This is a genomic window from Cellulosimicrobium sp. RS, from assembly GCF_046159675.1.
Taxonomy (GTDB): domain Bacteria; phylum Actinomycetota; class Actinomycetes; order Actinomycetales; family Cellulomonadaceae; genus Cellulosimicrobium; species Cellulosimicrobium funkei.
In genome coordinates, this window is record NZ_JBJXVU010000006.1 from 1 (window position 1) to 57,671 (window position 57,671).

Here is a 57,671-nt window from a genome sequence, read left to right on the forward strand (position 1 = left end):
ACCCAACCACCCGGACGGGCAACCAGGCCAGCCATGCCACAGGGACAAAAATTTGGCATTGACTAACAAGCACACTGTTGAGTTCTCAAACAACCGACACACACCAACTCAGCACCACCCGACCGGGTGGAACCTCGCTTGGGGCAACCCTTCAACCTTACCAGGTCCTCCCCGGCTCCTCAACCCCGGCTGTTCGCCGTGATCCAGTCGCCGTGGTCTTCCTCGTCGCGGGCAGAGAACACTCTACGCCATGCGGTGGAAGGGTTTCGACCCCGGGACCAGCCACCCTCGATCGTTCGAGGCGGTGTCTGTTCCTCCCTGTCGGGCCGACATCCAGAACATTACGCGGCCCCGCGCGGCATGGTCAAGCCGCTCCCCGGTGACCCGGCCCACAGGGACGCTGCCGCTCGCCGCACGGCACGACGTGCGGCCGTCCGCCCCGCCCTCCCACGCACCCCCGGCGCCGCGCTCAGACCGTCGTCGCGAGCCGCAGGATCACGCGGTCCCCCGGTCGGAGCTGGGCCGCGCGGTCGACGTCCCGCTCGCGGAGCACCCCGATGACGGGGTATCCCCCGGTGACCGGGCGGTCCGCGAGGAAGACGACGGGACGCCCGTCGGGCGGGACCTGGACCGCGCCGCGGACGAGCCCCTCGGACGCCAGCTCCCCCGGCCTGCGGGGCACCGCCTGGCCGTCGAGCCGCAGGGCGACGCGGTCGCTGTCCGGCGACACGGTCCGCAGCGCGCGCAGCGCGTGCCCCGCACCGGGGAGGAACCAGTCGGACCGCGGCCCGGGCAGCACCTCGAGCACCGCGCCCGCCCGCTCGCCCGGACGCGGCTCGCCGGGCGGGAACCGCACCGGTGCGACGTCGGGCCACGGCCACGTGCCCGACGGCGCGGCCCCCACCGCGACGACATCGCCCGGCTGCAGGGGTCCTGGGCCGAGCCCGGCGAGCACGTCCCGCGCGCGCGACCCGAGGACGGCGGGCGGCCGGAGCCCGCCACGCACCCCGAGGTAGGTGCGCAGACCGTGCGCCGCCAGGCCGAGGCGGAGGGTCCCGCCGTCGGGCACCCGGAGGGCCGCGTGCATGCCGACCGGGCTCCCGTCCACGCTCGCGGGGACCGCCGCCCCCGCCAGCGCGACGACCGCCCCGCCGGCGAACCGCACGGCGAGACCACCGAGGGTGACCTCGATCGCCGCGGCACCGTCCGGGTTGCCCACGAGCCGGTTCGCGAGCGCGTACGACGCGCGGTCGGCCGCTCCCGACGGCCCGACCCCGACGGCGGCGAGCCCCGGACGCCCCGCGTCCTCGACGAGCGCGAGGGGACCCGTCGCGAGCACCTCCAGGGCGCGCGGGGCCGGCGGCGAGGGGGTGGTGACCTGCGCAGGCTGCACGCGCGGCGTCCCCGCGCTCCCGTCCTGCCGCTCCGCTCGCGTCGGCACGAGCGCGCCGACGCCCCCGGCCACGGCCGCGCGGACCGGCACGAACCGCACGCGCGCGCCGGGCGCGACGAGCGCGGGCGGGTCCCGGTCGACGTCGAACATCTGCACGTCCGTGCGGCCGAGGAGGCGCCACCCGCCCGGGGACTCCCCCGGGTAGACGGCGGTGAGCCCGCCCGCGAGCGCCACGGAGCCGGCGGGGACGCGGGTGCGCGGGGTGGCCAGGCGCGGGGCGGCGATCGCGGGATCGACCCCGGAGAGGTACGTGAAGCCCGGCGCGAACCCGCCGAACGCGGCCTCGTACTCGCGGCCGTGGTGCCGCGCGACGACCTCCTCGACGCTCAGGCCCGCCCAGCGGGCGACGTCGTCCAGGTCGGGGCCGTCGTAGCGCACGGGGATCTTGACGAGCTCCCCGACGTGGGTGGTGGGGCCGGTCGTCGACGCGCGCCGCACCGCCGCGCGCAGCCACGCCCGGGCGGCGGGGACGTCCGAAGGCGCCGCGCAGCGCACGAGCACCGTGCGGGCGGCCGGGACGACGTCGACCACGCCGGGCGGCGCGTCGCCCAGGGCCCGGTGCAGCGCGCGCACGGCGGCGAGGTCCGGCAGGTCGACGAGCAGCGCGGCCTCGCCGAACGCGTGCACCGTCACCTCGCCGTCGGGGCCGTCGGCCGCGTCGCGGACCGGTGACCCGGGAGCGGGCGACCCTCCGGTCGTCACGGCACGGCGTCCGCGCCCGCCGACCCGCCGTGCGGGGCGTCGACGAAGGGCCGCACGACGACCCCGGCCTCCTGGAGCGCGGTCCGCAGCGCCCCGAGCAGCCCGACTGCCCCGGGGGTGTCCGAGTGGACGCACACCGAGTCCGCCTCGACGCGCAGCGACGTGCCGTCCGCGGCCTCGACCGTGCCGGTCGTCACGAGCCGGACGACGCGCCGGGCGACCTCGTCGCCGTCGTGCACGACGGCGCCCGGCTCCCCGCGCGGGACGAGCTCGCCCGACGGGAGGTAGCCGCGGTCGGCGAAGGCCTCACGGACGGTGGGCTGGCCCGCCGCGTCCGCGAGCCGCAGCACGGCCGAGCCGGGCAGCCCCACGACGGGCAGCGTGGGGTCGTAGGCGTGCACCGCGTCGACGACGGCCCGGGCCTGCGCCTCGTGGTGGACGATCGCGTTGTAGAGCGCGCCGTGCGGCTTGACGTACCGCACGCGGTCCCCCGCGAGCCGGGCGAACCCGTCGAGAGCGGCGAGCTGGTAGAGCACCTCGTCGGCGAGCTCGCCGGGGTCCACGTCCATGAACCGCCGCCCGAAGCCCGCCCGGTCCCGGTAGCTCACGTGCGCGCCCACCCGCACCCCGCGCGCGGCGGCGTCCCGCGTCACGGTCCGCATGGTCGTCGCGTCGCCCGCGTGGAACCCGCACGCGACGTTCGCGCTGGTCACGAGGCCGAGCAGGGCCTGGTCGTCGCCAAGGGTCCAGCGGCCGAAGCCCTCGCCGAGGTCGGCGTTGAGGTCGATGCGCGTCACGCGTCCATCATGCCCGGGACGCGCGCTCGGCGGGCTCCGCCGCGGACCCCACCGGTGCGCCACCGCTGCGCCACCGCGGTGCCCACCGTGCCGTGGGCGGAGACCGCGGGCGTAGATTTCCTGGCATGCCGGACGACACCACCACCGCCACGACGGCCGTGCGCCGCGCGACGACGGCCGACGCCGCCGCGCTCGCGGACCTGGCCGCGCTCACGTTCCCGCTCGCGTGCCCGCCCGGCACGTCGCCCGACGCGATCGCCGAGCACGTCGCGACGCAGCTCTCGCCCGACCGGTTCCGCGCGTGGGCCGCGAGCGCCGCGCACGCGCTGCTGCTCGTCGAGACGGCGGCGACGTCGCCAGGGACCTCGACCGGCACCTCGACCGGCACCTCGACCGCCACGGCGGGCACTGCGAGCGACGCCGGGTCGCCCGAGCCCGCGACCGGCCCGCTCGGGTACGCGCTGCTGGCACGGGGTGTCCCCGACGACCCGGACGTGGCGGCCGCCGTCGGGCCGGGCGAGGCGGTGGAGCTGTCGAAGATCTACGTGCACCCCGCCGCGCAGGGCACGGGCGTCGCGAGCGTGCTCATGACCGCGACGACGGGGGCCGCGGCGCTGCTCGGACCCGGGCTCCCCCTCTGGCTCGGCACGAACGGGCACAACGCGCGCGCCCAGGCCTTCTACCGCAAGCACGGGTTCGCCGTGGTCGGGAGCCGGACGTACGTCGTCGGCGGGGAGACCCATGCGGACGTCGTCATGGCCCTGCCCCGCCGCTGACGGACGGGAGTTCCCGGTCGGGCTCGGCCTGCACCCCGGAGGGCGCCCGACCGGGAGGTCGGTGGGCGGCCCGTGCGGGCCGCGGTCGTCCGATGGACGGTGGTCGGTCGGCTCAGTGGTCGTGCGCGTCCTCGCCGTCGGCGCCCTCGTGGCCGCCCTCGTCACCGCCCGTGTGGCCGAGGCCGAGGCCGCCGTCGAGCGAGTCGTCGGGGTGGACGGGCAGGAAGACGTGGACGTGGCCCTGGCCGCCGGCGGTCGAGCGCAGGTCGAGCTGGACGGCGGCGAGCCCCCACGTCTCGACGGCACGCGTGCGCAGGTCGCCCGCGAGGGCGTACAGGTCGGGGGCCGCGGCGGGGTCGGCGCTCGCGGCGAGCCCGACGGCGTCGAGCGCGTCCCCGACGAGCTCGAGCGACGTGAGCATGCCGTTGCGGACGATGTTGTGCTCGGAGGAGCCGCTCGCGAGCGACTCCGTCTCGGCGACGAGGCCGTCGACGGTCGCGCGCCAGGCGGTGACGTCCGCGGGGTCCGCGGGGACGGCGCTCGACCCGTCGACGGGGAGCACCGCGTGGAGGCCGTGCAGCACGGGGACGAGCTCGGTCTGGAGGTACCGGGCGTGGTCGATCGAGGCGACGAGGTTCTCGGCGTCGCGCACCTCCTCGGCCGCTTCCAGCTCCGCGACGCGCGCCGGGTCGACGGCGAAGCCCTCCTCGTCAGGTGCCGCGCCGCCGCGCGTGAGCGCGACGACCGCCGCGACCACGACGGCCACGAGCGCGAGCGCGCCGACGACGAGCAGGACGCGGCGCCACGGGTCGAGGCCCACGAACCACCGGCGCGCGCGGACGCGCGCCGGTGGCCGGGGTTCGGGGCGGCCGGCACCGCCCCGGTCGGCAGGGCGGGAGCGTGCGGGCGTCGTCGGGCCGCCGGTGCGGCCGGAGCCCGCCCGGGCTCCTCCCGCCGGGGTCCGGGTCGTCGCCGTCCGTGCCGAGGTGCGCTGTGCCACCTGTCGCTCCTGTCCTGTGGTCGTCCCGCCGGATCCGCCGGCCCGGCCCGTGAGCCGGGCCGGCGAGGCGGCCGGTGACGGGGGCGGGTCCCGTCACCGGCCCGCCGTCAGCCGCAGCTCACGGCGTCGTACGGCACCTCGATCTCGGTCGTGACGTCGCCGAGCGTCGCCGTGACCGTCGCCGTGCCCGCCTCGAACGCCGTCGCGCGCGACGCGAACGACTGGTAGGCGTTGGCACCCACCTCGACCGCGCCGAACTCCTTGGAGCCGAACGGCGTGGTGAGGGTGACCGCGACGGGCGCCTCGTCGGCGTTCGTCGCGCGCAGGGCGAGGTACGCCTTGCCCGCGAGGCAACGGGCCGAGGCGGTGACCTCGACGTCGACCGTGGGCTCGGGCTCGGAGTCCGTCGTGAGACGGAACCAGTCGAACGCCACCGTGACCGGCGTCTCCTGCTCCGGGCCGATCGCCATGAGGCCGACCTTCGTCAGCGCCGCGTCGTTGGTGACCGGGTCGCCCAGCGGCGTCCAGGTCACCCCGCCGTCGCTGACCCAGCCCTGGTACGTGCTGCCCACCTTCTCGAGCCGCAGGTACCAGTAGCCCGACTCGGTCGAGTCGGCGAGCTCGAGCTGACGGTTGCCGCCGTTGCCGAACTGGCCGCCCTTCTCCGAGACGAGCTCGCCGCCGAGGTTCAGCGCCGCGCCCGGGGCGTTCTTCGCGAGCACGTCGGCCTTGACGTAGTTGTCGTCGTCGCCGTACGCGATGAGGCCCGCGAGCTGCCACCGGTGCACGAGCGGCGCCTTGAACCGCGTCTCGACGACCCAGTCGCCCTCCGGTGCCGTCTGGAGGACGAAGTTGCGCGGGTCGTCGTTGTTGCCGGCGTTGATGTCGCCCGGCTGGGTCGTGATGCGCAGCTCGCCGTCGGCGACGGCGACCTTCGACCCGTCGTAGCGCACGACCGCGTCCCAGCGGCAGCCGTCGAGGGCGTCGCCCTCGAACTCGTCGCTCGGCTCGCGCTCGCCGTCGTCCGACCCGTCGCCCGTGACGCGCACGTGGTCGACCCTGGCGACCGAGTCGGCGGCCGCCGTGTCGCCGCCGGCCATCACGCCGAACGTCGCGCCCGGCTTCACGGGCGCCGAGCCCGCGAGCGCCGTCCACGTCTGGCCGTCCGCCGAGTACGCGGCCGTGATGGCGGAGCCGTCCGAGACGAGGCGCAGGTGGATCGCCGTCGGGAAGTCCCCGGCGACGTTCGTCTGGCCGTGCCACGTGCGGGCGCCGCCGGTCTCGGTCTGGAACTCGAGGAACCGGTTGCCGTTCTGGTTCTTCGTGAACGCGAGCTTGGTGTACTCGTCGTCGGTCACGTGGACCAGGAGGCCGGCGTGCTGCCAGTGCCGGGCGAGCGGGACGTCGAGCTTCGTCTCGAGCGTCCACGCGCCGGCGGGTGCGGGCTGACCGAGGTAGCTGATCGGCCCGGTCTGCGCCTCGTTGATGTCGCCCTGCACGACCGGCAGGACGGCGTGGCCGTCGGCGACGGTGATCGGCTTGCCGTCGGCCTGGCGGACGACCGTCCACCGCGGGTCGAGGGTGTCGCCGTCGAACTCGTCGGACGAGTCCGCGAGGCACTGCGGCGGGGTCTCCTCACCGGGTCCCCCGGTCTGCGGGTCGTCGTCGAACGCGAAGTCCTGGAACTCGACGGCGCTCGTGGCCGAGGTGCTGTGCGCGGTGACGAAGAGCCCCACGTCCTGCACGGACGCCGCACCCGGGAGGGCCTGGGGCTCCCCGATCTGCGTGAAGTTCTCGCCGTCCTTGCTCCAGGAGGCCGTGTACAGGTCGCCGTCGCGCACGATCCGCACCCACGCGGGGTAGCTCGTCGAGCTCGCGGCGGACGACGTGACGAGCTGACCGGCCGCGTTGCCGCGGAGCCACTCGAAGCCGCCGCTCGGGCGCATGCCCAGGGCGGCGTAGCCCGGCGAGTTCGCCGTCTGCGTCACGTCGTTGCGGACGATGATCCCGGCCTTGGCGGAACCGTTCGAGTTGCCCTGGCTGGTGATCTTCACCGTCGCCGACCAGTTCTCGTCGGCGCCCTGCTCGCGGTAGATGGTCGAGTACTCGTTGGTGCCCTGCCACATGTTCGCGCCGCCCGACGTGATGAGGTACTTGCCCTCGGCGAGCTGCTCGAACGTCCCGTTCGCGTTGGTGAAGGTCTTCATGCCCCCGAAGAGGTCGCCGACCTGCGCCACGACGACGCGGGACCGCGTGTAGAGGCCCTTGTCGTTGGTCGCGACCGCGGTCAGCTCGTAGTTGTTGTCCGCCGTCACCTCCCACGTGGCCTCGTACGGCGCCTCGGTGTCGGTCCCGATCGACTCGCCGTCGACGAAGAACTCGACCTCGGTGACCGTGTTCTCCGTGTCGTCGGCCTCGGCCGTGACCGTGATCTCGCCCTGCTCCAGGCGCACGCCCGCCTCGGGCGCGGTGATGCGCACCTTCGGCCGCGTGGTGGCGGAGACGCCCTTGCCGTCGGCCTCGACGAAGTTCAGGCGACGCTCGCCCGCGCCGGGGAACACGACGTAGAGCGTGAACGGCTCCCGGGGGTCGGTGACGTCCACGGTCACGTCGGTGAACGTGCCGAGACCCGTCTGCGGGATCTGGGCCGTACCGAGGAGCTCGCCGTCCGCGGCGTCGCGCCGCAGCTCGATCGTGCCCTCGGCCGCCGCGGCGACGCGCAGCGTGAGCGCCTGCACGCCGTACAGGCTCACCGGGTCGTACGACGCCCAGGCCCCGTTCGACCCGGTGATGACCGAGCCGCCGCCCTCGACGTCCCGGCTCGGGATCGTCGTGGTGCCGTCGGAGTCGGCGTGGAACTCCGCCTCGCGCTTCTTCGGGAAGATGAGCGTGGTGTCCGAGCCGGTGAGGGCCGGGACGTCGTCTACGCCGCCGCGGTCGGTGTAGCGCGCGTCGATCACGTAGAAGACGTTCATGTCCTCGCCGTGGCCGCCGCCGAGGCTCGTCGCGACCGTGCCCGTCCGGCCGTGCAGCGGCTCGGAGGGGTGCGCGTGCGCGTCGTGGCCGAGCGCGGGCTGGATGATGACCTGCTCGTCGTCGATGGTCTCGCCGTCCGGCGAGTCCTCGGCGTCCGTCACGGCCACGTCCCACGTGATGTCGTCACCGAAGGTGAAGAACGAGCCGGTGGGCGGCAGGCCGAAGTCGACCTCGGGCCGCGTGTTGCCGACCGTGATCGGCACGGTCGCCGTGCCCACCTTCCCGGCCGGGTCGGTCACCGTGAGGCGGGCGTCGTAGACGCCGTTCTCCGTGTAGGTGTGGCTCGGGGCGGCGGACGTCGAGTCCGTCGTGCCGTCACCGTCGAAGTCCCACGCGTACGTGAGCGCCTCGCCCTCGGGGTCGGTGCTCCCGGTCCCGTCGAACGACACCTCGAGCGGCGCGATGCCGGAGTCCGGCGTCGCGACCGGCTTCGACACCGGCGAGCGCGAGCCCGACAGGTAGTCGATGCGGTGCAGGCCCGAGTTGGGGTTGTCGCGGCCGAAGCCGCCGCCCCAGTCGAGCACGTACATCGCGCCGTCGGGCCCGAACTTCGAGTCGATCGGCGCCAGGAACTGCTCCTGCGGGAGGAACGGGTTGACCTTCTCGACGTCGGTCACGCCGGGAGCGGCCTCGGGGTCCTTGAGGTCGATCGTGTACATCTTGTTCCGGGCCCACTCGTAGAAGAAGGCCTTGCCGTCGTAGGACGACGGGAACTTCGTGTCGGAGTCGAGCTCCGGGTCGTACTCGTAGAACGGGCCGCCCATGGGCGCGAGGCCGCCGCCGGCGTTGATGACGCCGGGCACCGACGAGCGCTGGTAGCCGTACCAGAGGTCCGCCGGCTGCGCGGCGGGGAGCTCGGTGAGGCCGGTGTTCTTCACCGAGTCGTTGACCGGGGCGTCGCAGTCGAAGAAGTCACCGACCGTGACCGGGCTCGTGCGGTAGTCGACGTCGCGGAACGGCTCGTTGTTCCCCATGCACAGGGGCCAGCCGAAGAAGCCGGGCTCCTTGATGAGGTTCCACTCGGCGATGCCGGCCGGGCCGCGGTTCGCCGGGTTGTCCGACCCGTTGTCGGGCGAGTAGTCGGCGACGCCGAGGTTGCCCGTCTTCGGGTCGATGGTGAACCGGAACGGGTTGCGGAAGCCCATCGCGTAGATCTCGGGCAGCGTCTTCTCGGTGCCCGGCGCGAAGAGGTTGCCCTCGGGGATCGAGTACGTGCCGTCGTCCTCGGGGTGGACCCGCAGCACCTTGCCGCGCAGGTCGTTCGTGTTCGCCGACGTCGCACGCGCGTCGTGGAACGTGCCGTCGCGCTCGGAGATCGGCGCGTAGCCGCCCGACGGCTCGGAGTGCGGGTTCACGTCGTCGCCCACGCCGATGTACAGGTCACCGGTCTCGTGGTCGACGAGCAGGCCGCCGCCCGTGTGGCCCGGCTCGTCGGGCAGGCGCCCGGCCGGGATCTCCATCAGGACCTTCTCCGACGCGGGGTCGATCACGGTCGCGCCCGGGCCGTCCGACGACACCGTGAACCGCGAGACGCGGTTGAAGAAGTTCGCCGGGTCGGAGTCGTTCGAGCTCGCGGGCGAGTAGTACTGGTACAGGTACCCGTTCTCCGCGAAGTCCTTGTCGAGCGCGATGCCGAGCAGGCCGTCCTCGCCGCCCGAGTACACGGGGAGCGTGAGCGCCGTCGTCGTGTTCTGCGTCCGCGGGTCGTAGACGCGGACCTGGCCGCGCACGAGCTCGGTGTAGAACACGCGGCCGTCGGGCGCGACGTCCATGCCGAAGGGGGCGCTCGTGTTGGAGTCGAGCGCGACCTTCTCGAACGAGCCCCAGTCGGTGCCGCCGCAGTCGCCCTCGACGAGGCCCGCGGCCCACTGCACGCCGCCGACGACGTGCTGCACGAAGTCGGGCTCCTGCGTGTAGTGCGCCCCGAAGTGGCCCATGCCCGTCATCCAGGCACGACCGCCGTCGTACGGCTTGCACCAGGAGATCGGGTGGTCGTAGCCCATCTTGTTGCCGCCGGCGTCGTACGTCGTCTCGTCCATCGTGGCGAGGACGTGCGCGCTGCCGCGGACGTTGGCCGAGAAGTTGTACCACTCGTCCGCGCGCGTCCAGCGCTGGGACAGGTGCTCGGTCGACGGGTGCGTGCGGTCCTCGACGCGGACCGTGCCGGGCAGGCCGGGGCTGCTGCCCGTGGCGGCGTGACCGGGCATCAGCGCGCCGATCATGTCGTCCCACCACTGGTAGCTGCCGCGCATGTCGGTCGCGTTGTGGATGGCGACGATGCCGCCGCCCGCCTGCTGGTAGCGCTCGAGCGCCGCCTTCTCGTCCGCGTTCCACGGGTCGCCCGACGTCTGGAACATGACGAGGGCGTCGTACTGCGCGAGGTTGTCGTCGGTGAACACCGAGGAGTCCTCGGTGTGGTCGGACTCGATGCCGACCTCGGCGAACGCGGCCTCGAGCACGGGCGTGCCCTGCGTGATCGCCTCGGTGTGCCGGAACTGGGTCGTCTTGGTGAAGATGAGCACCTTGTGCTCTTCGTCCGCAGGGACGGGGTCGTCCGCGGCAGCGGCCATCGTGACGGGCGCAAGCGTGAACGCGAGCGCCCCGACGGTCAGTGCGGCGACCGATCTCGCCCTGCGTGGGCGTCGTGCAGTCATCGTGGTGCCTCCAGGGGCATGACGTGCGGGCCCGGACGTCGTCGTCCGGGCAGGGTGGTCGTCATCCCGCGGCGTGCCGGCGCCGGCGGTCGTCTGCGACTACGGCTACGTGCTCTCCGGCTCGGGCATCAGTCCCTTCAGGTAGGCGAGGCCATCGACGGCGATGGCGTCCTGGGTCGGCGCCAGCGGGCGCCAGATCGAGGCGGCCGTGGCGATCGTCGCGTTCTCGGCGGTGAAGGACTCGATGACGAGCGGTCCGTCGTAGCCGGTCGCGTCGAGCGCGGCGAGCAGGCCGCGCCAGTCGAGGTGGTCGGTGCCGGGTGCGCCGCGGTCGTTGCCGCACACCTGGACGTGCGCGATGCGCTCGCCCGCGCGCGCCACCGCGGCGGGCAGGTCCGTCTCCTCGATGTTCATGTGGTAGACGTCGAGCATGAGGCCGATTCCGGCCGCGGGCAGGCGCCGCACGACCTCCAGCCCCTGGTCGACGGTGTTGACGAGGCTCGTCTCGTAGCGGTTGAGCGGCTCGAGCCCGACGACGACGCCCGCCGCCACGGCGTGCTCGACGACCGGGGCGAGGTGCTCGGCGAGCTCCTCGTAGGTGGCCTCGCGCTCGGCCGGGCCGAGCCGCCACGTGCGCCCGACCGACGCGTACGCCGGGCCGCCGATCACCGGGGCGCCGACGGTCCGCGCGACGTCGACGACGTGGCGCAGGTAGTCCTGCGTGGCGCGCACCGTCGCGGCGTCCGTGGCGACGAGCTCGCGTCCCTCGCCCATGACGAGCGAGACGCTCGCGGCGAGGCCGTGGTCGGCGAGCACGGCGGCCGCCGTCGCCGGGTCCCAGTCCCCCGGGTTCTCGACGGGCAGCTCGAGCACGTCGAAGCCCCACCCCGCGACGCGCGGGGCGATGCCGCGCAGCGCGTCGTCGGTCAGGGGCGACGTCCACACCCACGTGTTGACGCCGAGCGCGCGCCGGCGCACCGGGACGGGCGCGCCGTCGGGCGCGAGCAGGTCGGTCGCGCGGTGCGCGGGGGTCGGGCCGGGAAGAGCCACGTCGCTCTCTCTCGTCGGGTCCGAGCACTCGGCCGTCCCGCCCGCGTGCCCGACGCCGCGGCGCGCCCCCGTGCGGGAGGTACGCCGCGCCGTCGGGCGGGCGGGCGGGGCGCCCGGCCGGTCGGACGGCGACCGGGCGGCCCCAGGTGGTCCGGCCGCGCGGCCGGACCGGGGTGGTGCTGGCGTCAGCGGTCGGTCCAGGCCTCCGGGAACCCGGGCAGGTCCTCGCCGCCGAACTTCGCGTAGTGCAGGGACGGCATGTCCTTGTTCGCCTCGAGGTAGGCGTCGAGGTCCTCGGCGACGACCGGCGACTGCGGCAGGACCCACTCGGACGGCACCTGCTCGCCGGCCCAGATCATCTGCGCCGCGAGGATCGGCGTGCGCCACTGGAAGTTGGAGTACACGGCGCCGATGGCGGTCATGTCCGTGTCCTTCCACTTGCGCAGGAAGCTCATCTCGTCCTCGCCCATGAAGACCGGGTACGGCTTGCCCGCGTCCTCGAACGCCTCGACGGCCGCGACGGCGCCGTCGCCGGCGTCCATCCAGATGCCGTCCACGTCCCCGCGCTGGAGGTACTGGGTGACGATGTCCTTGATCTTCGCGCCGTCGCCGCCGGTGAACTCGGCGCCCACGACCTCGAGCTCCGACTCGGAGAAGATCTTGTCGGCCGCGGCCCAGCGGTTCTCGAGCACGTCGACGCCGGGCAGGATGCGCAGCGCGAGGACCGTCGAGCCGGGCTCGAGGTTCTCGACGAGGAACTCGGCGCCGTCGGCGCCGTACGCGTAGCCGCCGATCGGGTGGATGAACGTCACCATGCAGTCGGTGTTGACGCCGCGGTCGAACACGATGACGGGCTTGCCCGACTCGCACGCCGCCTCGACGGCGGGCGTGAGGGTCGCGGTGGTCGACGGCGAGATGACGATCGCGTCGCAGTCGCCGGCCGCGACGAACGCCTGGATGTCGGAGATCTGCTTGTTGTCGTCGTCGGCGGCGTCGGAGACGCGGAACTCGCCGATCACGCCCGCCTCGGTGAGGACGTCGACCTGCTGCTGCATGGTGATGAACCCGGTGACGCGCCACGGGTTGGACACCGACGCGTTCGAGAAGCACAGCGTGTTGCCGCCCTCGGCGCTCGCGAACTCGGCCGTGTCCACGTACTCGGGCTCGATGGCCTGGAGCCACGGCTGGTCGGCCGGGCCCTCGGGCACGACCTCGCGCTGGGCGAGCTGGCGGTCGTAGTCCGCCTGGACGAACCACTCGGAGTCGGCGCCGCCGGACTCCTCGCCCGCGGGGCTCTCCTCGGCCGAGGTCTCCCCGCCCGTGTCGGTGGGGGTGTCGGTCGTGCAGGCGGCCGCGAGGAACAGCGTGGCCACCGCCGTGCCGGCCAGGAGTGCTCGTGTACGTCGCATGTCCTTCTTCTCCTTGGTGAGACGTCGTCGTCCCGCAACGTGCGGGGAAGGGGGTACAGCTCGGGTGCTGCCGCACGGCCGTGCGCGGGGGTCCGGCAGGGGTCGTGCGCGGGGAGGGGCGCGGGCGTCGTCGCCGGGCGCGCGGGGCTCAGGCGTTCGCGGGGGCGGGCTCCTTCGGTGCGGGGGTCGGGCCCGCCGCCGGCGGGGCGTCGGGGGTGGACGCGCGGCGCCGCGACCGGCGCGGCAGCGCGGCGTAGGCGACGGCCGCGATGATGATCACGCCCTGCACGGCGGGGCGGATCGTCGACGGCAGGCTCAGCTGGTTGAACAGGGTGAACAGCGCCTCGAGCGTGAGCGCGCCCGCCATCGCGGCGATCACGGTCCCCCGCCCGCCGCCGAGGACGACGCCCCCGAGCACGACGGCGGTGATCGCCATGAACTCCAGGCCCTGTCCGACCTGGGCGGTGACGCCGGCGTACCCGCCGATGAGGATCGCCGCGACGGTCGCCAGGAAGCCCGACAGGAGGAAGGCGCGCGTGCGCACCCACCACACCGAGCCGCCCGCGTAGCCCGCCGCGACGTCGTTGTCGCCCGTGGCGACGAGCGTGCGGCCGAAGGGGCGGCGCATGAGCAGGGCCGCGGCCACGCCGAGCACGACGACGACGAGCAGCGCGTACGGCACCTGGAACTGGCCCGGGTTGTCGGGGATGCCCCCGCGTCCCCACTGCCGGAACCCGTCGGTGAGGGCGCCCGTGGGGGCGCCGCCCGTCCAGAGCCGGATCGCGCCGTAGAGCACGAGCATCATGCCGAGCGTCGTGATGAACGACGGCACCTTGAGCAGCGTGGTCACGAGGCCGTTGACGAGCCCGACCGCGAGGCCGAAGACGATCATGAGGGCCATGACGGGCCAGGTCATCGAGTCCTCGCCGTCCATGAGCTTCGCGGCGATGACGACCTGGGCGCCCACGAGCGAGCCGACCGACAGGTCGAACTCGCCCGAGACGATGACGAAGTACTGCCCGATCGCGAGGATGACCAGCGGTGCGGCCTTCTTGACGAACGCCATGAGCGACATCGGCTCGCCGAACGACGGGTTCATCACGAGGATGACCGCGAAGACGAGCACGAGCAGCGCGAACACGGTCCAGCTGCCGCCCGCGGTGAGGCGCTCGAGCCAGCCGGCCCGCGGCGCGCGCGCCGGGATGGTCCGGCGCGTGGTGTCGGTGGTCATGCGGACGCACCTCCGGTGCGGGTCGGGCGGAAGCGGGCCCGGCTGCTCGCCGGGTCGATCTGGCGCCGGGCGTACAGGGCGACGGCGGCGATGATGATGACGCCGCGCAGCACGTCCTTGAAGAACGGGTCGACGTCGAGCACGTTGAACACCGTGTCGAGCACGGCGAGGATCAGCACGCCGCCCACCGTCCCGACGACCGAGCCGCGCCCGCCCATGAGGAGCGTCCCGCCGAGCACGACGGCGGCGATCGAGTCGAGGTCGAGACCGTAGGAGTAGACGAGCGCGTTGCCGGTGCCGAAGCGCGCGGCGATGAGCAGACCGGCGACGCCCGCGCAGACCGAGCACAGCACGTGCGCGAGGACCAGCGTCCGGTCCGTCCGGATGCCCGAGAGCCGCGCGACGTCGGTGTTCCCCCCGACGGCGAACATGTGGTACCCGGGGCGGGTGCGCGTCAGGAGCACGACGCCCACGGCCGCGACGAGCAGCATGACGACCGTCGAGACCGGCACCGGGCCGACGCGCGTGTACCCGAACATCTGGAACGAGGCGGGCACCTCCCCCGCCGGGCCCTTGAACTGCGTGTCGAGGTAGCCCTTGATGATGAGCCCGACGCCGAGCGTCGCGATGAACGCGTTGACGCGCAGCTTCGCGATGACGAGCCCGTTGACGAGGCCGACGACCGCCGCGACGCCCACCGCCGCGAGGACGCCGAGCCAGACGCGTGACGGGTCGCCCGCCATGGTCGTCGCGCCGACGATCGAGCTGAGCGCGACCACGTAGCCGACGGACAGGTCGAGCGACTTGCACAGGACGGCGAACGTCTGCCCGATCGCGACGAAGCCGAGGAGGCTCGTCTGCGTGAGCATGTACGCCGTGTTCGCCGTGCTGAACAGGTTGCCGCCGCCCACGGCCACGAGGACGCCGGCGATCACGAGGATCCCGACGAGGGCGAGGTAGACGATCTCCGTCGAGCCCAGCCGGCGGCGGCGCGCGGGGGCGCGGCTCGCGGTGGGGGCGGCGGTCGCGACCGCGGTGCTCATCGGTGCTCCTTCGGGCCGTCGGGGGCGTGCGGGGCGCTGCGGGGCGTGGTGCCGGGGTCGGCGCCCGGGAGGTCGTCGGCGTCGGCGAGGGCGCCGAGGTCGACCTGGACGTGCTCGCCGGAGGTGTCCTCGCCCGCGCCCGTGGCGAGCGCCATGACGGTCTCCTCGTCGCTGCCCGCGGGGAGCTCGCCCGCGAGGCGGCCGTCCCGCATGACGAGCACGCGGTCGGCCATGGCGACCACCTCGGGGAGCTCGGACGAGATGAACAGGACGGCGACGCCGTTCGCGGTGAGCTCGCGCATGAGGTCGTAGACCGCGCGCTTGGCGCCCACGTCGATGCCGCGCGTCGGCTCGTCGAGCACGATGACCTGCGGGTCCGTGACGAGCCACTTCGCGAGGACGACCTTCTGCTGGTTGCCGCCCGACAGGTACTGGACCTCGGCCTCCTGCGAGCTCGCGACGAGCTCGAGCGAGGACAGGATGCCCGGGATGCGCTTCGCGCGCCGGTCGGCCTGGCCGGGCACGACGGCGTCGAGCACGAGGCGCGCGTTGGCGAGGATCGACTGGCCCAGCGCGAGCCCTTCGGCCTTGCGGTCCTCGGTGACGAGCGCGAGGCCGGCGCGGACCGCCTGGCGCGGCGAGCGCACGTCGACCGCCTTCCCGCCGACGAGGACGCGGCCGCGCGTGAAGCCCGCGATGCCGAAGACGCCGTGCGCGATCTCCGTGCGCCCCGAGCCCTGGAGCCCGGCGAGCGCGACGATCTCGCCCGCGCGGACCTCGAACGACACGTCGTCGACCTGCGTGTTGCCGACGCCCTCGAGCGCGAGCCGCACCTCGCCCGGGACGATCGCGGGGTCCTTGTCCGGGAAGTACCCCGCGAAGTCGCGACCGACCATCGTGCGCACGAGGCGGTCCGCGTCGATGTCCGCCGTCGGCGTCGTCAGCACGTGGTTGCCGTCCTTGAGCACCGTGATGGTGTCGCAGAGGTCGAAGATCTCCTTGAGGCGGTGCGAGACGTAGAGGATCGCGACGCCGCGCTCCTTGAGCCGGTGCACGAGCTCGTAGAGGAGCTCGACCTCCTGGTCGGCGAGCGCCGCCGTCGGCTCGTCCATGGAGATGATCCGCGCGTCGTAGGAGACGGCCTTGACGATCTCGACGATCTGCTGCTGCGCCACGGACAGCGAGCCGACGCGCGTCCACGACGCGAGCCCCGTCAGGCCGAGCTCGGTGAGCAGGGCGGTCGTGTCCGCGTGCATGCGCCGCCGGTCGACGAGGCCCGCGCGGCGCGGCTCGCGGCCGAGGTAGACGTTCTCGGCGACGGACCGCTCGGGCAGGAGGTTGAACTCCTGGAACACCGTCGACACGCCCGCGTGCTGCGCGGCGAGCGGCGAGGCGAACGTCGTCGTCACGCCGTCGAGCTCGAGCGTGCCCGCGTCGGGGCGGTGCACGCCGGCGATGATCTTCATGAGCGTGGACTTGCCGGCGCCGTTCTCGCCGACGAGCGCGTGGACCTCGCCGGGCCGCACGTCGAGGTCGATCCCGCGCAGCACGGAGTTCCCGAAGAACTCCTTGCCGATGCCGCGCAGGCGCAGGAGCGGCCGGTCGTCGCCCTCCCCCGCGGCGGGACGCGGCTCGCGCGTCGTCGTCGCGGTCACGACGCGACCTCGACCCAGCCGCCCGTGCGCACCGACGTGGCCACGGCGTCGGCGAGCCGCGCGGCGCGCAGGCCGTCGTCGAACGTGGGCAGGCCGTCCGGAACGGCGCCCCCGATGGCCGCGGCGGTGTCGGCGACGAGCGCGTCGAAGCAGTCCTGGTAGCCCTGCGCGTGCCCGGCGGGGAGGCGCGAGTACCGGGCCGCCGCCGGGGAGAGCGTCTCGGGGTCGCGCACGAGGAGGCGCGACGTCGTGCGCCGGCCCTCCCAGAGCGTCTCGGGCTGCTCCTGGTCGAACGCGAGGGTGGACTCCGAGCCGGAGATCTCCAGGTAGAGCCGGTTCTTGCGGCCGGCCGACACCTGCGAGATCACGGCCGAGCCGAGCGCGCCGCCGTCCGTCGCGTACTGGAGCGTCACGGCGTCCTCGGTCGCGACCTCGTGCACGACGCCGTCGGCGCCCCGGCGGTGCGGGTTCACCGTGGCCGACTGCGCGACGAGGCGCACGATGCGCTGGCCCGTCGTGAACTCCAGCAGGTCGCAGAAGTGGGAGCCGATGTCGCCGAACGCGCGGCTCGCGCCGCCCAGCGCGGGGTCGACGCGCCAGTTGTCATCGGAGTCGCGCAGCAGCCAGTCCTGCAGGTACGAGCCGTGCACGAGCGAGACGGTGCCCACCTCGCCGCGGCGCACGCGCTCGCGCGCCTCGCGGACCATGGCGTGGAAGCGGTAGGTGAACGGCACGACGGCGACGCGACCGTCCCGCTCGCGCGCCGCGGCCGCGAGGCCGGCGAGCTCGACCGCGCCCGCGACGTCGGTCGCGAGCGGCTTCTCGCACACCACGTGCTTGCCGGCGGCGAGCGCCGCGCGCGCCAGGGGGACGTGCAGGTGGTTGGGCGTGCACACGTGCACCACGTCGACCTCGGGGTCGGTGAGCAGCTCCTCGACCGTCGCGACGGCGCGCTCGGCGCCGAGACCCGGCGCGGCGGCGCGCGCGATGTCGAGGTCGGCGGCGGCGACGCTCACGACGCGGCCTCCGCCCGTGCGCACGGCCCGGGCGTGGACCCCGCCCATGAACCCGGTGCCGAGGATCCCGGCGCGATACCCGGCGGCGGGCAGCCCGAGCTCGTCGGGGCTGCTGGCGGGGAAGGTGCTTCGGGCGGTCGAGGCCCCTGGCGTGGTCGCTCCCGGGAGGGGCGTCCCCGGCTCCAGCACCGGGGTACGCACGTCCTGCGCGACGTCGTCGGCTCGCATGGATGACAACGTAGGGGCACTTATGTCGAGGGTCAAGCAAAAGCCGAACATTGACCGTCACGGTTAGATAACCCTGGCCGCAAAACAAATGTGAAGGCTCACATAGTCGTGCCCGGACGCGCGCACGCCACCGCCCCCGGCCGTCGGGACGACCGGGGGCGGTGGCGCGTCGGACTGCCCCCACCCGCCGGCCGGCGACGCCGGCCGACGGGGAGACTGCGGTGCTACTTGGTCGAGAACGCGGCGTCGAAGGCCGCGTCAGGCGCGTCGAACGCGTACTTCTTGACGAACTCCAGGGCCTCGGGCGCGCCGACGAGACGGTCCATGCCCGCGTCCTCCCACTCGACCGAGATCGGGCCCTCGTAGCCGATCGTGTTGAGCATGCGGAACGCGTCCTCCCACGGCACGTCGCCGTGGCCCGTGGAGATGAAGTCCCAGCCGCGGCGCGGGTCCGCCCAGGCCAGGTGCGAGCCCATGCGGCCGTTGCGGCCGTTGTGCATCCGCTTCTTCGTGTCCTTGCAGTCCACGTGGTAGATGCGGTCCTTGAAGTCCCACAGGAAGCTCACCGGGTCGAGGTCCTGCCACACCATGTGGCTCGGGTCCCAGTTGAGGCCGAACGCCTCGCGGTGCCCGATCGCCTCGAGCGTGCGGACCGTCGTCCAGTAGTCGTACGCGATCTCGCTCGGGTGCACCTCGTGCGCGAACCGCACCCCGACCTCGTCGAACACGTCGAGGATCGGGTTCCAGCGGTCCGCGAAGTCCTGGTACCCGGCGTCGATCGCCTCCTGGGAGACCGGCGGGAACATCGCGACGTACTTCCAGATCGCCGAGCCCGTGAAGCCCACGACGGTCTTCACGCCGAGCTTCGCGGCGAGGCGCGCGGTGTGCTTCATCTCCTCCGCGGCGCGCTGGCGCACGCCCTCGGGGTCGCCGTCGCCCCACACGACGTCCGGCAGGATGTCGCGGTGGCGCTGGTCGATCGGGTCGTCGCACACCGCCTGGCCCTTGAGGTGGTTCGAGATCGCGTAGACCTTGAGGTCGTACTTGGCCAGCAGGTCGAGCTTGCCCTGGACGTACTCGTCGTCGTCCCAGCGCCAGGGGTCGAGGTGGTCGCCCCAGCACGCGATCTCCAGGCCGTCGTAGCCCCAGCCGGACGCGAGGCGTGCCACCTCCTCGAACGGCAGGTCGGCCCACTGCCCGGTGAAGAGGGTGATCGGTCGTGCCATGGTCGTGTCTCCTTCGGTCGTTCTCGGTTCGTGCCCGGGGTCACCGGGCGGACGTCTTGGTCAGGGGGCGGGGCGTGTCCCCCGCGGCCTCGTCGGTGCCCGACGCGCGCGCGCGGCGCCGCACGACGACGTAGCCCGCGGCGAGCAGCAGCGCGGCGACCACGGCGACGGCGACCCACACGAGCGCGCTCGTCGAGCCCTCGTCCGTGGCGGTGCCGTCGGCCGCGGTGCCCTCTCCGGCGGCGTCGTCGCCCGCGGCGGCGTCGTCGCCGGCCGCGTCGGCGCCTGCCGCCTCACCCTCCGCGCCGGCGGCGTCGCCGCCCTCCTGCGCCGCCGCGTCGTCGCCCTCGCGCGGGGCGGGCTCCGGCAGCGGCACGACGTCGACCTGCGCCGACGCGGTGGCCTCGGCGGGGTGGGTGATCGTGGCGGTGAGCGTCCAGTTGCCGTCGGCGAGGACGCCGGGGTCGGACGTGTACCAGCCGACGCCCTCGGACGCCGACCGCAGCGTGAGGGGGCCGACGGTCTCGCCGGCCGCGGACTCCCCCGTCACCGAGACGTCGGCCGCCTCCTCGACGGGGTGGCCGTCGACCTTCCAGGTGAGGTTCGCGGACACGCCGCCCTGGCCGTCCGTGCCGAGCGAGATGACGACGTCGCCGCCGTGGGCGCCGGCCGGGGCCGCGCCGACGAGCGCGAGCACGCCGCCGAGCAGGAGGCCCAGCGCCGCGGTGAGGAGCGCGCGGGCGCGGTGCCGCACGGGGGCGGCCGTCCGGCGGAGCGGCAGGAGCCGCGTGCCGCCCGGAGGCCGGGGGCTGGTGCGCTGGCGGGGCGTACGGGACATCGGGTCATCACCTCGTCGTGGGTCCGTGTGCGGTGGGGGCGGCGGTCGTCGCCGGTCCCCCGGGGTGCCCCGGCGCCGGGCCGGAGCGCCCGTTCCCGGGCGCCGGGGCCGGAGACCCGGAGGTCCCCGTCGTGCTCGTCGTGCGGGCAGCGTACGGTCGGCCCGGCCGATGGGCCGCCCGGACGCCCGAGCGCCCGCGCGCCGAGCGCGGTGCCCGGCGGGCCGGTGCTCAGCGCACCGACCCGCCGGAGCTCGTCAGGAGCAGGACCGGGCCGCGTAGTCCGCCGTCCCGGAGAACGTCCTCCCCTCGGCGTCCGTGGCGGTCACGGTCACGGTGCCCGCGTCGACCGCGACGGCGCGCGACGCGAACGACTGGTACGCGTTCGCACCCGGCGCGACGTCCGCGACCTGCTTCGACCCGTACGGGGTCTCGAGCGTGATCGCGAGCGGCACCGTGTCGTCGTTCGCCGCGCGGACCGCGACGAACACCTTGCCGGCCATGCAGCGCGTCTCCGCGGTGATGGTGACGGCGATCGGCTCGGCCTCGTCCTCGATCACCCGGAAGTGGCCGAAGGACGCCGGAGCACCGGTGTCGGCCGACGCCCCGAGGGCGAAGAGACCGACCTTGGCGTCCGCGGCGGGCGCGTTGGTCACGCTCTCGTCGAACGTGGTCCACGTCTCGCCGTCCGCGCTGTACGCGCCGGTGAACGTGTCACCGGAGCGCGTGAGGCGCAGGTGCCACACCGACTCGGCGAGGCTCCCCGTCTGCGGCTGCGGGTTCTGCACCACGCCGCCGACCTCGCTGCGCAGCTCGATCCGGGCGTTGCGCGCCTGGCCGGCCTGGTTGTCGACCACGTAGTCGAGCTTCACGTAGTCGTCGTCGCCGCCGTAGACGATCAGACCGCCCTGCTGGTACTGACGGTCGAACGCGGAGCCGTCGACGACGGTCTCGATCGTCCACTCGTCACCCGGCTGGTCCTGCAGCACGATGTTCGGCACCGGGCGGTTGTCCGTCCCGTAGATGTCCGTGGGCGTCGTGTCGATCTGCAGGGAGCCGTCCGCTACGCGGTAGCCGGTCGGGTCCTCGCGGACGATCGACCAGCGGCACGTGTCGAGGGCGTCGCCGTCGAACTCGTCGTCCGGCCCGGGGGCCGCCGCCGTGTCGTCGGGCGTGATGTGGAACCAGTCGAACTCCGCGTCGACGACCGGGGTGGTCGTGTTGTTGCCCTTGAGGGCCACGAGCCCGATCTTCGCGTTCTCCAGGTCGGCGATCGACTTGGTCTGCGGCATCGTCGTGAAGTCGATGCCGTCGGCCGAGTACGCCGCCTGCAGGCTCGCGCCGTCGCTGACGAACCGCACGTAGACCGTGTCGGGGTAGTCGGCACCGAGCGCGGCCGAGTTGGACTCGTTGACCTCGTTCGGCTGGGCGTTCTCCTCACGGATGAACTGGAAGATCCGCGTCGCCGGGTCCGCCGTGGCCGACCGGCCCTGGAGCACCATCTTCGCGTAGTTGTCCTGGTCCTCCCAGATCAGCAGACCGGCCTGCTGGTACTGCTGGCGGGCCGGCAGGGTCACCTTCGCGGTGGCCGTGAACGGTCCGTCCGGGAGGTCCTGGAGCACCAGGTTCGGCACGACGGTGTTGTCCGTGCCGTAGAAGTCCCGCGTCGCCGTGGGGACCACCAGGCGCCCGTCGCGCACGACGAGGTTCTGGTCGCGGTTCGTCACGGTCCAGCGGTCCTCGTCGAGGTCGGTGCCGAGGAAGTCGTCCGAGCGGCCGGAGAAGCAGAGCCCCGGACCGGTCTCGGGCGCCTTGACGGTCACCGTCGTGTACTCGACCGAGTACGCGCCGCGCTCGTCGGTGGCCCGCACCTGGAGCCGGTAGGTGCCCGGCTGGTCGTACGTGACCGCGAACGAGTCGGTGCCGTCGACGAACCCGTCGCCGAGGCCCGCGTCCCACGCGAACGTGACGGCCTCGTCCTCGGGGTCGGTCGCCGTGACCGACGCCGTGACCTCCAGAGGAGCGGTGCCCTCCGTCGGCGTGACCTCGAACGTGTCGATGGTCGGGCGCACGTTGTCCGTGACGCCGCGGCCGTCGAACTCGAGCCAGTTGACGTTCATCTGGCCGGCCACGTTGACGAAGTAGAGCGTCCCCGTGCCCTCGGGCACGTCGGTGATCTCCGTCGTCGCCATCGTGTACGCCTGCCAGTCACCGGTGTTCGGCACGGTCACCCGGCCGATCTCCGGACCGTCGGGCGCGTCCCAGCGCACGGACACCGTGCCGCCCGAGGGCGACGCGACGCGCATGCCGAGACCCTCGACGTTGTAGAGCGACATGGGCTCGTAGGCCCACCAGTCGTCGACCTCGATGTAGCCGAGGTTCTGGCCGCCGCCCGCGCTGTCGCTGGTCTGCTCCGTCTGGACGCCCGGGTCACCGGTGCTCGCCGAGCCGGGGAGCCGGCCCGTCGAGGTGTAGTACTCGGCCTGGAGCAGCTTCGGCTGCAGGATCTGGAGCGAGTTCGTCGTGAGCGGGACGCCCACCTCGCCGCCGTCGTCGGTGTAGAACGCCTCGAGCACCCAGAAGATGTTGGCCTCGAGCCCGTGGCCCTCGTCGCGGGCCGTCTGCATGACGCCCTCGCAGCCGGTCAGCTCCTCCATCGGGTGCGCGTGGGCGTCGTGCCCGAGCGCGGTCATCATCTGCAGGTTGGAGCAGTCCACCTCGCCGTCGGGGTCCTCGACCTCGACGACGTAGCGCACCTGGTCGCCCCACTCGAACACGCCACCGTTGTCCGGGAACGTGATCGTCACGCTCGGCGCCTGGTTCCCGACGACGATGCTGACGTTCGCGAAGCCCGTCTGGCCGTTCGCGTCGGTCGCCACGAGCTGCGCGGTGTAGCTGCCGTTCTCGGTGTAGGTGTGCACCGGGTTCGCCTCGGTCGACGGGTCGGACCCGTCGCCGAACGTCCACTGCAGCGAGATCGGGTCGCCCGCCGGGTGGCGGGTGCCCTCCGAGGAGAACTGCACCGTGAGGGGCGCGGCGCCGCTGGTCACGTCCGCGCTGGCGCGGGCGATCGGCGTCGGATCACCCTGCACGTAGTTGACCTTGTAGATGCCCGACGTCGTGTTGTTGCCGCCGAAGCCCTGGCCCCAGTCGATGACGTAGAGCGAGCCGTCCGGACCGAAGTCGAAGTCCATCGCGCGGTAGAAGCCCGCCGCGGGGTCGAAGTGCTTCGGCAGGATCCGGTTGATGTCGACGAGCTCGTCGCGGTTCTCCCCGTCGAGCTGGAACGAGTACATCTTGCCCTGGTTCCACTCGCCGAAGATCGCCTTGCCGTCCCAGTACTCGGGCCACTTGACGTCCGAGTCGAGCTCCGGGTCGTAGTCGTAGACGGGGCCGCCCATGGGCGCGCCACCGCCGCCGATCTCCGGGAAGAGCGGGTTGCCGGCGTAGTTGTACCAGACGTCGGCCGCGACGGCCGGCGGGAGCTGGGTCAGGCCGGTGTTGTTCGGCGAGTCGTTCACGGGGCCGTTGGCGCAGTCGAACGCCTGGCCCGACTGGCCGGTCGCGAAGTTGTAGTCGATGTACGCCGCGTTGTCACCGGTGCAGTACGGCCACCCGTAGAAGCCCGGCTCCGCGACGATGTTCCACTCGACCGTGTTCCCCGGGCCGCGGCTCGGGTTGGCGTTCTGCGCGTCGGGGCCGTAGTCGCCGACGAGCACGTTGCCCGTCTTCTGGTCCACGCCGATGCGGAACGGGTTGCGGAAGCCCATCGCGAAGATCTCGGGCTTCGTCTTGTCCGTGCCCGGGGCGAACATGTTCCCCTCGGGGATCGTGTACGTGCCGTCGTCCTCCGGGTGGATGCGCAGCACCTTGCCGCGGAGGTCGTTCGTGTTCGCCGACGTGCGCTGCGCGTCGTACGACGTGCGGCCCGCGCGCTCGTCGAGCGGCGCGTAGCCGGCCGACTCGAACGGGTTGGTGTTGTCGCCCGTCACGATCACGAGGTTGTCGTCGCCGTCGAAGACCATGTCACCACCCGCGTGGCAGCACGTCTCGCGCTGCGTCGGGATGACGAGGACCTTCTCCTCGCTCGCGGCCGAGATCGTCCGGGTCGCCTCGTCATACGTGAAGCGCGAGACGCGGTTGTGCGGCCCGTCCGTCCCGACGTCCTGCGGCGACCAGAAGAGGTAGACCCAGCCGTTCTCCCCGAAGTCCGGGTCCAGGACGACGCCCGTGAGCCCGTCCTCGTTGGCCTGCGTGACCGCGAGGGTCATCGCCGTCGTGGTCTGGTTGCTCTCCGGGTCGATGAGGCGGACGCGCCCGTCGCGCTCGACGTAGAAGACCGTCCCGTCGGGGGCGACGTCGAGCATCATCGGGTTGGACGTCTCCTCGTCGAGCGAGACGACCTCGTAGCTGTCCGACTGCGACGCGGCGCAGTCCGACGGCACGACGCCCGCGGCGGTCTGGATGCCGCCGAGCAGGTGCTGGAGGAACTCCGGCTCCACGTAGGACTCGTTCGTGTGGCCGCCGCCGGTGTACCACGAGCGGCCGCCGTCGTACGCCTGGCACCAGGCGATCGGGTGGTCGGCGCCCATCGCGCCCGACCCCGCGGTGTAGGACGTCTCGTCCAGGCTCGCGAGCACGTGGACGGTGTCACGCGGGTTGGTGCGGTAGTTGTACCACTCGTCGTAGCGGTCCCAGCGCGACGGCAGGTGCGCCGTCGACTCGTGGGCGTGGTCCTCGACCTTGACGGTCGCGTCCTGGTTCTGCGGGTGGCTGCTGAAGTACGCGCCGACCAGCTCGCCGTACCACGGCCAGTCGTACTCGGTGTCGGACGCCGCGTGGATGCCCGCGTACCCGCCGCCGTTCTGGATGTAGCGCTCGAACGCGGCCTGCTGGTCGTCGTTGAGGACGTCACCCGTCGTGGACAGCCACACGACGGCGTCGTACTGCGCCAGGTTCTCGTCCGTGAACGCTCCCGCGTCCTCGGTCGTGGTCACGTCGAAGTCGTTCTCCGCGCCGAGCTGCTGGATCGCCGCGATGCCCGCGGGGATCGACCCGTGCCGGAACCCGGCGGTCTTGCTGAAGACGAGCACGTCGAACGGTGCGGTGTCGGCGGCGGCTGCGACCGGAGCCGCCGGAGCGACGCTCCCGGCGGCGGGGGCCGCCGTGGCCGACACCGCCGTCGCGATGGTCAGGGGGAGAGCGATCGCCGCCGCGGCTGCTGCCGCGACCGTGCGCCTCATGGCGAGCGATCCTCCAAGCACGTTTCTCACAAGGTCTCCTCGTCGAGATGGGGAACTGTGCTGCGCTCCGCCGGGTCGGCGCCATCGGCCTGCCGTCCGTCCCGGGCTCGTCGGCGGACTGTCTCGGTGCTCCGCCGGGCACCTTCCTCGCCGCCAGCGCGGCGGTCGTACCTCCTCTCGTCGTCCGGTCGTCGGCCGTGCACCTGCGCGCGGCCGACGACCGGTCTGCCGTCCGTGCGGCGGGTCGAGACCTAGGGCTCGACCCAGCCGCCCGACGCCGCGCTGCGCTCGACCGCGTCGAGCACGCGCTGGACCACCAGGCCGTCCGCGAAGGTCGGCGCCGGGTGCGTCCCCGCGGCGATGCCCTCGACCAGGTCGACGACCTGGTGCGTGAAGGCGTGCTCGTAGCCGAGGCCGTGGCCCGCGGGCCACCAGTGCCCGACGTACGCGTGCTGCGGCTCCGTCACGACGATGCGGCGGAAGCCCGCGACGGCCGGGTCGTCGGCGGCGTCGAAGTAGTGCAGGACGTTCATGTCCTCGAAGTCGAACGCGACCGAGCCCTTCGACCCGTTGATCTCCAGCCGGATCGCGTTCTTGCGGCCGTAGGCGAACCGGGTCGCCTCGAACGTGCCGATCGCGCCGCCGGACATCCGGGCGAGGAAGATCGCGGCGTCGTCCACGGTGACGGGGCCGCGCTCGGTGCCGCCCTGCCCCGAGAGACCGGCGAACTCCGTCGCGACGGGACGCTCCTTGACGAATGTCTCGAGCAGGCCGGAGACGCTCGTGATCCGCTCGCCGGTGATGAACTGGGCGAGGTCGATCACGTGCGCGCCGATGTCGCCGAGCGCGCCGCTGCCGGCCTTGGTCTTGTCCAGACGCCACGACAGGGGCGCGTCCTCGTCCGCGATCCAGTCCTGGAGGTACTGCGCGCGCACGTGCCGCACGGTGCCGATGCGGCCGTCGGCCACGAGCTGGCGCGCGAGCTGGATCGCCGGCACGCGGCGGTAGGTGAAGCCCACCATCGCGACCTGCCCGCGCCGCGCGGCGGCCTCGGCGGCCGCGACCATCTTCTCGGCCTCGGCGACCGTGTTCGCGAGCGGCTTCTCGCAGAGCACGTGCTTGCCGGCCTCGAGCGCGGCGATCGCGATCTCGGCGTGGGTGTCGCCGGGGGTGCACACGTCGACGAGGTCGACGTCGTCCCGGCCGACGAGCGCCTGCCAGCTCGTCTCCGTGGACTCCCAGCCGAGCCGCTGCGCGGCGGCGGCGACCGCCTCCGGGTTGCGGCCGCCGAGGACCCGCATCCGCGGGTCGAGGGGGAGGTCGAAGAACCGGGGGGCGGTCCGCCAGGCCTGCGAGTGCGCTGCCCCCATGAACGAGTACCCGACCATGCCGACGCCGAGCTGCGCGCCGTCGTTTCCTGCCATGACGTTCCTTCCGTGCTTCTCACGGCGCACGCCCACGGTCCGGCCGGGCGGTACCCGGGCGGACCGTGGGCGTGGTCCGCGTGCTTCCTGCTGCGTGCTGACGGGTGTCAGCGGGTCCGTCAGGACTGGAACGCGGTGGGCAGGTACTGGTCGACGTTGTCCTTCGTCACGACGGGCGCGAAGAGCTGGACCGTGCGCGGCACGTCGGACGACGCGAGGTCGCTGAGGTTCTTCTCGTGCGCCACGAGGCGGGCGAGCTTGATGCCGTCCGCGGCCTGCGTCGACGGGTAGACGACCGTCGCCTGGAGGACGGAGTCACCGGCCTGGATGTGCTCCATGACCTGCTTCGAGCCGGCGCCGCCGACCATGAAGAACTCGTCGCGGCCCGCGTTCTCGATCGCGGAGAGGACGCCGACGCCCTGGTCGTCGTCGTGGTTCCAGATGGCGTCGATCTGCGGCGCGGCCTGGAGGAGGTTGGCCGTCGCGGCCTCGCCACCCTGGACCGTGAAGTCCGCGGCGACGCGGTTGTCGACGTCGAGGCCGCAGTCGGACAGCGCGTCCTCGAAGCCCTGGCTGCGGTCCTGCGTGAGCGGCAGCGAGTCGATGCCGGCGATCTCGGCGACCACGGCGTCCGGGTTGTCGCCCAGCTGCTCGCAGATGTACTGGCCGGCGCTCACGCCCATGCCGTAGTTGTCGCCGAGCACCGTCGTCCGGGCGGCGAACGGGCTGGAGAACTCGCGGTCGACGTTGATGACGGGGATCCCGGCGTCCATCGCCTTGGTCGCGACCTCGGTGAGCGCGGCGCCGTCGAACGGCAGCAGCACGATCGCGTCGACGCCGTCGTTGATGAAGCCCTCGATCTGGCTGATCTGGACGTTCACGTCGTTCGTGCCGTCGGCGACACGGAGCTCGACGTCCTCGTACTCCGCGGCCTCCGCCTCGGCGGCGGTCGTGATGGCGCCCATCCAGCCGTGGTCGGCGGCGGGGGCCGAGAAGCCGATGACGATCGGGTCGCCCGGGGCGTCGTTGTCGGAGACGGCCTGGTTGGCGCTGCCCCCGCCGTCGCCCTCGGCCGTGCCCTCGTCCTGCGGCGTGTTGGAGGTGCACGCCGTCGCGATCAGCGCGATCGAGGCGGCCGAGACCGTCGCGAGCGTGATGCGGCGGCGGAGGGTGGTGCGTGCGGACATGGGATCTCCTTCGATGCTGTCCTGCGGGTGGAACCTCAGGGGAACTGGCGGGGTGGGGGTGGTGCGGGGCTCGTCGGGCTGCGGCGTGGTGCGGGGGCGCCGCGGGGCCCGGGGTCGCTAGGTGGTGCGCCGGGAGAGGCGCTGCTGGAGCAGGACCGCGCCGACGATGATCGCGCCCTTGGCGATCTGCTGCACCGAGCTGTCGATGTTGTTGATGATGAAGACGTTCGTGAGCGTCGTGAAGATCAGGACACCGAGGACGGTGCCGACGATCGTGCCCCGGCCTCCCGCGAGGAGCGTGCCGCCGACGACGACCGCCGCGATGGTGTCCAGCTCGAGGAGCAGACCGTTGGTCGAGGACCCGGCGCTGGTGCGGGCGAGGATCATGACGCCGGCGATGCCGGCGGTGAGGCCGGACAGCGCGTACACGTACAGGAGGTGGCGCTTGACCTTGATGCCCGCGAGACGAGCGGCCTCGGCGTTGCCGCCGACGGCGACCGTCCGGCGGCCGAACGTCGTGCGGTTGAAGAGGAACCAGCCGAGCACGGCGACGACCGCGAAGATCCACACGATCTTCGGCACCCCGAGGAGGTTGCCGCGGAAGATGTCGTTGAACGCGTCGACCTGGACGATCTGCGTGCGCTTCTGCGCGATGAGCTCGGCGAGGCCGCGGGCGGCGACGAGCATCGCGAGCGTCGCGATGAACGCCACGACCCGGCCGTAGGCGATGATCAGGCCGTTGAGGAGACCCGCTCCGAGGCCGACCGCGAGCGCGCAGATCACCATGACGACCCAGCCGTACGACTGCGTCGCGAGCGTCGTCGCCCAGACCGAGGACAGACCCAGCACGGAGCCGACCGAGAGGTCGATGCCGCCCGTCGTGATGACGAACGTCATGCCGATGGCCAGGACGCCGGTGACCGACCCGAGGCTGAGGATGGTCATGAGGTTGCTGACGCTCGCGAACCGCTCCCCCGCCGTCGCGAAGCCCACGGCGCACAGGAGGAGCAGAGCGACGACGAGGCCGATGTTCCGCCCCGCGGCGCCGGACATGAACCCGCTCTTGCGGCGTTCGCCCGCGGCCTTCTCGACCCGGGCCGACTCGTCGGCCTCCGGCTTCTTCGTCGGCATCGACGCCGACACCTGCTGCTCGCTCACGCGACACTTCCTTCCATGACCATGTCGAGCACCTGGTGCTCGTCGATGGAGCTCGAGGGCCCCTCGTGGACGACGCGACCCTCGGAGACGACGAGGACGCGGTCGGCGAGGCCGAGGACTTCGGGGATCTCGCTGGACACGACGACGACGGCGGCACCCTCGTCGGCGAGCCTGCGGATGAGGGCGTAGATCTCGGCGCGCGCGCCGACGTCGACGCCGCGCGTGGGCTCGTCGAGGAGCAGCACGCGGCAGCCGTGGACGAGCCAGCGGGCGAGCATCGCCTTCTGCTGGTTGCCGCCCGACAGCGTGCGGATGGCCCGGTCGACGCCGGTGGGGCGCAGCTCGAGCGAGTCGGCCTGCTCCTTCGCCGCCTTGCGCTCGGCGCTCTCGTCGAGGAGACCGAAGCGCGCGAAGCGCGAGAACGTCGAGAGCGTGACGTTGCGGTAGACGGGTTCGTCGAGGAGCAGGCCCTGGCTCTTGCGCTCCTCGGGCGCGAGCCCGATCCCGGCACCGACGGCGGAGGCCACGGACCCGGACCGCAGCCTCGTGGAGTCGACGGTCACGGTGCCGGCGGTCGCCTTGCGCGCCCCGTAGACCGTCTCGATGATCTCCGAGCGGCCCGCGCCCACGAGCCCGGCGAGACCGACGATCTCCCCGGCTCGCACCTGGAACGACACGTCCGCGAACACGCCGCGCAGGCTCAGCCCCGCGACGTCGAGCACGACGGGAGCGGCGTCCACCGGGCCGTCGGAGTCCGGGAAGACGTACTCGACCGAGCGCCCGGTCATGAGCGTGATGAGCTTCGCCGTCGGGGTCTCGGACACCGGGAGGTTCTGCGCGACGGTCCGGCCGTCCTTGAGGACGGTGATGCGGTCGCCGATCTCGCGGATCTCCTCGAGCCGGTGGGAGATGTAGACGACGGCGACCCCCGCCTTGGTCAGCTCCTTGACGACGCGGAAGAGGTTGCCCACCTCCTCGGAGTCGAGCACCGCCGAGGGCTCGTCCATGATGATGACGCGCGCGTCGTGGGACAGCGCCCGGGCCATGGAGACGATCTGCTTGCCGGCGGCCGACAGCCGTCCGACCTCCGTGCTCGGCGAGACCTCCGAGTGCCCGAGCCGCTGGAGCAGCTCGCGCGTCTTGCGCACCGCCTCGCGGCGCTGGGAGAACCCCATGGTCGCGAGCTCGTGCCCGAGGTAGACGTTCTCCGCGACGGTCAGGCCGTCGACGACGTCGAGCTCCTGGTACATCGTCGCGACGCCGTGCTTCAGCGCTGCGACGGGGTCGGAGATGGTGATGGGCTCGCCGTCGAGGAGGATCCTGCCCTCGGTGGGCTGGTGGGCACCGGCGAGCACCTTGATGAGCGTGGACTTGCCGGCCCCGTTCTGGCCGAGGAGACAGTGGACCTCGCCCGGGAGGATCTCGAGATCGACGCCGTCGAGCGCACGAGCCCCGGGGAAGACCTTGACGATGCCCTGCATCTGCAGGAGCGGCTGGGGAGGGTCTGCGGTGACCATGCGGTGAACCTAGCGAACCTTTTGACGAGCGTCAATCATAAGGTTGACGTCTTTTGCCACTGTTACCACTCCGTGACCGACAAAAGTGTGCGCGCCCTGGTCGCCGGATGGGAACGCTCCCGCCGCTCCCGGGGTGCCACGGGGTGCTGCGGAGGCGATAGTGTCCGGCAAGCCCTGTACGAGCAGGGATGCCGACGATGCGACGTGCGATCGGGGACCAGGGGGAGCTCGTGGGGCGGTCGTCGCCCGGACCGGAGGCCCACCGTCGGGCCTCCACACCTTTCGACGACGTCCATGTCGCCTTGGGAGGGGACAGTAGGGTACCTTTTGGCGATCGTCAAGCAAAAGCCGATGACTCGTCCGCCTGGTACGGACGACCGACGAGAGGCTCCGTGATTCACTGTGCCCATGGAGGAACTGCTGAAGTTCGCGCCGCGCCCGACCGGTGCCGGCGACATGTTCCAGCTGCTCCGGGACGGTCAGCCGCGCACCCGTGCGGACCTCGCAGCGATCACGGGGCAGGCGCGGTCGACCATCGCCGCCCGGATCGACCTCCTCATGACGGCCGGCCTCATCGCCCCCGCGGGCGAGGCCAGCTCGACCGGTGGGCGCCCGCCCGTGACCTTCGCCTTCAGCCCTGAGGCGCGCATCGTGCTCGCCGTGGACCTCGGCGCGACCCACGCCCGCCTCGCCGTCACGGACCTCGCGTCCAACGTGCTCGCCGAGACCGACGCGGCCCTCGCGATCGCGGACGGTCCCGACGTCGTCCTGTCGTGGGTCGCGGACACCGGCGAGAAGCTCGTCGCGACCACCGGGCGCAGCATCGACGACCTGGTCAGCGTCGGCGTCGGCCTCCCCGGCCCCGTCGAGCACTCCTCCGGACGGCCCATCAACCCGCCGATCATGCCCGCGTGGGACGACGTCGACGTCCCCGGGATCCTGCAGAAGCGGTTCGACGCCTCCGTGCTCGTCGACAACGACGTGAACATCATGGCGCTGGGCGAGCACCGCACCGCGTGGCCCGCGGTCACCGACATGCTCTTCGTCAAGGTCGCGACGGGCATCGGCTCGGGCATCATCGCCGACGGCGAGCTCCGGCGCGGCGCGCAGGGCGCCGCGGGCGACATCGGGCACGTCGCCGTCCCGAGCGCCGCCGACGTCCCGTGCCGCTGCGGGAACGTGGGCTGCCTCGAGGCCGTCGCGAGCGGCCAGGCCGTCGCCGCGGCCCTCGCCGCCGCGGGCCTCGACGCGACCACCAGCTCCGACGTCGTCGCGCTCGTGCGCGGCGGCGACCTCGCCGCGAGCCAGGCCGTGCGCCAGGCCGGGCGCGACATCGGCTCCGTCCTCGCGGCGTGCGTCAGCCTGCTCAACCCCTCGCTCATCGTCATCGGCGGCATCGTCGCCGAGGCGGGCGAGCACCTCATCGCGGGCATCCGCGAGATCGTCTACCAGCGCTCGCTGCCCCTCGCGACGCAGCACCTGCGCATCGTCACCTCGCAGGCACGAGGTCAGGCCGGCGTGCTCGGTGCGAGCGCCATGGCCGTCGATCACGTACTCTCGCCCGCAGCGATCGACGCGCTCATCGCCTGAGCGCGGTCGACGGGGGCCGCTGCCCGCGCGCGCGGGCGCGACGAGTGTGACGAAGCACGAGGAGGAGTCATGACCGAGCGGAACCGTCGAGCGCTCGTGGTCCGGGGCGGGTGGCCCGGGCACGCACCCGAGGAGGCCGCCGAGCTGTTCATCCCGTTCCTCGAGGCGTCCGGCTACGACGTGACGCTCGAGGGGTCGCTCGAGGCGTACGCCGACGAGGAGTTCATGACGAGCCTCGACCTCGTCGTGCAGTGCTGGACGATGGGCGAGATCCTCCCGGACGAGATGCGCGGCCTGCGCACGGCTATCGCGAACGGCACCGGGTTCGCGGGCTGGCACGGCGGCATCGTCGACTCGTTCCGGCTCGCCACCGACTACCTGCAGATGGTGGGCGGGCAGTTCGCCGCCCACGCGCACGACCTCGTGGACCACACGATCGAGATCGTGCCCGAGCGCGGGGACCACCCGATCGTCGCGGGGATCGACTCGATCGCGCTGCACTCGGAGCAGTACTGGGTGCTCGCCGACTCGTACAACGACGTCCTCGCGACCACGACGATCCTCCCGCGCGACGGCGACCCGTGGCACGAGCCCGTCGTCTCCCCCGCCGTGTGGACGCGCCGCTGGGGCGCCGGACGCATCTTCGTGTGCGCGGCGGGGCACCAGCTCGCCGACCTCGAGGTGCCTCCGATCCGCACGATCGTCGAGCGCGGCATCCTCTGGGCGAGCCGCTGAGCCCGCGCGCGTGACCGGCTTCCGCGGCCTGCTCGCCTACCCGATCACGCCCCTCACCGACGACGACGCCCCCGACCTCGACGCTCTCGGCCGCCTGGTCCGGGACGCCGCCGGGGCCGGCGTCGACGGCGTCGTGGTGCTCGCGTCGTCGGGCGCCGGGGTCACGTTCGACCCGGACGAGCGCGACGCCGTCGTGCGGGCGGCCGTGTCCGCGGGGTCGACGGGCGCCACGGCCGTGCCCGTCCACGTCGCGGTGAGCGGCGCGTCGACGCGCGAGGTCCTCGCACGGGCCCGTGCCGCGCGCGACGCGGGCGCCCACGGGCTCGTGCTCGCGCCGTTCTCCTACCTCCCGCTCGACGAGGCGGAGGTCGTGGCGCTGTTCGAGGCGGTCGCGGCGGACGTCGACCTGCCGGTGTGCTTCTACAACCGCAGCGTCCAGACCGCGTACGACCTCACGCCGGGCGCCCTGGCGCACCTCGCCCGCACGACGACCGTGGTCGCGGTCAAGGACGCGGCGTCGACGCCCGCGCGACCCGGAGGGCGGGTCGCTGAGCTGCGGGCCGCGACCGACAGCCTCGGCGTGAGCGTCGGGCTGAGCGGCGACGTCCCTCTCGTGCGCGGCGCCGAGCCGGCCGACGCCTGGCACACCGGGCTCGCCGCGCTCGTCCCCGCGGAGTACGTCGCGCTCCGCCGCACCCGCACCGCGGGCACGGTGCCCGATGCGCGGGTCGCCCGCTGGCTGCACGACCTGACCGCCGTGCTCGCCGACCTGCGCCCGGTGAGCGGGTTCCACGCCCTCGCCACCCTGCTCGGCGTACCGACCGCTCCCCCGCGCGGGCCGTCGCTCCCCGTCCCGCCCGACGGCGTCGCGCGGCTGCGCGAGGTCGTCGGGCGGCGGCCCCGGGGCTGAGCCGTCAGACCGCCGCGAGCACCGCGGCGTGCAGGTCGAGCAGGCCGGTGGTGCGCTCGCTCGGGCCGCGGCCGAAGCCGCACTCCGTCGCGACGCCGACCGGGCGGTCGCCGAGCACCGACGCCGCCGCGGCGAGCCGACGGCGTGCGCCCTCGACACCGTCCTCGTGGTGCAGGAGCCCGAGGTAGAGCTCGGTCGCCGGGTCCAGGCGCAGGTCCGCCAGCGGCGCGACGTACGCGACGTCGTCGCGCGCGATAGGGACCGGCAGGTGGACCCACTGGACCGGCCGGTCGAGGTGCTCCACGAGGGCGTTCGCGACGCGGACGAGGTTCGCGGTGTCCGTCGGCTCGACGAAGTGCTTCTCCGCGACGTCGCCGTAGCAGAGGTGGAACCCCAGCTCGGCCCCGGCGGGGACGTGCCGGGCGAACGCCGCCGCCCGGCGCGCGCAGCCGACGACGACGTCCTCGTCTCCCCCGGCCTCGGCGTCGAACCACGCGCGCGCGGCCCCGCCGCCGAGGTTCGCGCCCTCGACGAACGCGAACTCGGTCGCGAGGTCGACCTGGACCGCGAGGTCCTCCGCGGGGATCGCGGCGCTGATCGCCGCGAGCTCGCGGACGAGCGCGGCCTCGTACGCCGGGTGCACCGCCGCGCGGTCCTGGGGCGCGACGAACGCCGTCACCGGCGCGAGCGGCGAGGGCAGGCACACCTGGAAGCGGGCCCCGGCCGGCAGGGCGCCCTCCTCGCGCAGCGCGACGAAGTCGGCGTACGAGGCGAGGGCCGCGTCGGCGTAGCCGAGCGGGCCGAACCGCAGGTCGGCCGCGTCGACGGAGCCGTCGAGGACGTGCGGGCGCACGTCGAACCCTGCGACGACGACCGGGTCCACCGGGACGCGCGCGAGTCCGTCGACGGCGGAGAACCGCTCACCCTGGAAGAGGATCCAGTGGAACCGCTCGCCGACCTCCCCGTCGGGGACGCGGCGCACGTGGTCGCCGAGGTGCTCCCCCACCGCACGGAAGGTCTCGCGCGCGGTCGGCAGGTTCACGGAGCCCACGAGGTGGGCGCCGCGCAGGGTCGGGAGGGTACGGGACGGGGCGGTGGTGGCGTCGAGCACCGGAGCATCGTAGGCGCCCGGCCCGACGCGCGGCTCAGCCGTCCGCGCCGGGCTCTGCCCCGCCGTCCGTGGCCGGGGCATCGCCCGCGTCGTCCGACGCCGGGCCCGCACCGAGGCGGTCGGCCACGGCGTCGGGCCCTCCGGCGAGGAGCGCGACGAAGCCCTCCTCGTCGAGGATCGGCAGCCCGAGGTCGCGCGCCTTGGTCTCCTTGGAGCCGGCGCTCGCCCCGACGACGACGTAGTCCGTCTTCTTCGAGACCGACCCGGACGCCTTGCCGCCCGCCGCGATGACGGCCTCCTTGGCGCCGTCGCGGCTGAACCCCTCGAGCGACCCCGTCACGACGACCGTCAGCCCGGCGAGCGGACCGGTCGGCTCCTGGCGCGCGCCGGGGCCGGGGTGGTCGGGGATCTCGAAGCGCACCCCGGCCGCCCGCCAGCGGTCGACGATCTCGACGTGCCAGCCGACGGTGAACCACTCGACGACCTGGTCGGCGATCACGGGCCCGACGCCCTCGACCGCGGCGAGCTCGTCGCGCGTCGCCGCCCGGATCGCGTCGAGCGAGCCGAACCAGTCCGCGAGGGCACGCGCCGCGACCGGGCCCACGTGCCGGATGTTCAGGCTGACGAGGATGCGCCAGAGGTCCTTCGTCTTCGCGAGCTCGAGCTCTTCCACGAGCTTCGTCGCGTTGGTCGACGCCTCGAAGAGGGGCTCCCCCGCCTCGATCGCCGCGCGCTCCGCGGCCTTCGACAGCTTGCGCTTCTTCCGGAACGGCCACACGGACTTCACGGTCGCGGTCGAGCCGTCGGGCATCGTGATCTCGGCCGGCTCGCCCGTGCCGTCGTACTCGCGCGGCAGCCCGGTCTCGGAGTCGCGCACGACGACCCGGATCGGGACGAGCTGCTCGACGCTCAGCTCGAACAGCCCGGCCTCCGTGCGCAGCGGCGGCTCGGCCGGCTCGAGCGGCTGCGTGAGCGCGGCCGCCGTCACCTCGCCGAGCACCTCGACGTCGAGGCCCCCGCGCGAACCGATGTGCTCGACGCGGCCGCGCACCTGGGCGGGGCACGACTCGGCGTTGGGGCAGCGCAGGTCGACGTCGCCCTCCTTCATGGGGCGCAGCGGCGTGCCGCACTCCGGGCAGTCCGCGGGCATGACGAAGTCCTCGCGCGGGTAGCCGTCGTCCGCGAGCGCCGCGACCGGGCCCAGGATCTCGGGGATGACGTCGCCCGCCTTGCGCAGCACCACCATGTCGCCGATGCGCACGCCCTTCGCGCGGACGACGTCCTGGTTGTGCAGTGTCGCCTGGCGCACCGTGCTGCCCGCGACCTTGACCGGCTCCATGACGGCGTACGGGGTCGCGCGGCCCGTGCGCCCGACGCCGACCTGGATCGCGAGGAGGCGCGTGTTGACCTCCTCGGGCGGGTACTTGTAGGCGATGGCCCACCGGGGCGCGCGGCTCGTGGCGCCGAGCCGCCGCTGGAGCGCGAGCTCGTCGACCTTGACGACGATCCCGTCGAGCTCGTGCTCGATGTCGTGCCGGTGCTCGCCGAAGTAGGCGATGCGGTCCATGACCTCGTCGAGCCCGTGCACGACCCGGTTGTGCGGCGACACCGGCACGCCCCACTGCTCGAACAGGGCGTAGGCGTCGGACTGCCGCGCGAGCTCGGCGTGCTCGCCTGCCTCCCACTGGAGCGCACCGACGCCGTGCGCGTACATGCGCAGGTTGCGGCTCGCGGTGACGGCCGGGTCCTTCTGGCGCAGCGACCCGGCCGCGGTGTTGCGCGGGTTCGCGTACGGCGCCTGGCCCGCGGCGACGAGCTTCTCGTTGAGCGCGGCGAAGTCCGCGACGCCCATGAACACCTCGCCGCGGATCTCGATGACGTCGGGGTGCGTCGCGGGGTCGCCGGCGAGGCGCTGCGGGATGCTCGGGATCGTCCGCACGTTGGCGGACACGTCCTCGCCCGTGCGCCCGTCGCCGCGCGTGGCGGCCCGCACCAGACGGCCCTTCTCGTAGAGCAGCGCGATGGCGAGGCCGTCAATCTTGACCTCGCACAGGTAGTCCACCTCGGCGTCCGCGGCCACGCCCAGGTCGCGGTGCACGCGCGCCGCCCACGCGGCGAGGTCCTCGGCGCTGAAGGCGTTGTCGAGCGAGAGCATGGGCTCGAGGTGCTGGACGGTCGCGAAGCCGGCCGCGGCCCGGCCGCCCACGCGCTGCGTGGGCGACTCGGGCGTCTGGAGGGCGGGGTGCGCGGCCTCGAGCGCCTGCAGCTCGTGCATCCGCGCGTCGTACTCCGCGTCGGACGAGACCGGCTGGTCCTCCTCGTAGTAGGCCCGCTGGTCGGCCTCGACCTGGGCGACGAGCTCGGCCCAGCGCCGCTGCGCCGCGGCCTCGTCCAGCTCGGCGGCGGACGACGCCGCGGGCGCGTCCTCGTCCGTCGGGGTCGGGGGGGTCGGCGCTGACGTCGCGGGGGTGCTCTCGCTCACCCGCACATCATCGCGCGGACCGCCCACATCCGCCGCCCCCGGACCGCACCCCGGCGGGCCCTCACCCCCAGCCGTGCGAGGCGTCCTCGTGCATCGGCGGGCACGTCCCGCCCGGCTCCGTCGCGGCCTCGAAGTGCCACATCTCGTTCGCGTACGTGCGGCACAGGCCGAACCGGGGGCCGTGCTCGCCGAGCCACAGTGCGCCGTCGGTCGGCCCGACGTCGATCGCGAGGCCCGCGACGTGCTCCGAGGTCTCGGGCGGGAGCACCCACCGGTGGGCCTCCTCGGGCGACCCGTAGCGCTCGAGCGCCGCCTCGACGAGCTGCTCCTGCTCCGCCGCGGTGCGCCACCCCGAGGTGAGCGTCAGCTCGACCCCTTCGGCGTCTGCGGCGGCCCGCGCCTCGTCGAAGCGGCGTTCGAGCTCGGGGTCCAGCCCGGTCGCGGTCTGGGGGCGCAGGGTGGGCGACGGGTCGGCGACGGCGTCGCCGTCGTGCGTCGTCACGGTGAGGTACGTGAGCGCGCCCGCCGCGCCGAGCGCGCCGACGGCGAGGACGCCGAGCACGGTGCGGGCGACGCGCCGCGGGCCGCGCGGGCCCGGGACGTGGCGGGCGGGCGGCGTGGGGCGCAGGGGTGTCGTGGTCATGGGACGAGGCTCGCCCGCGGCGACCTCGCGCCACATCGACCCGACGGCGACTCCTCGACCCCGCCGTGCGGTGCAGCCGGACGGGGAGCGTCCGCCCCCGGCCCGACGTCGTTCCGCCCTGGGGCGGAGGCGGCACGGTCCGGGTTCCCTCCCGGGGCGGTGCCGCGCACGACCCGCCCCGGCTACCGTTGACGCGTGCCCCAGCCGACCCGCCTGCCCGTGTGGGCGCAGGACCTCGCGACCGCGCTCGTCGCGGGCGCCGTGTGGTTCACCGTGGTCATGGTCATGGAGCGCGGCGACTACTGGTACCCGCGCTTCCCCGACTCGTACCGGGTCGCCGGGCTGGGGATCGTGCTCGCGCTCGCGCTGCGGCGCGTCGCGCCCGGCCCGCTGTTCTGGGGCACCGTCACGCTCTACCCGCTCGCGATCCCCTGGATCATGCAGACCCCGTTCGAGCTCGTGCCGCTCATGATCGCGGCCTTCGCGGCGACCCGGTCCGGGGCGGTGCCGCCGGTCCTGGCGACGGTCGGCGCCGGCCTCGCGGCGTTCGCGCTGCAGCTCGCGGGGCGCCCGGGCCTCGTCCTGCCTCCCCGGCCCTTCTTCGTCGAGGAGCTCTGGGTCGCGAACTCCCCCTCCGACGTCGTCCTCGCGCTCGCCCTCGTGCTCGTCGCGGTCGCCGCCGGGTACTTCTTCCGCCGCCTCGCCCTCACGTCCGAGAGCCTGCGCGAGCGCAACGCGGAGCTCCAGGAGCTCCAGGCCGAGCTCGCGGAGCGCGCCGTGCTCGCCGAGCGCACGCGGATCGCGCGCGAGCTGCACGACGTCGTCGCGCACCACATGTCGGCGATCGTCGTGCGCGCCCAGGCGGCGGACCGCGTCGCGGCGAACCGCCCGGACGCGCCGGCCGAGGCCGTGCGGTGGATCGCCGACGAGGGCAAGCAGGCGCTCACCGCGATGCGGTCCGTCGTGCAGGTGCTGCGCCGCGGCACCGAGGCCGACGGCGGCACCGCGGCCCTCGCCCCGACGCCCGACGGCGACCGGGCCGCGGACGAGCTACGCGCGGCCGCCCGCCGCCTGCGCGACGCCGGGCGCGCCGTCGACCTCACGCTCCCCGACCCGTGGCCCGCGACGAGCGCCGAGTCCGGCCTCGCCGTCGTCCGCATCGCCCAGGAGGCCCTGACCAACGTGCTGCTGCACTCCCTCGCCCACGACGTGACCGTGACGCTGACCGACCGTGCGGGCGACCTGCGCCTGCGCGTCCACGACCCCGGGCCGCCGCTGCCGAGCACCGACGGGCGGCAGGGGCACGGCCTGACCTCCATGCGCGAGCGCGCGCTCGCAGCCGGGGGCGCGCTGTCCGCCGGGCCGGACGGGCGCGGCGGCTGGACGGTCGAGGCGCGAGTCCCCCGGGCGGCGGCGTGAGCGCCCCCGGCACGGGCACGACGCCGGTCCGCGTCGTCGTCGTGGACGACCAGGCGACCATCCGGCTGGGCCTGCGCATGATCCTCGACAACGAGCCGGACGTCACGGTCGTCGGCGAGGCCGGGGACGGGGAGACGGCGGTCGCCATGGCGCGCGCCCTGCGCCCCGACGTCCTGCTCATGGACGTGCGCATGCCCCGGCTGGACGGCATCGAGGCGACCGCGCGCATCGTGGCCGACCCCGAGCTCGCGGCGGTGCGCACGCTCGTCCTCACGACGTTCGACGACGACGAGTACGTGTACGGCGCGCTGCGGGCGGGCGCCGCGGGGTTCCTCCTCAAGGACGCGGACCCGCAGTCGCTCGTCGACGCCGTGCACCGCGTCCACGCCGGCGACTCCCTGCTCGACCCGGCGGTCACGGGTCGCATCATCTCGACCTACGTCGAGCTCGCCCGGCAGGCGCCGCTCGCGGCCTCCGACGCCGTCGAGACCGGGTCCGCGGTCACCGGCCTCGACGCGGCGACCCCGCGCGAGCGCGAGGTCCTCCTCGCGGTCGCGCGCGGCCTGTCGAACCGCGAGATCGGGGCGGAGCTGCACCTCACCGAGGCGACCGTGAAGAGCCACGTGCGGTCGCTGCTCACCAAGGTCGGGCTGACGAACCGGGTGCAGCTCGTGATCCTCGCGTACGAGGCCGGGTTCGTGCGGCCGGGCGGCACGGCCTGAGCCCTGCTCACGCCTCCGGGGGCAGGCCCTCGACCGCGCGCCCGAACGCCTCGACGATGCGCCACATGTCGCCGAGCAGCACCTCGAGGCGCTGCTCGAACCCGTCGCCCACGTAGACCCACGTGTCGTGCGACCCGTCCCTGCGGTGGAGCGACACCACGAGCTCCGACGCCGACCGCTCGTCCCGGTGCACGCCGTCCGGCGACGCGTGCGCCGCGAGGGTCGTGGCGGGCACCGTGAGCTCCGGGCCGAGGTGCTTGCGGTCGTGCGGGTGGTCGCCCTCCTCGTGGACGGCCACGCACCACGGCGGGCAGTCGTCCACCTGCCAGGACGGCCTCCCGAGCGGCGAAGCCCACACTGCTGATCCCCCTGTCGTGCTGTCGAGCACGTCGGTCATGCCGATCACCTCCCCGGCGACGGGACCATGATGCCGGGGGCGTCCGACACGCCGGACCGCGCCGTTACGAAGGCGGTGGACGGAGGAGCGAGACGGGGTCGACGTCGAGCCGCTCGGCGAGCTTCTCGACCGAGCGAAGGGTCAGGTTGCGCTCCCCGCGCTCGACCCCGCCCATGTAGGTCCGGTGGACGCCGAGGAACTCGGCGAAGTCCTCCTGGCTCATCCCGCGGCCGACCCGGAGGGTCCGCAGGTTCTCACCCAGCGCGCGCTGCAGATCTCCTTGCACGCGTGCAACCGTCACCCAGCGCTACTCCTCGGTCTACAGACTTATCGGTATCACCCCGTTCTCGAACGACCCCCTCCCCCCGCTCCGCGAGGGGCGCCCGCGCGACGCGTGCTACTCATAGATAGCACACTGAGAGCCCTCCCGTCACACGACGGAGCCCGACGGCGGAAGGGGACTCGCGCCGTCGGGCTCCGGGTTTCGTGGGGCCGGGAAGGGTCAGCCGGCCGCCACGCTCCCGGCAGGCGGGGTCGCCGCCTGCCCGTCCTCGGTGCTCGCACCCTCGTGGGCCGCGAGACGCTCTGCCCGCACGACCTCGCGGCTGCTGCCGCGGTAGGCCGCGACGAGGATGTCGCGCATGTCCTCCAGGACCGGCATCCGCGGGTTCGCCGGGGCGCACTGGTCCTCGAACGACCGGAGCGCGAGGTCGTCCAGGCGGCTCATGAACGCCCGCTCGTCGACGCCCTGCGCGGCGAACGTCGCCTCGATGCCCACCTTGGCGCGCAGCTCCTCGACCGCCCTCGCGTACGACTCGACGCCCTCCTCCGGGGTGGAGGCCGGCAGCCCGAGGTGCTTCGCGATCTCCTGGAACCGCTCCGGGGCCACGTAGCGCTCGTACTTGGGCCAGCTCGTGAGCTTCGTGGGCACCTGGCCGTTGTAGCGGATCACGTGCGACAGGAGCACCGCGTTGGTGCGCCCGTGCACGAGGTGGAAGGTCGAGCCCACGGTGTGCGCCATGGCGTGCACGATGCCGAGCATCGCCGAGCCGAACGCCATGCCCGCGATGGTCGCCGCGTTGTGCATCTTCTCGCGGGCCTTCGGGGCCGCCGCGCCCTGCGTGACCGAGTCCTCGATGTGCTCGAAGACCATCTTGATCGCCTGCAGGCACAGCCCGTCGGTGAAGTCGTTCGCGTAGACGGAGACGAACGCCTCGGTCGCGTGCGTGAGGGCGTCGAAGCCCGAGTCGGCCGCGAGCTTCGCGGGCATGGTGTCCGTGAGCACGGGGTCGACGATGGCGACGGTCGGGGTGAGCGCGTAGTCCGCGAGCGGGTACTTGAAGCCCGTCTCCGGGTCGGTGATGACCGCGAACGGCGTCACCTCCGCGCCGGTGCCCGACGACGTCGGGATGCACACGAGCTTCGCCCTGCCCCCGAGCTCGGGGAACTTGTAGGCGCGCTTGCGCACGTCGAAGAACTTCTCCCGCATGTCGGAGAACTCGATCTCCGGGTGCTCGTACCGCAGCCACATGACCTTGGCGGCGTCCATCGGCGACCCGCCGCCGATCGCGATGATCGTGTCGGGCTCGAAGTCGCGCATCGACTCGGCGCCGCGGTTCACGGTGCCGACGCTCGGCTCCGGCTCGACCGCGTCGATGATCTGGATCGCGACCTTCTCCTCGCGGCGGGCGAGGACGTCGAGCACGCGGTCGACGACGCCGATGCGGCTCATGACCTTGTCGGTGACGATCGTGACGCGGTGCACGTCGCGCATCTGCGCGAGGTACTGGATCGAGTTCGGCTCGAAGTACGTCTTGGCCGGCACCTTGAACCACTGCATGTTGTTGTTGCGCCGCCCGATCCGCTTGACGTTGATGAGGTTGACCGCCGACACGTTGTTCGACACCGAGTTCGCGCCGTAGCTGCCGCAGCCGAGCGTGAGCGACGGGAGCAGCGCGTTGTAGATGTCGCCGATGCCGCCGAGCGACGTCGGGCTGTTCCACAGCACGCGCACGGCCTTCACGCGCGACCCGTACCGCTCGACGAGCGCCTCGTCGGACGTGTGGATCGCGGCCGAGTGGCCCAGGCCGTCGAGCTCGACCATGCGCTCCGCGAGGCGGACGCCGTGCTCGGTGTCGCGGGCCCGCAGGACGGCCAGGACGGGCGTGAGCTTCTCGCGGCTCAGGGGCTCGTCGGGGCCGACGTCGTCGATCTCCGCGAGGATGATCGACGTGTCGTCGGGGACCTCGAACCCGGCCTCGCGCGCGATCCACACCGGCGACTTGCCCACGACCTTCGGGTTGAGCTTCGCCCCGGCGCAGTTCGTGCCGTTCGCCTCGACCCCGAAGATGAGGCGCTCGAGCATCGCCTTCTCGGCGGGCGTCACCCGGTAGGCGTGCAGGCGGGCGAGCTCGCGCATCGCGTCGTCGTAGATCACGTCGTCGAGGATGAGCGCCTGCTCCGAGGCGCACACCATGCCGTTGTCGAACGCCTTCGACATGACCACGTCGTTGATCGCGCGGCCGAGGTCGGCGCTCTTCTCGACGTAGGCGGGGACGTTGCCGGCCCCGACGCCGAGCGCCGGCTTGCCGGCCGAGTAGGCCGCGCGGACCATGCCGTTGCCGCCCGTGGCGAGGATGAGCGCGACGCCGGGGTGGTGCATGAGCGTGCTGGTCGCCTCGATCGACGGGTGCTCGACCCACTGGATGCAGTCGTCGGGCGCGCCGGCCGCGACCGCGGCGTCGCGCACGATGCGGGCCGCCTCGACCGACGAGCGCTGCGCGCTCGGGTGGAACGCGAACACCACGGGGTTGCGCGTCTTGAGCGCGATGAGCGACTTGAAGATCGTGGTCGACGTCGGGTTCGTCACCGGCGTCACGGCGCACACGACGCCGACGGGCTCGGCGATCTCGACGACGCCCGTGAGCTCGTCGCGCCCGATGATGCCGACCGTCTTCAGGTTCGCCATCGAGTTGGGCACGTGCTCGCACGCGAAGATGTTCTTGGTCGCCTTGTCCTCGAAGACGCCGCGCCCGGTCTCGGCGACGGCCATCTGCGCGAGGTGGCCGTGCTGGTGCAGGCCGGCGACGGACGCCTTGAGGACGATCCGGTCGACGTCCTCCTGCGTGAGGCTCATGTACTGGTCGAGCGCCTTGCGGGCCCGCTCGACGAGGACGTCGATCTCGTGCGTCGTGCGGGTGTCCTCGGTGCGGTTCTCGACCTTCGTGCTGGCGCTCTTCGCGCTCATGCGTCCCCTCCGGTGCCCGACCTCGCCGGGCGTCGGCCGCGGGTGTGCCGGGGCCGGGATGCCCCGGCTCCTTCGGCGGTCTCTCTACTTGTGAAGGTTTTCACAAGCCGCGCGTCCCCACAAGGGTCCGGCCCCGATGCGGGCCAAAGGTCCCCGCCTCCTCGTGACCTCCGCACCGCGGCCAGCGCGCCGTAGGGTGGGTGACCATGACCGCCGAGCAGACGACGAGCCCCTCGCCCGCGACCGAGAGCCGCGCCGCGACCGACCGACCGGACGGCACCCCCCACGACCCGTACCTCTGGCTCGAGGACGTCGAGGGCGACGAGGCGCTGGCCTGGGTCCGCGCCCGCAACGCCGAGGTCGCCGACACGCTCGAGACCGCCGACGAGTTCGCCGCGACCGAGCGTGCGATCCGCGAGGTGCTCGACTCCGACGCGAAGATCCCCGAGGTCTCGAAGATCGGCGACCGGTACTACAACTTCTGGCGCGACGCGCAGCACGAGCGCGGCGTCTGGCGGCGCACGACGCTCGAGTCCTACCGCACCGACGACCCGGAGTGGGAGACCGTCCTCGACCTCGACGCGCTCGCCGCGGCCGAGGGCGAGTCGTGGGTCTGGCACGGCGCGAGCGTCCTGCGCCCGACGCCGGAGCAGCTCGCCGCGGGCGAGCCCTGGCGGCACGCGCTCGTCGAGCTCTCCCCCGGCGGCTCCGACGCCGACGTCACGCGCGAGTTCGACCTCGTGGAGAAGCTGTTCGTCGCGCCGCAGGACGGCGGCTTCCACCGCGCCGAGGCCAAGGGCTCGCTCGGCTGGATCGACGCCGACACCGTGTACGTCTTCACCGACTTCGGCGAGGGCACGCTCACGCCGTCCGGGTACCCGCGCGTGGTCAAGCGCTGGACGCGCGGCACCCCGCTCGACGCCGCGGTGACCGTCTACGAGGGCACCGACGAGGACATGTACATCTCCGCCTGGCGCTCGCACACGCCCGGGTTCGAGCGCGACTTCGTGCACCGCTCCAAGGCGTTCTACTCCGACGAGCTCTACCTCGCCGAGCGCACCGGCACGCCCGAGCAGCGCCTGACGAAGATCGACGTGCCCGACTCCGCCGAGGTCGGCGTGCGGCGCGAGTGGCTGCTCGTCGAGCTGCGCGACGACTGGACGGTCGGCGGCGCGACGTACCGCGCCGGGTCGCTCCTCGCGGCCCGGTTCGACGACTTCCTCGCGGGCGACCGCGGCTTCACCGTGCTCTTCGAGCCGACGGCGACGACGTCGCTCGCCGGCGCCACGTGGACGCGCCACCACCTCGTCGTCAACGTGCTCGACGACGTGAAGAACCGGCTGCACGTGCTGACGCCGCCGGACGCCGCCGCGCCCGGGGGCGCCGTCGGGCAGGAGGCCGCGGACGCGCCGTGGGTGCGCTCGGAGATCCCGGGCCTGCCCGCGCTGGGCACGGTCGCCGTCGGGGCGGTCGACCCCGTCGACACCGACGACCTCTGGCTCGTCACGACCGACTACCTCACGCCGACGACGCTCTCGCTCCTGTCGCTCGGCGAGCACCCGGGCGACGCGGGCGCGCCCGAGGTCGTCAAGTCCAACCCCGCGTTCTTCGACGCCGACGGCATGACGGTCGCGCAGCACTTCGCCACGTCCGACGACGGCACCCGCGTGCCGTACTTCGTCGTGGGCCGCGCGGACCTCGTCGCGGGGGCGGGCGAGGGCGGCAGCGGAACCGGTACCGCGCCCACGCTCCTGTACGGGTACGGCGGCTTCGAGATCTCGCTCACGCCCGCCTACTCCGGCGCGCTCGGCCGCGCGTGGCTGTCGCAGGGCGGCGTCTACGTCGTCGCGAACATCCGCGGCGGCGGCGAGTACGGGCCCGCGTGGCACCAGGCCGCGCTCAAGGCGAACCGGCACCGCGCCTACGAGGACTTCGCCGCCGTCGCGCGCGACCTCGTCGCCCGCGGGATCACCACGCCCGAGCACCTGGGGATGGAGGGCCGCTCCAACGGCGGCCTGCTCGCCGGCAACATGCTCACGCAGTACCCCGAGCTGTTCGGCGCCGTCATCGTCGGCGTGCCGCTGCTCGACATGCGCCGCTACACGAAGCTCCTCGCGGGGGCGTCGTGGGCCGCGGAGTACGGCGACCCGGACGACCCCGAGCAGTGGGAGTTCATCCGCACGTTCTCGCCGTACCACCTGTTCGACGCCGAGCGCGAGTACCCGCCCGTGCTGTTCACGACGTCGACGAAGGACGACCGCGTCCACCCGGGCCACGCGCGCAAGCTCGCCGCGAAGATGCTCGGCGAGGGCAAGGACGTCACGTACTACGAGAACATCGAGGGCGGCCACGGCGGCGCCGCGAACAACGCCCAGGCCGCGCACATGGCCGCGGTGCACTACCGCTTCCTCGCCGAGCGCCTCGGCTGACCGGGCGCTCCCGCCGGGCCGAGCAGGTGGTCCTGGCGCGTCCGCGAGACCGGACGCGCCAGGACCACCTGGTCGGCGAGGTGCGGGCGGGCCTCAGGAGTGCGGCACCGTCGCGGTGATGAGGGTGCCGTCCTCGCGGCGGTTGCCGGAGAGGGCGCGCAGGCTCGGGCGGCCCGGCCTGACCGGGCCCTGGCCGTCGAGCGCGACGCGCGCGACCTCGCCCGGGACGACCTTCACCTGCTCGCCCCGCACGACGACCTGCGCGCCGTCGCCGGTCTCGGCGTCGAGCTCGATCGCGTCGGGCAGCACGGTGACGCGCAGCCGCGAGCCGCGCCACTGCACGCGGAACGTGAGCGACTCCCACTCCTGGGGCAGGCGCGGGTCGAACGTGAGGTCGCCCTCCGAGTCGCGCATGCCGCCGAACCCGTACGCGAGCGCGGACCACGTGCCGCCCGCGGACGCGACGTGCACGCCGTCGGACGCGTTGGCGTGCAGGTTCGCGAGGTCGACGAAGATCGACGACACGAAGTACTCGAGCGCGAGCTCGTGGTACCCCACCTCGGCCGCGACGATGGACTGCACGACGCCCGAGAGCGTCGAGTCGCCCGTGGTCAACGGGTCGTAGTACTCGAAGTCGGCGAGCTTCTCCTCGGCGCTGAAGTGCTGCCCCTGGAGGAACAGCGCGAGCACGACGTCGGCCTGCTTGAGCACCTGGTAGCGGTAGATGACGAGCGGGTGGTAGTGCAGCAGGAGGGGCCGCTTGTCCTCGGGCGTGTGCGCGAGGTCCCAGATCTCGCGCTCGAGGAAGTGCGAGTCCTGCGGGTGGATGCCGATGCTCTCGGCGTACGGGATCGACATGTGGTCGGCCGCGCGGACCCACTCCGCGGCCTCGTACGCGCCGAGCGAGAGCCGGTCCACGAGACGCGCGTAGTCCTCGGGGTGGTCGGCCTTCATGCGCTCGACGACGTACGCCGCGGCGCGCAGGTTGAAGCGTGCCATGACGTTCGTGAAGAGGTTGTCGTTGACGACGGTCGTGTACTCGTCCGGCCCGGTGACGCCGTGGATGTGGAAGTTGTCGTCGCCGTTGGCACGCCAGAAGCCGAGGTCCTCCCACATGCGCGCCGTCTCGACGAGGATGTCCGCGGCCTCGCGGCGCAGGAAGTCCTCGTCGCCGGTCGCGCGCACGTACTGCACGAGCGCGTAGCTCACGTCGGCGTCGATGTGGTACTGCGCCGTCCCGGCCGCGTAGTAGGCGGACGCCTCCTCGCCGTTGATCGTGCGCCAGGGGAAGAGCGCGCCCTTCTGCGACAGCTCCGCGGCGCGGCGCCGGGCGGCGTCGAGCATCTGGTAGCGGAAGCGCAGCGCGTTGCGCGCGTACCGCGGGCTCGTGTACGTGAGGAACGGCAGGACGTAGATCTCGGTGTCCCAGAAGTAGTGCCCGCTGTACCCGGAGCCGGTGAGGCCCTTCGCGGGGACGCCGTTGCCCTCGGCACGGGCCGTGGCCTGCGCGAGCTGGAACAGGTTCCAGCGCACGGCCTGCTGGACGCCCGGCTGGCCGGGGATCTCGACGTCGGAGCGGGCCCAGAAGTCGTCGAGCCACTCGCGCTGGAGCGCGAGCTGGGCCTCGACGCCGGTCTCGCGCGCCCGGTCGAGCGTGCGCCGGCAGCGGTCGACGAGCTCGCGCGACGGCACGCCGCGCGACGTGTGGTACGCGACGAGCTTGGTGAGCCGGATCGGCCGCCCGGGCTCGGCGTGCACGCGGAACACGTGCTTCGCGAGGTCGTCCTCGGCGAGCGTGCGCACGTCCCACTCGTTCTCGGTCTCGAGCAGGTCGTCGGCCGCGACGGCGAGCGTCATGCCGGAGTTGGTGCAGCGGTAGGACAGCACGAGGCGCTCGTCGTCGCCGAACTGCGTCTGCGGCTGCAGCACGCGCCCGGTGAACTGGTTCGTCTTGCGCGGGTCGAAGCCCTCCCCCAGCGACGCGGACCGCACGTGGTACTCGTCCTGGCCGTCCTGGCGGTTGAGGATCTGGGACGAGATCGCGACGGGCGCGGCCGCGTCGAGGAGCGTGACCTCGAACGTCATGACCGCGAGGTGGCGCTCGACGAACGACACCATGCGCTGCGAGCGGATCTGCACGCGCTTGCCCGACGGCGTGCGCCACAGCAGCTCGCGCCGCAGGACGCCGTCCTGGAGGTCGAGCGAGCGCTCGTAGTCGATGAGGTCCGCGACGGGCAGCAGGAGGGGCTCGTCGTCCACGTAGAGGCGGATGACCTTGGCGTCCGGGACGTTGACGATCGTCTGCCCGACGCGCGCGAAGCCGTACGCCTCCTCCGCGTGCCGGATGGGCCACGTCTCGTGGAAGCCGTTGACGAACGTGCCGTGCGAGTGGGACTCGCGCCCCTCCTCGACGTTGCCGCGCATGCCGAGGTAGCCGTTCGCGACGGCGAACAACGTCTCGGTGACGCCCAGGTCCTCCGCGGAGAACTGCGACTCGACGAGCCGCCACGGGTCGGCCGGGAAACGCAGGCGGTCGACGGTGCCGCGCTCGTCGGCGGTCCGGCGGATCACGCGCCCGCCTCCTCGTCGGCGGGGCCGGTGACGGCGGGACGGGCGGCGTCGGCGGTCGCCGCGCGCGGACGGTCGAGGACCGTCGCGTCGAGCTCGCCGAGGTCGGCCACGACGACGTCGGCCCCGTGCGCGAGCAGCGCGTCCGCGCCCACCCCGCGGTCGACGCCGAGCACGAGCCCGAACCCGCCGGCCGCACCGGCCTGCACGCCCGACAGCGCGTCCTCTACGACGACGGCCTCCGCGGCGGGGACGTCCAGCAGCTGCGCCGCGTACAGGTACGTGTCCGGTGCGGGCTTGCCGGCGACGTGCTCGCGCGCCGCGACGTTCCCGTCCACGACGACCGCGAACCGGTGCGTGAGCCCGGCCGCCGCGAGGACGGCGGGCGTGTTGCGCGACGACGACACGACGGCGACCGCCGCGCCCGCCGCGGTCACGGCGTCGAGGAACCGGACCGAGCTCGGGTACGGCGCGATGCCCTCCTCGGCGAACATGCGGTTGACGATCTCGTCCTTGCGGTTGCCGAGCGCGCACACGGTGGACTCCCCCGGCGCGTCCGTGACCTCGCCGCGCGGCAGCGTGACGCCCCGCGACGCGAGGAACGTCGCGACGCCGTCGTACCGGGGCTTCCCGTCGATCGACGCGAAGTAGTCCGCGGCGGTGTACGGGGCGAGGCCGTGCGCGGCGCAGTAGGGCGCGAACAGCCGTTCCCAGGCGCGCATGTGGAGCTCGGCGGTCGGCGTGAGGACGCCGTCGAGGTCGAACAGCACGGCTCGCAGGACGGGCATGGAGATCCTTCGCGGTGGGGGGACGAGGGTCTGCGCCCGGCCGTTCCCGCGCCGTCCGGAGGCCGCGGGACGGCCGTCCGCACGTCGCCGTCGTGACCGTCGCGCGAGGTCAAGCGTACGCACCCGGAGCCGTGCGCGGAAAGCGCTCAGGGCGTGTCCGGGCGACGCTCAGGCGTGGGCGCGCTCGGCCAGGACGTCGGCGACGCGGCCGAGGTTCGCGAGCAGCGCGCGGTGCTCGTCGGGCGTGCCGGCGACCCCGCGACCGGGCCCGCCGCCGACGCCGGACCGCGGCGCACCGAGGAGCGTCACGTCGTCGAGCGCGGGCAGCCCGAGCCCGATGCGGCGCCACGGCACGCTGACGAGGTCGGCGAGCTCGCCCAGCGCCGGCCCGGCGCACTGCGAGACCTTCGCGGGCGGCAGCGCGGCCCAGAGGCGTACGCCCCGCTCGACCGCGCGCGCGACCGTCTCCCAGGACCGCTCGTCCCAGGCGCCGAGCGTCAGGCCGACCGCGTCGGCGCCCGCGAGGACGACAGGCGCGACGCCCACCCAGGCGGGGCCCACGTGGACGACCGTCGACGCGGACGCGGCGCGCGCGGCGTCGAGCACCGGGCGCAGCCCGTCCACGAGGTCCGGGCCGGGGACGGCGCGCAGGCGCGAGTAGCCCGAGAACGTGGGCAGCACGCCCGCGCCCACCTGCGCGAGCAGCGGCTCGTCCACCTGCACGACGACGTCCGCCCCCGGGACCTGACGGCGCACCTGCGCGACGTGCTCGGTCACGCCCGCGGCGAGCGCCTCGACGACCTCGCGCACCGCGCCGCGGTCGGACAACACGCGGTCGCCGCGCGCGAGGTACACCTCGGCGGCGAGCGTCCACGGCCCGGTGACCGTGACGGCGAGCGGCCCCGCGTACCCGGCGCCCGCGATGGTGAGCGCCTCCACGTCCTCGCGCAGGTACGCCTCCGCGCGGCGCAGGTCCGCGCCGCCGTGGTCCGCGAGCTTCCAGCCGTGGGGGCCGAGCTCGACGGGCAGCCCGGGCAGCAGCGCCGCCGTCCGCCCCGTCGCGTCGGCGCCGGGCCCGCGGCCCGGGAGCTGGACGAGGAACGGCACTCCCCGCACGCCCGTCGGCACGGCGGCGAGGTCGCCGAGCACCGTGAGCTGCGCCTCGAGGACGTCCGCGCCCTCTCCGCCGGGCCACGGCCCGAGCCCGCTCACCGCGGTCATGCCGCACCCCCGGGGGCCGCCTCGCGCGGGAGACCGCGCACCTCGTCACGAACCACGTGCCGTCCACCTCTCTCCAGGAGCACACCGGAACACCGAGCCGTGCCGCGACCCCGCCGGGGTCCGGGGGCCGCACGGCCGTCCCGCGGAAGGACCCCGCCATGGGCACGCACGAGAACAAGGCCGCCGCCGTCGCCGTGCACACGCACGCGATCCCGGGCAACCACGCCGACGCCGTCGCGGCGCTGCTCGCGCCGGGCTTCCGCAACCACGACGCGGCACCGGGCGGCGACGGCGGCGACGAGGGCCTCGTCGCGACCATGCACTGGTACGCGGACGCGTTCGAGGACCAGCACGTCGAGGTGCTGCACGCGGTCGCGGAGGGCGACCTCGTGGCGCTGCACGTCGAGCTCAGCGCGCGGCACACCGGCTACTTCCGCGGCGTCGCGCCGACGGGCCGCCGGTTCCGCGTCCGCGAGATGCACGTGCTCCGCTTCGCCGAGGGACGCGCGGCCGAGCACTGGTGCGTGCGCGACGAGTCGGCGCTCGTGCGGGCGCTCGCTCACCCGGCGGCCGTCGGCGTCGGCTGAGCCTCCGGCTCGCGCGGGGCGCCGGAGCCTCGCCCGGCCCGGTACGCCCGGTCGACCGTGCCCTGCCCCAGCACGCGCGTGCCGGCGTAGACGACGAGCGACTGACCGGCCGCGACGCCCCGGAGCGGCGTGCCCGTGAGCTCGACCTCGATCGACCCGTCGGGGACGGCGCGCACGCGCGCGGGGACGGGCGCACCGTGCGCACGCACCTGCACCTCGACGTCGGCCGCCTCGCCCACGGGCGGGCGCGCGTCGTCGAACCAGACGGCGGACCCCGCCTCGATCCGGTCGACGCTCAGCAGCTCGGCCGGGCCGACGACCACCCGGTTGCTCGCGGGCTGGACGTCGAGCACGTAGCGCGGGCGGCCGTCGGGCGCGGGGCGGTCGATCCCGAGCCCCTTGCGCTGCCCGACCGTGTACGCGTAGGCGCCCTCGTGCTCGCCGAGCACCGTGCCCTCCGCGTCGACGATCTCGCCCGGCCGCGCGCCGAGGCGCGCGCGCAGGAAGCCCTGGGTGTCGCCGTCGGCGACGAAGCAGATGTCGTAGGAGTCGGGCTTCGCGGAGACCGACAGGCCGCGCCGCGCGGCCTCGGCGCGGACCTCGTCCTTGGACGCGAAGCCGCCGAGCGGGAAGACCGCCCGCGCGAGCCGCTCGGGACCCATGACCGCGAGGACGTACGACTGGTCCTTCGCCGCGTTCGGGGAGCGGTGCAGCTCGCGCACCGTGCGCACCCCGTCCGGCGCGGACGCGTCGGGGACCTCGCGCGTCTCGACGCGCGCGTAGTGGCCCGTCGCGACGGCGTCGAACCCGAGCGCCGTCGCCTTGTCGAGCAGCGCCTCGAACTTGATGTGCTCGTTGCAGCGCACGCACGGGTTGGGCGTGCGCCCGGCCTCGTACTCCGCGAGGAAGTCGGCGACCACCGTGTCCTCGAACCGCTCGGAGAGGTCCCACACGTAGTACGGGATGCCGAGCACGTCGGCCGCGCGGCGCGCGTCCCCCGCGTCCTCGATCGAGCAGCACCCGCGCGAGCCGGTGCGGAACTGGTCGCGGTCGCGCGAGAGCGCCATGTGCACGCCGACCACCTCGTGCCCGGCCTCGACCGCGAGCGCCGCGGCGACGGCCGAGTCGACGCCGCCCGACATGGCGGCCAGGACCCTCACGCGGCGCCTCCCGTGCGGCTCGTGACGCGCGTGCGCGCCGGGCTCGACGCGAGGCCCGCGGCCCGGGCGCGCTCGACGGCTCGGGGCAGGGCGTCGAGGAGGCGCGCGACGTCGTCGCGCGTCGACGTCACGCCGAGCGAGAAGCGGAGGGCACCCCGCGCGTCCGCCTCGGGGACGCCCATGGCGAGCAGGACGTGCGACGGCTGCGGCACGCCGGCCTGGCACGCCGAGCCGGTCGAGGCCTGCACGCCCGCGGAGTCGAGCAGGTAGAGCAGGGAGTCGCCCTCGGCCCCGGGGAAGGTGAAGTGCGCGTTGCCGGGAAGCCGGACGACGTCGTCGTGCGCGCCGGGCTCGGGCCCGCTGAGGTCGGCGTCCGGGACGCGCTCGCGCACGCCCGCGACGAGCTCGTCGCGCAGCGCGGCGAGGTGCGCGGCCCGCTCGGCCCGGTGCGCGACCGCCTCGGTGACCGCGACGCCGAACGCGCGGATCGCGGGGGCGTCGAGCGTCCCCGAGCGCACGCCGCGCTCCTGGCCGCCGCCGTGCAGCACGGGCGTGAGCGGGGCGTCGCGCCGGGCGACGAGCGCGCCGACGCCGACCGGGCCGCCGAGCTTGTGCCCGGAGACGGTCATCGCGTCGAGGCCGCTCGCGGCGAAGTCGACCGGCACCTGCCCGACGGCCTGCACGGCGTCGGAGTGCACCGGGATGCCGTGCGGCCGCGCGAGCTGCACGACCTCCGGCACGGGCTGCAGCGTCCCCACCTCGTTGTTGGCCCACATGACGGAGATCAGGGCGATCTCGTCCGCGTGCTCGGCGATCTCGGCGCGCAGGGCGGCGAGGTCCACGCGCCCCTCGGCGTCCACGGGCAGCAGGACGATCTCGGCGCCCGCGTGCTCCGCCATCCAGAACGCGGGGTCGAGCACCGCGTGGTGCTCGACGGCGGACACGACGATGCGCCGCCGGCGCGGGTCGGTGGTGCGCCGGCCCCAGAACAGGCCCTTGACCGCGAGGTTGTCGGCCTCCGTGCCGCCCGCCGTGAAGACGACCTCGCTCGGTCGCGCGCCGAGCGCGGCGGCGACCGACTCGCGCGCCTCCTCGACCGTGCGCCGCGCGGCGCGCCCCGCGGCGTGCAGCGACGACGGGTTGCCCGTGCGGGTCAGCTCGTCGACGAACGCGTCGCGCGCCGCCGGGGACAGCGGCGTCGTGGCGGCGTGGTCGAGGTACGCCGTCACGGGGACGGGGGTCGGCCCGCCGTGCGCGCCGGGGCGGGCGCCGGTCGCGGGGCCGGGAGCAAGGGTCACGGTCACCCAGTCTACGAACCGCAGGGCCGCGCTCGTGGTCCGAGGGGTGGGCGGCGCTGGACATCCCGGCGGAAAGCGCTAGGTTGTGGGACATCTACGCCCGGCCGTCGCCGGGCGCTCGCCCGGTCGCAGGACCGCCGTCGCGCGCCACACGTCGCCGCGGGACGGGAACGTGCCGCGGGCGGGACCGTCCAGCCACCGACAGGGGAAGTGGCCTCTCGATGCCCGACGACGTCGCGCCGCCCGCCGTCGAGGCCGCCGGGGACGTCCCGGTCGCCTCGGGCGGCCGGCGCCTGCTCTGGGCCGACCTGCCGCTCGCGCTGCGCGACGAGCTGGAGGCGGTCGCCGGGGGCAGGGTCGTGCACGAGCGGTCGGTCCCGGCGGGGTTCAGCCCGGGGCTCGCGTCCGTCCTCACGCTCGACGACGGCAGCCGCCTCTTCGTCAAGGCCGCACGGACCGCCGACGAGCCCGTGGCCGCCGACCTGCACCGCGCCGAGGCGAAGGTCGCGACGCGGCTGCCCCGCGCGGTCCCGGCGCCGCGCTTCGCCTGGGGCCACGGCGACGGCGACTGGGTCGCGCTCGCGTACGAGGCGGTCGACGGGCGCTCGCCCGGCACGCCGTGGGACCCGCACGAGCTCGACCGCGTGCTCGCGGCGCTCGTCCGCGTCGCGTCCGTGCCCGGCGCCCGGGCGATGCGCCTGCCGCCGACCGGCCCCGACTTCGCCGACATGGCGACCGGCTGGCGGGCCCTGCGCGCGCACCCCGACCCCGGCCTCGCCACGCTCGTGCCCTGGGCCGCGGCGCACCTCGACGCGCTCGCTGAGGCCGAGCGCGGGGCGCTCGTCGCGTGCGAGGGCGAGTCGTTCGTGCACGGCGACCTGCGCGCCGACAACGTGCTGCTGACCCCGGAGAAGGTGTACCTCGTCGACTGGCCGTACGCGTCGCGCGGCGCCGCGTGGCTCGACCTCGCGATGCTCCTGCCGAGCGTCGTCATGCAGGGCGTCCGGGAGGTGTGCGAGCCCGTCACCGTGAGCGCCGACCCGGCGCGACGCGCACGCGGGGGCGCCTGGGCGGCTGCGACGTTCGCCGCGCACCCGCTCGGCCAGGACGTGCACCCCACGGACCTGCGCGCCGTCGTCGCGGGGATCGCCGGGTACTTCCTGCACTCCGCGCGGCAGCCCGCGATCCCGACCATCCCTCGCCTGCGACCGTTCCAGCGTGCCCAGGGCGTCGCGGCCGTCGCGTGGCTGGAGCAGCTCGGGCTCTGAGCGCGTGACGGCCCCGGCGCCGTCGTGGCGCCGGGGCCGTCGTGGCGTGGGGCCCGGGCGTCAGTCCTGCCAGACCTGCACGACCGCGGGCCGCGGCCCGGCGAAGGCTCCCGGCGGCACCGGGGCGCCCGGCGTGAGGTAGTCCGGGAAGTGCGACACCTGCGCGTCGAACGTCCCGTCCTCGCCGGGGTGCTGCACCGCGACGTAGACCATGCGGTCCGCCGAGTCCACGACGGGCCCGCACGTCTCGGCGCCGCGCGGCACCGAGAGGAACTGCTCGACCCGCCCGCGCTCGCGGCCGTCGAGCGTGACCTTGAACAGGCCGTCGCACTTCTGGATCGTGCTCGGCTGGCCGTCGGTCGAGATCCACAGGTTGCCCTCGGCGTCGAACGCGAGGTTGTCCGGGCACGAGATCGGGGAGACCTTCTCCTTCGGGTAGCCCGAGAAGTAGGTGGAGGTGTTCGTCGCGGGGTCGCCCGCGACGAGCAGCAGGTTCCAGCGGAAGGTCAGCGACGCGGCGTCGTCGCGGTCCTCGACGATCTCCACGACGTGCCCGTCGCGGTTGGTGTTGCGCGGGTTCGGCTCGGTCGCGGCCTCGGCCGCCGCCGGCCCGCGCGCGGTGTTGTTGGTGCACGCGACGTAGACGCGACCCGTGACCGGGTTGGGCTCGACGTCCTCGGGGCGGTCCATCTTCGTCGCCCCGACCTTGTCGGCCGCGACGCGCGTGTAGACGAGCACCTCCTCGACGCTCATGCCCTCGACCTCGCTGCGCCCGTCGACGACGAGCGGGACCCACTCGCCCCGGCCGTCGAACGCGCCGTCGGACGGCACCGCGCCCGAGCCGTCGATCTCGGACGCCGGCGAGTCGCCGCGGAACCGCGCGACGTACAGCGAGCCCTCGGTGAGCAGCGTCTTGTTGTGGCGGCGCGCGCCCTCGCTGTTCCCCGGGCGCATCGTGCGCGACGAGACGAACTTGTACACGTAGTCGAAGCGCTCGTCGTCGCCCATGTACGCGACCGCGTTCCCCCGGCGCGAGAGGATCACGTTGGCGCCCTCGTGCTTGAACCGGCCGAGCGCGGTGTGCTTCACCGGCGGCTCGTCGGGCGCGTACGGGTCGATCTCGACGATCCAGCCGAACCGGTTCGGCTCGTTCTCGTACCCGGGGTTGCGGGCGTCGAACCGCGGGTCGTCGAGCTCCCACCCGTACCCGGTCGCGGCGTCGCGCAGGCCGTAGCGCGCGTCGTGACCCGTGCCCGACGTGCGGAAGTAGCCGTTGTAGTTCTCCTCGCCCGAGAGCACGGTGCCCCACGGGGTCGTGCCGCCCGCGCAGTTGTTGAGCGTGCCGAGCACGCGCGTGCCCGACGGGTCGGCGACCGTCCTGACGAGGTCCGACCCCGCGACGGGCCCGGTGAAGCGGAACTCGGTCGTCAGGTGCACGCGGCGGTTGTACCGGCTGTCGGCCACGTAGTCCCACGGCGTCCCGGTCCGACGACGGCGCACCTCGACGACGGACATGCCGTGCGCCGCGCGCTCGATCGCGCGGCGGGTCGGGGCGTCGTACGAGGCGTCGAACATGATCGCCGGGTTCGTGTACTCGTGGTTCGCGACGAGCAGCCCGCGCGTCCCCCGGCCCGGCCCCTTGCCCGCGCCACGGCCGCCGGCGAGGGCGTGCTGGCGCTCGAACGGCAGGATGTCGAGGTAGTCGTTGTTGTAGCCGAACTGCCGCGCCTGCTGCTCCGGGGTCTGGCGCGAGACGTCGAACGGCGCACCGCCGCGCAGGATCGGGTCGCCCCAGCGGATCACCGGGCGCCACCGGTAACCCTCGGGGACGACGAGCGCGTCGCGCGTCGCGGGCTGGGGCGAGATCGCGCCGAACGCGAGGCCCTTCTGCGGGCGGCCACCACCATGGCCGCCGTGCGCCACGACGCCCTGGGCGGCGGCGGGCGGCGCGGCGACGGTCTGCGCGCCGAGCACGACGGCCGCGGCTCCCACCGCGAGCCCGCCGAGCAGCGCGCGGCGCGACAGCGCGCCCGCGACCACGTCGCGGAACGTCTCGTTCGCGCTCTCGTTGGGGACCGGGTGCGAGCACGCGTCCGCGCACTTCAGCCGGCAGGTGACGGGGCTGCGCTTGCCGCGCGCGTGCGGCGCGACGGAGAGCAGGGGGCGATGCTCAGGGGCAGGCGTGATCGTCATCGGTCGTCTCCACGGGTCGGGGGGCCTCCCCGTCACCGAGGAGTCGGCCCGACGCTAGGAACGATCGATGACCGGCCGGCCACCGCCCGGAGGACACCGGGTGAACTCTCGGCGCCGGCCGGGTGCTCAGCCCTGCGACGCCCGGTGCTCGCGCAGCACCTCGGCCGCCTGCGGCAACACGTCCGCGAGGTCGCCCACGACCGCGAAGTCCGAGATCTCGAACAGCGGGCACTCCGGGTCGTTGTTCACCGCGACGATCACC

The 57,671-nt window shown here is 73.8% G+C and carries 39 protein-coding genes (1 of these 39 running past the window's edge); 9 read left to right on the top strand and 30 right to left on the bottom strand.

Annotated elements, in window-relative coordinates:
• Positions 1–469 precede the first annotated feature (469 nt).
• A complete protein-coding gene (locus ACI769_RS10490) occupies positions 470–2,155 on the bottom strand; it encodes a 5-oxoprolinase/urea amidolyase family protein (RefSeq protein ID WP_232322527.1) in 1,686 nt (561 codons plus the stop codon).
• Positions 2,152–2,952, bottom strand: a complete 801-nt coding sequence (locus ACI769_RS10495) for a LamB/YcsF family protein (RefSeq protein WP_085387600.1) — start codon at positions 2,950–2,952, stop codon at positions 2,152–2,154. The genes ACI769_RS10490 and ACI769_RS10495 overlap by 4 nt, the downstream gene beginning before the upstream one ends.
• Positions 2,953–3,077: 125 nt before the next feature.
• Between ACI769_RS10495 and ACI769_RS10500 the strand changes: the two genes are divergently transcribed.
• The gene (locus ACI769_RS10500) at positions 3,078–3,728 is read left to right on the top strand and encodes an N-acetyltransferase (RefSeq protein WP_085387599.1); all 651 of its coding nucleotides are present in this window, start codon (positions 3,078–3,080) and stop codon (positions 3,726–3,728) included.
• 112 nt (positions 3,729–3,840) lie between these two features.
• Here ACI769_RS10500 and ACI769_RS10505 read toward each other — a convergent pair whose 3' ends face one another.
• The 15 genes from ACI769_RS10505 to ACI769_RS10575 all read right to left on the bottom strand — a co-directional run bounded on the left by ACI769_RS10505 (position 3,841) and on the right by ACI769_RS10575 (position 30,641).
• Positions 3,841–4,728: a hypothetical protein gene (locus ACI769_RS10505; protein ID WP_157446610.1), complete on the bottom strand. Its 888-nt coding sequence runs from the start codon at positions 4,726–4,728 to the stop codon at positions 3,841–3,843.
• A gap of 107 nt (positions 4,729–4,835) precedes the next feature.
• Positions 4,836–10,334, bottom strand: a complete 5,499-nt coding sequence (locus tag ACI769_RS10510) for a ThuA domain-containing protein (protein ID WP_409141563.1) — start codon at positions 10,332–10,334, stop codon at positions 4,836–4,838.
• Between the two features lie 189 nt (positions 10,335–10,523).
• Complete coding sequence (locus ACI769_RS10515) at positions 10,524–11,468, bottom strand: sugar phosphate isomerase/epimerase family protein (RefSeq protein ID WP_369824885.1); 945 nt, start codon at positions 11,466–11,468, stop codon at positions 10,524–10,526.
• A 185-nt stretch (positions 11,469–11,653) separates the two neighbouring features.
• A complete protein-coding gene (locus tag ACI769_RS10520) occupies positions 11,654–12,877 on the bottom strand; it encodes a substrate-binding domain-containing protein (protein WP_409141564.1) in 1,224 nt (407 codons plus the stop codon).
• A 148-nt stretch (positions 12,878–13,025) separates the two neighbouring features.
• Positions 13,026–14,108 (bottom strand): ABC transporter permease, encoded by a 1,083-nt coding sequence (locus ACI769_RS10525; RefSeq protein ID WP_061268735.1) that lies wholly within the window; start codon positions 14,106–14,108, stop codon positions 13,026–13,028.
• A complete protein-coding gene (locus ACI769_RS10530) occupies positions 14,105–15,151 on the bottom strand; it encodes an ABC transporter permease (protein ID WP_021483021.1) in 1,047 nt (348 codons plus the stop codon). Before ACI769_RS10530 ends, ACI769_RS10525 begins: the two co-directional genes overlap by 4 nt.
• On the bottom strand, positions 15,148–16,806 hold the full coding sequence (locus tag ACI769_RS10535) for a sugar ABC transporter ATP-binding protein (protein WP_081600250.1): 1,659 nt from the start codon (positions 16,804–16,806) through the stop codon (positions 15,148–15,150). Before ACI769_RS10535 ends, ACI769_RS10530 begins: the two co-directional genes overlap by 4 nt.
• Positions 16,803–18,050 (bottom strand): Gfo/Idh/MocA family protein, encoded by a 1,248-nt coding sequence (locus ACI769_RS10540; RefSeq protein ID WP_082774696.1) that lies wholly within the window; start codon positions 18,048–18,050, stop codon positions 16,803–16,805. The genes ACI769_RS10535 and ACI769_RS10540 overlap by 4 nt, the downstream gene beginning before the upstream one ends.
• A gap of 224 nt (positions 18,051–18,274) precedes the next feature.
• Complete coding sequence (locus ACI769_RS10545) at positions 18,275–19,276, bottom strand: sugar phosphate isomerase/epimerase (protein WP_021483379.1); 1,002 nt, start codon at positions 19,274–19,276, stop codon at positions 18,275–18,277.
• A 40-nt stretch (positions 19,277–19,316) separates the two neighbouring features.
• Complete coding sequence (locus ACI769_RS10550) at positions 19,317–20,114, bottom strand: hypothetical protein (RefSeq protein ID WP_061268733.1); 798 nt, start codon at positions 20,112–20,114, stop codon at positions 19,317–19,319.
• Between the two features lie 255 nt (positions 20,115–20,369).
• Entirely contained in the window at positions 20,370–25,355 is a 4,986-nt protein-coding gene (locus ACI769_RS10555) for a ThuA domain-containing protein (protein ID WP_409141565.1), read from the bottom strand.
• Between the two features lie 251 nt (positions 25,356–25,606).
• Positions 25,607–26,779 (bottom strand): Gfo/Idh/MocA family protein, encoded by a 1,173-nt coding sequence (locus tag ACI769_RS10560; RefSeq protein ID WP_021479936.1) that lies wholly within the window; start codon positions 26,777–26,779, stop codon positions 25,607–25,609.
• A 119-nt stretch (positions 26,780–26,898) separates the two neighbouring features.
• A complete protein-coding gene (locus ACI769_RS10565; protein WP_021479937.1) occupies positions 26,899–27,966 on the bottom strand; it encodes a substrate-binding domain-containing protein in 1,068 nt (355 codons plus the stop codon).
• Between the two features lie 117 nt (positions 27,967–28,083).
• Positions 28,084–29,124 (bottom strand): ABC transporter permease, encoded by a 1,041-nt coding sequence (locus tag ACI769_RS10570; RefSeq protein WP_034655390.1) that lies wholly within the window; start codon positions 29,122–29,124, stop codon positions 28,084–28,086.
• Positions 29,121–30,641: a sugar ABC transporter ATP-binding protein gene (locus tag ACI769_RS10575; protein ID WP_086150719.1), complete on the bottom strand. Its 1,521-nt coding sequence runs from the start codon at positions 30,639–30,641 to the stop codon at positions 29,121–29,123. Before ACI769_RS10575 ends, ACI769_RS10570 begins: the two co-directional genes overlap by 4 nt.
• A gap of 408 nt (positions 30,642–31,049) precedes the next feature.
• Between ACI769_RS10575 and ACI769_RS10580 the strand changes: the two genes are divergently transcribed.
• The 3 genes from ACI769_RS10580 (at position 31,050) to ACI769_RS10590 (ending at position 33,876) form a co-directional block, all read left to right on the top strand.
• On the top strand, positions 31,050–32,231 hold the full coding sequence (locus ACI769_RS10580; RefSeq protein ID WP_034655387.1) for an ROK family protein: 1,182 nt from the start codon (positions 31,050–31,052) through the stop codon (positions 32,229–32,231).
• Positions 32,232–32,300: 69 nt separating this feature from the next.
• Positions 32,301–32,966 (top strand): ThuA domain-containing protein, encoded by a 666-nt coding sequence (locus ACI769_RS10585; RefSeq protein ID WP_021483712.1) that lies wholly within the window; start codon positions 32,301–32,303, stop codon positions 32,964–32,966.
• Between the two features lie 10 nt (positions 32,967–32,976).
• Positions 32,977–33,876 carry a dihydrodipicolinate synthase family protein gene (locus tag ACI769_RS10590; protein WP_409141566.1) on the top strand — a complete coding sequence of 300 codons (900 nt, stop codon included), beginning with the start codon at positions 32,977–32,979 and terminating at the stop codon, positions 33,874–33,876.
• Positions 33,877–33,880: 4 nt separating this feature from the next.
• Here ACI769_RS10590 and ACI769_RS10595 read toward each other — a convergent pair whose 3' ends face one another.
• The 3 genes from ACI769_RS10595 to ACI769_RS10605 all read right to left on the bottom strand — a co-directional run bounded on the left by ACI769_RS10595 (position 33,881) and on the right by ACI769_RS10605 (position 38,112).
• Positions 33,881–34,987 carry a hypothetical protein gene (locus tag ACI769_RS10595; protein ID WP_085951337.1) on the bottom strand — a complete coding sequence of 369 codons (1,107 nt, stop codon included), beginning with the start codon at positions 34,985–34,987 and terminating at the stop codon, positions 33,881–33,883.
• A gap of 34 nt (positions 34,988–35,021) precedes the next feature.
• Entirely contained in the window at positions 35,022–37,469 is a 2,448-nt protein-coding gene (gene ligA, locus ACI769_RS10600; protein ID WP_085387588.1) for an NAD-dependent DNA ligase LigA, read from the bottom strand.
• Between the two features lie 61 nt (positions 37,470–37,530).
• Positions 37,531–38,112: a M15 family metallopeptidase gene (locus ACI769_RS10605; RefSeq protein ID WP_081896044.1), complete on the bottom strand. Its 582-nt coding sequence runs from the start codon at positions 38,110–38,112 to the stop codon at positions 37,531–37,533.
• A gap of 195 nt (positions 38,113–38,307) precedes the next feature.
• On the opposite strand from ACI769_RS10605, the gene ACI769_RS10610 reads away from it, so the two are divergent.
• Both ACI769_RS10610 and ACI769_RS10615 read left to right on the top strand, forming a co-directional pair.
• Entirely contained in the window at positions 38,308–39,531 is a 1,224-nt protein-coding gene (locus ACI769_RS10610; RefSeq protein WP_085387587.1) for a sensor histidine kinase, read from the top strand.
• Positions 39,528–40,253 carry a response regulator transcription factor gene (locus tag ACI769_RS10615; RefSeq protein WP_031315413.1) on the top strand — a complete coding sequence of 242 codons (726 nt, stop codon included), beginning with the start codon at positions 39,528–39,530 and terminating at the stop codon, positions 40,251–40,253. Before ACI769_RS10610 ends, ACI769_RS10615 begins: the two co-directional genes overlap by 4 nt.
• A gap of 7 nt (positions 40,254–40,260) precedes the next feature.
• Here the strand turns inward: ACI769_RS10615 and ACI769_RS10620 are convergent, their stop codons facing one another.
• From ACI769_RS10620 to adhE, 3 genes are all read right to left on the bottom strand, one after another.
• Entirely contained in the window at positions 40,261–40,650 is a 390-nt protein-coding gene (locus ACI769_RS10620; protein WP_128957449.1) for a DUF6907 domain-containing protein, read from the bottom strand.
• Between the two features lie 64 nt (positions 40,651–40,714).
• Positions 40,715–40,936, bottom strand: a complete 222-nt coding sequence (locus ACI769_RS10625) for a helix-turn-helix domain-containing protein (protein ID WP_031315411.1) — start codon at positions 40,934–40,936, stop codon at positions 40,715–40,717.
• 216 nt (positions 40,937–41,152) lie between these two features.
• Positions 41,153–43,897: a bifunctional acetaldehyde-CoA/alcohol dehydrogenase gene (adhE, locus tag ACI769_RS10630; protein ID WP_085387585.1), complete on the bottom strand. Its 2,745-nt coding sequence runs from the start codon at positions 43,895–43,897 to the stop codon at positions 41,153–41,155.
• A gap of 206 nt (positions 43,898–44,103) precedes the next feature.
• Between adhE and ACI769_RS10635 the strand changes: the two genes are divergently transcribed.
• Complete coding sequence (locus ACI769_RS10635; protein ID WP_043656201.1) at positions 44,104–46,326, top strand: prolyl oligopeptidase family protein; 2,223 nt, start codon at positions 44,104–44,106, stop codon at positions 46,324–46,326.
• Positions 46,327–46,419: 93 nt separating this feature from the next.
• On the opposite strand, the gene ACI769_RS10640 is transcribed toward ACI769_RS10635, so the two are convergent.
• The 3 genes from ACI769_RS10640 to ACI769_RS10650 all read right to left on the bottom strand — a co-directional run bounded on the left by ACI769_RS10640 (position 46,420) and on the right by ACI769_RS10650 (position 50,903).
• On the bottom strand, positions 46,420–48,897 hold the full coding sequence (locus tag ACI769_RS10640; protein WP_043656207.1) for a glycoside hydrolase family 65 protein: 2,478 nt from the start codon (positions 48,895–48,897) through the stop codon (positions 46,420–46,422).
• Complete coding sequence (locus ACI769_RS10645) at positions 48,894–49,682, bottom strand: HAD family phosphatase (RefSeq protein WP_085387584.1); 789 nt, start codon at positions 49,680–49,682, stop codon at positions 48,894–48,896. The genes ACI769_RS10640 and ACI769_RS10645 overlap by 4 nt, the downstream gene beginning before the upstream one ends.
• 168 nt (positions 49,683–49,850) lie before the next feature.
• Entirely contained in the window at positions 49,851–50,903 is a 1,053-nt protein-coding gene (locus ACI769_RS10650; protein ID WP_085387583.1) for a hypothetical protein, read from the bottom strand.
• A gap of 158 nt (positions 50,904–51,061) precedes the next feature.
• On the opposite strand from ACI769_RS10650, the gene ACI769_RS10655 reads away from it, so the two are divergent.
• Entirely contained in the window at positions 51,062–51,490 is a 429-nt protein-coding gene (locus ACI769_RS10655) for an ester cyclase (protein WP_085387582.1), read from the top strand.
• On the opposite strand, the gene mnmA is transcribed toward ACI769_RS10655, so the two are convergent.
• Both mnmA and ACI769_RS10665 read right to left on the bottom strand, forming a co-directional pair.
• Entirely contained in the window at positions 51,463–52,650 is a 1,188-nt protein-coding gene (gene mnmA / locus ACI769_RS10660) for a tRNA 2-thiouridine(34) synthase MnmA (RefSeq protein WP_085387581.1), read from the bottom strand. The genes ACI769_RS10655 and mnmA overlap by 28 nt on opposite strands.
• Entirely contained in the window at positions 52,647–53,879 is a 1,233-nt protein-coding gene (locus ACI769_RS10665) for a cysteine desulfurase family protein (protein WP_085388703.1), read from the bottom strand. The genes mnmA and ACI769_RS10665 overlap by 4 nt, the downstream gene beginning before the upstream one ends.
• 290 nt (positions 53,880–54,169) lie before the next feature.
• On the opposite strand from ACI769_RS10665, the gene ACI769_RS10670 reads away from it, so the two are divergent.
• Positions 54,170–55,216, top strand: coding sequence for an aminoglycoside phosphotransferase family protein (locus tag ACI769_RS10670; RefSeq protein WP_085387580.1), 1,047 nt, complete (start codon positions 54,170–54,172; stop codon positions 55,214–55,216).
• Positions 55,217–55,276: 60 nt separating this feature from the next.
• Here the strand turns inward: ACI769_RS10670 and ACI769_RS10675 are convergent, their stop codons facing one another.
• Together ACI769_RS10675 and ACI769_RS10680 are read right to left on the bottom strand one after the other, a co-directional pair.
• Positions 55,277–57,409: a PhoX family protein gene (locus ACI769_RS10675; RefSeq protein ID WP_409141567.1), complete on the bottom strand. Its 2,133-nt coding sequence runs from the start codon at positions 57,407–57,409 to the stop codon at positions 55,277–55,279.
• A gap of 126 nt (positions 57,410–57,535) precedes the next feature.
• A protein-coding gene (locus ACI769_RS10680; protein WP_085387578.1) for an electron transfer flavoprotein subunit alpha/FixB family protein crosses the window boundary here: on the bottom strand, positions 57,536–57,671 show its end. The gene runs 872 nt beyond the window's last position; the window shows 136 of its 1,008 coding nt (coding positions 873–1,008); the start codon falls outside the window, past its right edge — the gene reads right to left on this strand; the stop codon is at positions 57,536–57,538.

Coding starts and splice junctions, on each gene's coding strand:
- ACI769_RS10605 (WP_081896044.1), bottom strand. CDS start 38,112: ATGACCACGACACCCCTGCGCCCCACGCCGCCCGCCCGCCACGTCCCG.
- ACI769_RS10650 (WP_085387583.1), bottom strand. CDS start 50,903: ATGACCGCGGTGAGCGGGCTCGGGCCGTGGCCCGGCGGAGAGGGCGCG.
- ACI769_RS10500 (WP_085387599.1), top strand. CDS start 3,078: ATGCCGGACGACACCACCACCGCCACGACGGCCGTGCGCCGCGCGACG.
- ACI769_RS10580 (WP_034655387.1), top strand. CDS start 31,050: ATGGAGGAACTGCTGAAGTTCGCGCCGCGCCCGACCGGTGCCGGCGAC.
- ACI769_RS10550 (WP_061268733.1), bottom strand. CDS start 20,114: ATGTCCCGTACGCCCCGCCAGCGCACCAGCCCCCGGCCTCCGGGCGGC.
- ACI769_RS10525 (WP_061268735.1), bottom strand. CDS start 14,108: ATGACCACCGACACCACGCGCCGGACCATCCCGGCGCGCGCGCCGCGG.
- ACI769_RS10655 (WP_085387582.1), top strand. CDS start 51,062: ATGGGCACGCACGAGAACAAGGCCGCCGCCGTCGCCGTGCACACGCAC.
- adhE (WP_085387585.1), bottom strand. CDS start 43,897: ATGAGCGCGAAGAGCGCCAGCACGAAGGTCGAGAACCGCACCGAGGAC.
- ACI769_RS10635 (WP_043656201.1), top strand. CDS start 44,104: ATGACCGCCGAGCAGACGACGAGCCCCTCGCCCGCGACCGAGAGCCGC.
- ACI769_RS10520 (WP_409141564.1), bottom strand. CDS start 12,877: ATGCGACGTACACGAGCACTCCTGGCCGGCACGGCGGTGGCCACGCTG.
- ACI769_RS10560 (WP_021479936.1), bottom strand. CDS start 26,779: ATGGCAGGAAACGACGGCGCGCAGCTCGGCGTCGGCATGGTCGGGTAC.
- ACI769_RS10585 (WP_021483712.1), top strand. CDS start 32,301: ATGACCGAGCGGAACCGTCGAGCGCTCGTGGTCCGGGGCGGGTGGCCC.
- ACI769_RS10565 (WP_021479937.1), bottom strand. CDS start 27,966: ATGTCCGCACGCACCACCCTCCGCCGCCGCATCACGCTCGCGACGGTC.
- ACI769_RS10540 (WP_082774696.1), bottom strand. CDS start 18,050: ATGCGAGCCGACGACGTCGCGCAGGACGTGCGTACCCCGGTGCTGGAG.
- ACI769_RS10620 (WP_128957449.1), bottom strand. CDS start 40,650: ATGACCGACGTGCTCGACAGCACGACAGGGGGATCAGCAGTGTGGGCT.
- ACI769_RS10670 (WP_085387580.1), top strand. CDS start 54,170: ATGCCCGACGACGTCGCGCCGCCCGCCGTCGAGGCCGCCGGGGACGTC.
- ACI769_RS10555 (WP_409141565.1), bottom strand. CDS start 25,355: ATGAGGCGCACGGTCGCGGCAGCAGCCGCGGCGGCGATCGCTCTCCCC.
- ACI769_RS10545 (WP_021483379.1), bottom strand. CDS start 19,276: ATGGCACGACCGATCACCCTCTTCACCGGGCAGTGGGCCGACCTGCCG.
- ACI769_RS10645 (WP_085387584.1), bottom strand. CDS start 49,682: ATGCCCGTCCTGCGAGCCGTGCTGTTCGACCTCGACGGCGTCCTCACG.
- ACI769_RS10510 (WP_409141563.1), bottom strand. CDS start 10,334: ATGGCCGCTGCCGCGGACGACCCCGTCCCTGCGGACGAAGAGCACAAG.
- ACI769_RS10575 (WP_086150719.1), bottom strand. CDS start 30,641: ATGGTCACCGCAGACCCTCCCCAGCCGCTCCTGCAGATGCAGGGCATC.
- ACI769_RS10675 (WP_409141567.1), bottom strand. CDS start 57,409: ATGACGATCACGCCTGCCCCTGAGCATCGCCCCCTGCTCTCCGTCGCG.
- ACI769_RS10530 (WP_021483021.1), bottom strand. CDS start 15,151: ATGAGCACCGCGGTCGCGACCGCCGCCCCCACCGCGAGCCGCGCCCCC.